Origin of the sequence: Mycoavidus sp. B2-EB (assembly GCF_014218255.1) — a bacterium.
In the GTDB taxonomy this organism is placed as follows: domain Bacteria; phylum Pseudomonadota; class Gammaproteobacteria; order Burkholderiales; family Burkholderiaceae; genus Mycoavidus.
The window spans coordinates 692,059-749,729 of record NZ_AP021872.1 but is presented as its reverse complement, the minus strand read 5'-3'; the positions used below and the strand labels follow the sequence as shown (position 1 = coordinate 749,729).

At 49.9% G+C, this 57,671-nt stretch carries 48 protein-coding genes and 1 tRNA gene (1 of these 49 running past the window's edge); 17 read left to right on the top strand and 32 right to left on the bottom strand.

Annotated features, from left to right (window positions below):
• Positions 1–60 precede the first annotated feature (60 nt).
• The 4 genes from pyrH to MPB2EB_RS03405 all read right to left on the bottom strand — a co-directional run bounded on the left by pyrH (position 61) and on the right by MPB2EB_RS03405 (position 3,901).
• Positions 61–786, bottom strand: a complete 726-nt coding sequence (pyrH, locus tag MPB2EB_RS03420; RefSeq protein WP_185182638.1) for a UMP kinase — start codon at positions 784–786, stop codon at positions 61–63.
• Between the two features lie 79 nt (positions 787–865).
• Entirely contained in the window at positions 866–1,753 is an 888-nt protein-coding gene (gene tsf, locus MPB2EB_RS03415; protein ID WP_185182454.1) for a translation elongation factor Ts, read from the bottom strand.
• A gap of 144 nt (positions 1,754–1,897) precedes the next feature.
• Positions 1,898–2,653: a 30S ribosomal protein S2 gene (gene rpsB / locus MPB2EB_RS03410; protein ID WP_185182453.1), complete on the bottom strand. Its 756-nt coding sequence runs from the start codon at positions 2,651–2,653 to the stop codon at positions 1,898–1,900.
• A gap of 192 nt (positions 2,654–2,845) precedes the next feature.
• Positions 2,846–3,901 carry an asparaginase gene (locus MPB2EB_RS03405; protein ID WP_185182452.1) on the bottom strand — a complete coding sequence of 352 codons (1,056 nt, stop codon included), beginning with the start codon at positions 3,899–3,901 and terminating at the stop codon, positions 2,846–2,848.
• Between the two features lie 321 nt (positions 3,902–4,222).
• Between MPB2EB_RS03405 and lexA the strand changes: the two genes are divergently transcribed.
• From lexA to MPB2EB_RS03380, 5 genes are all read left to right on the top strand, one after another.
• Positions 4,223–4,876, top strand: coding sequence for a transcriptional repressor LexA (lexA, locus tag MPB2EB_RS03400; protein WP_185182451.1), 654 nt, complete (start codon positions 4,223–4,225; stop codon positions 4,874–4,876).
• Positions 4,877–5,069: 193 nt separating this feature from the next.
• On the top strand, positions 5,070–6,119 hold the full coding sequence (dusA, locus tag MPB2EB_RS03395) for a tRNA dihydrouridine(20/20a) synthase DusA (RefSeq protein WP_185182450.1): 1,050 nt from the start codon (positions 5,070–5,072) through the stop codon (positions 6,117–6,119).
• A 6-nt stretch (positions 6,120–6,125) separates the two neighbouring features.
• The gene (locus MPB2EB_RS03390) at positions 6,126–6,959 is read left to right on the top strand and encodes a thymidylate synthase (protein WP_185182449.1); all 834 of its coding nucleotides are present in this window, start codon (positions 6,126–6,128) and stop codon (positions 6,957–6,959) included.
• Positions 6,960–6,962: 3 nt separating this feature from the next.
• Complete coding sequence (locus MPB2EB_RS03385; protein WP_185182448.1) at positions 6,963–7,457, top strand: dihydrofolate reductase; 495 nt, start codon at positions 6,963–6,965, stop codon at positions 7,455–7,457.
• Positions 7,458–7,749: 292 nt separating this feature from the next.
• A complete protein-coding gene (locus tag MPB2EB_RS03380) occupies positions 7,750–10,272 on the top strand; it encodes a hypothetical protein (RefSeq protein ID WP_185182447.1) in 2,523 nt (840 codons plus the stop codon).
• Here the strand turns inward: MPB2EB_RS03380 and pmbA are convergent.
• Positions 10,220–11,578 (bottom strand): metalloprotease PmbA, encoded by a 1,359-nt coding sequence (pmbA, locus tag MPB2EB_RS03375; protein WP_185182446.1) that lies wholly within the window; start codon positions 11,576–11,578, stop codon positions 10,220–10,222. The genes MPB2EB_RS03380 and pmbA overlap by 53 nt on opposite strands.
• A gap of 54 nt (positions 11,579–11,632) precedes the next feature.
• Positions 11,633–12,226 carry an oligoribonuclease gene (gene orn, locus MPB2EB_RS03370; RefSeq protein WP_185182445.1) on the bottom strand — a complete coding sequence of 198 codons (594 nt, stop codon included), beginning with the start codon at positions 12,224–12,226 and terminating at the stop codon, positions 11,633–11,635.
• Positions 12,227–12,349: 123 nt separating this feature from the next.
• Between orn and MPB2EB_RS03365 the strand changes: the two genes are divergently transcribed.
• Entirely contained in the window at positions 12,350–13,600 is a 1,251-nt protein-coding gene (locus tag MPB2EB_RS03365; protein ID WP_185182444.1) for a M48 family metallopeptidase, read from the top strand.
• Positions 13,597–14,487, top strand: coding sequence for a ribosome small subunit-dependent GTPase A (gene rsgA, locus MPB2EB_RS03360; RefSeq protein ID WP_185182443.1), 891 nt, complete (start codon positions 13,597–13,599; stop codon positions 14,485–14,487). The genes MPB2EB_RS03365 and rsgA overlap by 4 nt, the downstream gene beginning before the upstream one ends.
• Positions 14,488–14,538: 51 nt before the next feature.
• Here the strand turns inward: rsgA and MPB2EB_RS03355 are convergent, their stop codons facing one another.
• The 14 genes from MPB2EB_RS03355 to MPB2EB_RS03290 form a co-directional block, all read right to left on the bottom strand.
• Positions 14,539–15,483, bottom strand: coding sequence for a CobD/CbiB family protein (locus tag MPB2EB_RS03355; RefSeq protein ID WP_185182442.1), 945 nt, complete (start codon positions 15,481–15,483; stop codon positions 14,539–14,541).
• Between the two features lie 105 nt (positions 15,484–15,588).
• On the bottom strand, positions 15,589–15,978 hold the full coding sequence (rplS, locus tag MPB2EB_RS03350) for a 50S ribosomal protein L19 (RefSeq protein WP_185182441.1): 390 nt from the start codon (positions 15,976–15,978) through the stop codon (positions 15,589–15,591).
• A gap of 168 nt (positions 15,979–16,146) precedes the next feature.
• Positions 16,147–16,908, bottom strand: coding sequence for a tRNA (guanosine(37)-N1)-methyltransferase TrmD (trmD, locus tag MPB2EB_RS03345; protein WP_185182440.1), 762 nt, complete (start codon positions 16,906–16,908; stop codon positions 16,147–16,149).
• Positions 16,909–16,968: 60 nt separating this feature from the next.
• Positions 16,969–17,577, bottom strand: coding sequence for a ribosome maturation factor RimM (gene rimM / locus MPB2EB_RS03340; RefSeq protein ID WP_185182439.1), 609 nt, complete (start codon positions 17,575–17,577; stop codon positions 16,969–16,971).
• A gap of 58 nt (positions 17,578–17,635) precedes the next feature.
• The gene (rpsP, locus tag MPB2EB_RS03335) at positions 17,636–17,887 is read right to left on the bottom strand and encodes a 30S ribosomal protein S16 (RefSeq protein ID WP_185182438.1); all 252 of its coding nucleotides are present in this window, start codon (positions 17,885–17,887) and stop codon (positions 17,636–17,638) included.
• A 154-nt stretch (positions 17,888–18,041) separates the two neighbouring features.
• Positions 18,042–19,160 carry a PA0069 family radical SAM protein gene (locus MPB2EB_RS03330; protein ID WP_185182437.1) on the bottom strand — a complete coding sequence of 373 codons (1,119 nt, stop codon included), beginning with the start codon at positions 19,158–19,160 and terminating at the stop codon, positions 18,042–18,044.
• Between the two features lie 110 nt (positions 19,161–19,270).
• Complete coding sequence (locus tag MPB2EB_RS03325) at positions 19,271–20,566, bottom strand: type II toxin-antitoxin system HipA family toxin (protein WP_185182436.1); 1,296 nt, start codon at positions 20,564–20,566, stop codon at positions 19,271–19,273.
• Positions 20,563–20,865: a helix-turn-helix domain-containing protein gene (locus MPB2EB_RS03320; RefSeq protein WP_185182435.1), complete on the bottom strand. Its 303-nt coding sequence runs from the start codon at positions 20,863–20,865 to the stop codon at positions 20,563–20,565. The genes MPB2EB_RS03325 and MPB2EB_RS03320 overlap by 4 nt, the downstream gene beginning before the upstream one ends.
• A gap of 166 nt (positions 20,866–21,031) precedes the next feature.
• Positions 21,032–22,822: an acyl-CoA dehydrogenase gene (locus tag MPB2EB_RS03315; RefSeq protein ID WP_185182434.1), complete on the bottom strand. Its 1,791-nt coding sequence runs from the start codon at positions 22,820–22,822 to the stop codon at positions 21,032–21,034.
• 47 nt (positions 22,823–22,869) lie between these two features.
• Positions 22,870–23,823, bottom strand: a complete 954-nt coding sequence (locus MPB2EB_RS03310; protein WP_185182433.1) for an electron transfer flavoprotein subunit alpha/FixB family protein — start codon at positions 23,821–23,823, stop codon at positions 22,870–22,872.
• A gap of 45 nt (positions 23,824–23,868) precedes the next feature.
• Positions 23,869–24,618 carry an electron transfer flavoprotein subunit beta/FixA family protein gene (locus tag MPB2EB_RS03305; RefSeq protein ID WP_185182432.1) on the bottom strand — a complete coding sequence of 250 codons (750 nt, stop codon included), beginning with the start codon at positions 24,616–24,618 and terminating at the stop codon, positions 23,869–23,871.
• Between the two features lie 64 nt (positions 24,619–24,682).
• The gene (locus tag MPB2EB_RS03300) at positions 24,683–25,474 is read right to left on the bottom strand and encodes a MetQ/NlpA family ABC transporter substrate-binding protein (protein ID WP_185182431.1); all 792 of its coding nucleotides are present in this window, start codon (positions 25,472–25,474) and stop codon (positions 24,683–24,685) included.
• 15 nt (positions 25,475–25,489) lie between these two features.
• Complete coding sequence (locus MPB2EB_RS03295) at positions 25,490–26,131, bottom strand: methionine ABC transporter permease (protein ID WP_185182430.1); 642 nt, start codon at positions 26,129–26,131, stop codon at positions 25,490–25,492.
• Position 26,132: 1 nt separating this feature from the next.
• The gene (locus MPB2EB_RS03290; protein WP_185182429.1) at positions 26,133–27,182 is read right to left on the bottom strand and encodes a methionine ABC transporter ATP-binding protein; all 1,050 of its coding nucleotides are present in this window, start codon (positions 27,180–27,182) and stop codon (positions 26,133–26,135) included.
• A gap of 163 nt (positions 27,183–27,345) precedes the next feature.
• On the opposite strand from MPB2EB_RS03290, the gene MPB2EB_RS03285 reads away from it, so the two are divergent.
• The gene (locus MPB2EB_RS03285; protein ID WP_185182428.1) at positions 27,346–27,909 is read left to right on the top strand and encodes a TMEM165/GDT1 family protein; all 564 of its coding nucleotides are present in this window, start codon (positions 27,346–27,348) and stop codon (positions 27,907–27,909) included.
• A gap of 135 nt (positions 27,910–28,044) precedes the next feature.
• Here the strand turns inward: MPB2EB_RS03285 and MPB2EB_RS03280 are convergent.
• A tRNA-Leu gene (locus tag MPB2EB_RS03280) sits at positions 28,045–28,129 on the bottom strand.
• Between the two features lie 87 nt (positions 28,130–28,216).
• On the opposite strand from MPB2EB_RS03280, the gene mltB reads away from it, so the two are divergent.
• From mltB to avrBs1, 3 genes are all read left to right on the top strand, one after another.
• Positions 28,217–29,416 carry a lytic murein transglycosylase B gene (gene mltB, locus MPB2EB_RS03275; protein ID WP_232534480.1) on the top strand — a complete coding sequence of 400 codons (1,200 nt, stop codon included), beginning with the start codon at positions 28,217–28,219 and terminating at the stop codon, positions 29,414–29,416.
• Between the two features lie 463 nt (positions 29,417–29,879).
• Positions 29,880–30,611 carry a transporter gene (locus MPB2EB_RS03270; RefSeq protein WP_185182427.1) on the top strand — a complete coding sequence of 244 codons (732 nt, stop codon included), beginning with the start codon at positions 29,880–29,882 and terminating at the stop codon, positions 30,609–30,611.
• Between the two features lie 512 nt (positions 30,612–31,123).
• Positions 31,124–32,350 carry an AvrBs1/Avra family type III secretion system effector gene (gene avrBs1 / locus MPB2EB_RS03265; protein ID WP_185182426.1) on the top strand — a complete coding sequence of 409 codons (1,227 nt, stop codon included), beginning with the start codon at positions 31,124–31,126 and terminating at the stop codon, positions 32,348–32,350.
• 236 nt (positions 32,351–32,586) lie between these two features.
• On the opposite strand, the gene recD is transcribed toward avrBs1, so the two are convergent.
• The 4 genes from recD to MPB2EB_RS03245 all read right to left on the bottom strand — a co-directional run bounded on the left by recD (position 32,587) and on the right by MPB2EB_RS03245 (position 41,863).
• On the bottom strand, positions 32,587–34,338 hold the full coding sequence (recD, locus tag MPB2EB_RS03260) for an exodeoxyribonuclease V subunit alpha (protein WP_232534479.1): 1,752 nt from the start codon (positions 34,336–34,338) through the stop codon (positions 32,587–32,589).
• The gene (gene recB / locus MPB2EB_RS03255) at positions 34,335–38,105 is read right to left on the bottom strand and encodes an exodeoxyribonuclease V subunit beta (RefSeq protein WP_370576626.1); all 3,771 of its coding nucleotides are present in this window, start codon (positions 38,103–38,105) and stop codon (positions 34,335–34,337) included. The genes recD and recB overlap by 4 nt, the downstream gene beginning before the upstream one ends.
• Before the next feature lie 157 nt (positions 38,106–38,262).
• On the bottom strand, positions 38,263–41,751 hold the full coding sequence (gene recC / locus MPB2EB_RS03250) for an exodeoxyribonuclease V subunit gamma (RefSeq protein ID WP_185182425.1): 3,489 nt from the start codon (positions 41,749–41,751) through the stop codon (positions 38,263–38,265).
• Positions 41,744–41,863 carry a ChaB family protein gene (locus MPB2EB_RS03245; protein ID WP_232534478.1) on the bottom strand — a complete coding sequence of 40 codons (120 nt, stop codon included), beginning with the start codon at positions 41,861–41,863 and terminating at the stop codon, positions 41,744–41,746. The genes recC and MPB2EB_RS03245 overlap by 8 nt, the downstream gene beginning before the upstream one ends.
• A 112-nt stretch (positions 41,864–41,975) precedes the next feature.
• Between MPB2EB_RS03245 and MPB2EB_RS03240 the strand changes: the two genes are divergently transcribed.
• On the top strand, positions 41,976–44,204 hold the full coding sequence (locus tag MPB2EB_RS03240) for an FUSC family membrane protein (RefSeq protein WP_185182423.1): 2,229 nt from the start codon (positions 41,976–41,978) through the stop codon (positions 44,202–44,204).
• A 30-nt stretch (positions 44,205–44,234) separates the two neighbouring features.
• Here MPB2EB_RS03240 and MPB2EB_RS03235 read toward each other — a convergent pair whose 3' ends face one another.
• Genes MPB2EB_RS03235 through MPB2EB_RS08610 form a run of 3 tightly spaced genes read right to left on the bottom strand, consistent with a single transcriptional unit; the run spans position 44,235 to position 44,884 of the window.
• A complete protein-coding gene (locus MPB2EB_RS03235) occupies positions 44,235–44,483 on the bottom strand; it encodes an Rpn family recombination-promoting nuclease/putative transposase (protein WP_185182422.1) in 249 nt (82 codons plus the stop codon).
• A 9-nt stretch (positions 44,484–44,492) separates the two neighbouring features.
• Complete coding sequence (locus MPB2EB_RS03230; RefSeq protein ID WP_185182421.1) at positions 44,493–44,720, bottom strand: Rpn family recombination-promoting nuclease/putative transposase; 228 nt, start codon at positions 44,718–44,720, stop codon at positions 44,493–44,495.
• Positions 44,699–44,884 (bottom strand): Rpn family recombination-promoting nuclease/putative transposase, encoded by a 186-nt coding sequence (locus MPB2EB_RS08610; RefSeq protein WP_370576625.1) that lies wholly within the window; start codon positions 44,882–44,884, stop codon positions 44,699–44,701. Before MPB2EB_RS08610 ends, MPB2EB_RS03230 begins: the two co-directional genes overlap by 22 nt.
• A 158-nt stretch (positions 44,885–45,042) precedes the next feature.
• Here MPB2EB_RS08610 and pepN point away from each other — a divergent pair, with 158 nt between their 5' ends.
• Positions 45,043–47,742 (top strand): aminopeptidase N, encoded by a 2,700-nt coding sequence (gene pepN, locus MPB2EB_RS03220; RefSeq protein ID WP_185182419.1) that lies wholly within the window; start codon positions 45,043–45,045, stop codon positions 47,740–47,742.
• Here pepN and MPB2EB_RS03215 read toward each other — a convergent pair.
• From MPB2EB_RS03215 to metE, 3 genes are all read right to left on the bottom strand, one after another.
• Positions 47,705–48,910 carry a type II toxin-antitoxin system HipA family toxin gene (locus MPB2EB_RS03215; RefSeq protein WP_185182418.1) on the bottom strand — a complete coding sequence of 402 codons (1,206 nt, stop codon included), beginning with the start codon at positions 48,908–48,910 and terminating at the stop codon, positions 47,705–47,707. The genes pepN and MPB2EB_RS03215 overlap by 38 nt on opposite strands.
• Before the next feature lie 8 nt (positions 48,911–48,918).
• Positions 48,919–49,206 (bottom strand): helix-turn-helix domain-containing protein, encoded by a 288-nt coding sequence (locus tag MPB2EB_RS03210; protein WP_185182417.1) that lies wholly within the window; start codon positions 49,204–49,206, stop codon positions 48,919–48,921.
• A gap of 109 nt (positions 49,207–49,315) precedes the next feature.
• Complete coding sequence (metE, locus tag MPB2EB_RS03205) at positions 49,316–51,628, bottom strand: 5-methyltetrahydropteroyltriglutamate--homocysteine S-methyltransferase (RefSeq protein WP_185182416.1); 2,313 nt, start codon at positions 51,626–51,628, stop codon at positions 49,316–49,318.
• A 240-nt stretch (positions 51,629–51,868) separates the two neighbouring features.
• Here metE and MPB2EB_RS03200 point away from each other — a divergent pair, with 240 nt between their 5' ends.
• The 4 genes from MPB2EB_RS03200 (at position 51,869) to crcB (ending at position 55,998) form a co-directional block, all read left to right on the top strand.
• Complete coding sequence (locus MPB2EB_RS03200; protein WP_185182415.1) at positions 51,869–52,801, top strand: LysR family transcriptional regulator; 933 nt, start codon at positions 51,869–51,871, stop codon at positions 52,799–52,801.
• 19 nt (positions 52,802–52,820) lie between these two features.
• Positions 52,821–54,167 carry an amidase gene (locus MPB2EB_RS03195; RefSeq protein ID WP_185182414.1) on the top strand — a complete coding sequence of 449 codons (1,347 nt, stop codon included), beginning with the start codon at positions 52,821–52,823 and terminating at the stop codon, positions 54,165–54,167.
• 128 nt (positions 54,168–54,295) lie between these two features.
• Entirely contained in the window at positions 54,296–55,612 is a 1,317-nt protein-coding gene (locus MPB2EB_RS03190) for an MFS transporter (protein ID WP_185182413.1), read from the top strand.
• Between the two features lie 2 nt (positions 55,613–55,614).
• On the top strand, positions 55,615–55,998 hold the full coding sequence (crcB, locus tag MPB2EB_RS03185) for a fluoride efflux transporter CrcB (protein ID WP_185182412.1): 384 nt from the start codon (positions 55,615–55,617) through the stop codon (positions 55,996–55,998).
• An 89-nt stretch (positions 55,999–56,087) separates the two neighbouring features.
• Here crcB and MPB2EB_RS03180 read toward each other — a convergent pair whose 3' ends face one another.
• Positions 56,088–57,671 carry the 3' portion of a hypothetical protein gene (locus MPB2EB_RS03180; RefSeq protein ID WP_185182411.1) on the bottom strand. It continues 459 nt past the right edge of the window, so only the last 1,584 of its 2,043 coding nucleotides appear in the window; its start codon lies beyond the right edge, outside the window; its stop codon occupies positions 56,088–56,090.

Here is a 57,671-nt window from a genome sequence, read left to right as displayed (position 1 = left end):
ATCGCCACTGTGCGCTAACCTCTAGCACAAAGGCGACAAATCGATACACCCACAGCATGGTTATACGTGGACCAGTGTCCCTTCTTCCTCGCCAAGCACGATGCGCTTTAAAGCGCCCGGTTTGACAATCGAAAATACGCGAATCGGCAATTTCTGATCACGGCAAAGCGCAAAAGCCGTGGCATCCATCACTTGTAAATTACGGCTGATCGCCTCATCGAAGCTAATTGTAGCGTAACGGGTTGCCGTCGGATCTCGGCGTGGATCTGCTGAGTAAACCCCGTCTACCTTAGTCGCTTTAAGAACAACTTCTGCGCCAATTTCAGAACCCCGCAAAGCGGCCGCTGTATCCGTGGTAAAAAAAGGATTGCCGGTTCCTGCTGCGAAGATAACCACTTTGCCTTCTTCAAGTTGCCGAATCGCGCGCGGGCGAATATAAGGTTCAACCACTTGATCTATGCGCAACGCCGACTGTACGCGAGCCTCAATCCCAGCATGACGCATCGCATCTTGCAGCGCCAGCGCATTCATGATGGTGCCCAGCATCCCCATATAGTCAGCGGTCGCCCGATCCATCCCGGCTGCGCCTCCGGCCATGCCACGAAAAATATTACCGCCGCCAATCACCACCGCAAGCTGCGTACCTAACTGAACCGCTTCTGCAATATCGGCCACCATGCGCTCAATCGTTGCCCGGTTAATACCAAAAGCATCATCACCCATGAGGGCTTCACCAGATAACTTTAATAATACTCGCTTATAGCGCTGGGGGGCAAAGGTTGGCATAAAGGTTGACATGAGAATTCTTAAATTAAACGCAGAACTTGATCTAAAAGAACTCAGTCAAGCTCTGCGAAATAAGCGTTTACGCCGACTGGGCAGCAGCCACTTGCGCCGCTACTTCAGCCGCGAAATCGCCCTGCTGTTTCTCGATCCCTTCGCCTGCAACGTAAATTGCAAAACGCTTCACGGAACTCTGAGCAGCTTTGAGCATCTCCTCAACGGTTTGCTTATCGTTTTTCACAAATGGCTGATTCAACAATGACACTTCTTTCAAATACTTTTGTACACTGCCTTCAACCATTTTGGCGATAATCTCGGCTGGCTTACCCGATTCGCTGGCTTTTTCTGAAGCGACTCTACGCTCTTTTTCAATCTGTTCAACTGGCACTGCATCTGCCGCGAGTGCGATTGGCCTCATAGCGGCGAGATGCATTGCAACATCTTTACCCACTTGCTCATCAGCCCCCTCATATTCCACCAACACGCCAATCTGCGTGCCATGCAAATAGGCAGCAAGTTTATGCGCGCTGGAATAGCAGACAAAGCGACGGATGGTTAAGCTTTCGCCTAGCCGACCAATCAATGTACGCCTTACCTCATCTACGGTCTCGCCCATCAAAGGAAGCGCCAATAGAGCGGTCAGATCGGCCGGCTTGTGAGTTACTGCGAGCTCAGCCACCTGTTTTGAAAAGGCGATAAAATCATCATTTTTAGCGACGAAATCTGTTTCGCAATTGAATTCGACTAAAGCCCCAACTTGGGTTGCAGCATCAATATGGGCGGCCACAATGCCTTCCGCCGTTACGCGCGCAGAAACTTTATCCGCTTTATTGCCTAGCTTTATGCGCAGCAACTCTTCGGCACGCGTCAAGTCTCCGCCTGCTTCGACCAAGGCTTTTTTACATTCCATCATCGGCGCATCTGTCTTAGAGCGCAATTTCGCTACCATGCTTGCGGTGATTTCCGCCATTCTTCACTCCTATCAATCCGGTTTACTTAGCCTGCCCGTTCTAGCAGTAGGTCATTTATCTGATCAAGCAGACTATGCAATGGCTAGGGGGGCTCATTTCATCTAGGCCCACCCTGCCGCTTCTCTTATCTGAGAAAAAACAGCTTACGCTTCTTCATTCACTTCAACAAATTCATCTTCAGACGTCTCGCCGCGCACTTCCTCAACCAATCCCTGCAATGCATTTTCGCGGCCTTCGAGAATCGCGTCAGCTACACCGCGGACATACAGCGCGACCGCTTTGCTAGAATCGTCATTGCCTGGAATGACGTAATCGATGCCTTCTGGCGAGTGATTAGTATCCACCACTGCAATCACTGGCACACCCAGTTTTTGCGCTTCAGTAATGGCAATTTTGTGATACCCCACATCGACCACAAAAATCGCATCTGGCATCCCGCCCATATCCTTCACACCACCGAGCGATTTATCCAGCTTTTCCAAACTCCGATCAAACATCAATGCTTCTTTTTTGCTCATGCGCTCAAGTTCGCCCGCCTCGACCATCGCTTCCATTTCTTTCAGCTTTTTGATCGATGATTTCAGCGTTTTGAAATTGGTAAGCATACCGCCCAACCAGCGGCTATTCACATAAGGCATTCCAGCGCGCGCAGCTTCTTCAGCAAGAATATCGCGTGACTGACGTTTGGTCCCAACAAATAAGATCGTCCCCCGCTTGGCCGCCACTTGACGCACATATTTCAGCGCATCTTGAAACATTGGCAGAGTTTTTTCGAGGTTAATAATGTGGATTTTGTTACGCTGGCCAAAAACGTAAGGCGCCATCTTTGGATGCCAAAAACGCGTTTGGTGTCCAAAGTGAACACCCGCCTCTAACATTTGCCGCATCGTAATAGACATAAAAATACTCCATAAGGGTTAGGTCTAAAACCAGCTGCGATACCCATTTTCAGCTTATTGAATAAGGCTATAGGCACCCCGGATGCGCTGGTTCGTTCATTTGGTTTGCTCCCTAGCCCATATGCATGACGCCCAATTTTTGAGCAACATGCCAAGACTCAAGCAGAACCAACCAGATATTTTAACACTGATTTAATAAGTGTCGAAGATACTTTGCAGCCGACTCGTCGGCACCGGCTGGTCGCCGGTGAGCGCCAACATTAATAGTACGCGCGCTTTATATGGATTTAATGTACCTGCGCTCACAAAGCCTAATTCATCATCGGGCGCAGCGCCATTACGCATCACATGCCCCGCTCCGACCCGACTGGCTCGCACCACTGCCACCCCGCGCTTGACGGCTTGGGCCAGCGCTTGCTGTAAAGGCACCCCCAACGAACCATTGCCGGTCCCCGCCGCAACAATACCGCGCACGCCCGTCGCCATGAGTGCGTCGACTAACACACTGGATGCGCCAGCATAATTCGTCACAATTTCAACCATAGGCCAAGCCTCAAGCGGTGTCTCAAACTCGCTCGCGCAAGTATGTCGCCGTTGCGGCGCGCGCTGAAATTCAACCCGCCCATCTTGCACCCAACCCAGCGCACCGACCTCTGGTGAGCGAAATGCGTCTACCGCATACGTACTCGTCTTAGTTACATCACGCGCACAATGAATTTGGTTATTCAAGACCACTAGCACGCCTTGGCCGATTGCTGCTTGATGAGCGGCTACCGTCACGGCATTAAAAAGATTGAGCGGCCCATCCGCCGATAGCGCAGTAGCAGGCCGCATAGCGGCGGTAAGCACCACGGGTTTAGAGCTTTTAACCCCTAAATGGAGCAAAAAAGCCGTTTCTTCAAGCGTATCTGTGCCATGCGTAATGACCACCCCATCAATTTCGGCGTGCATCAGTAATGCATTCACTCGATAAACCAGCTGCGACCAATCCGCAAACGTCACATCCTTGCTATCTATTTGTGCGCTTTGCTCGGCCTCGATATGGGCGATCGAATCTAACGCTGGCAGCGCTTGGAGCAAGCTCGCAATATCCAATATGCCCGCTTGATAATGAGCCGTTAGCGAAACAGCTGCCGTGGTCTCCGTCAACGCACCGGCAATCGTGCCGCCTGTGGCAACCACAACAATCCGCGGTAAACGCGCAGGAGATGCAGAAAAAGCCGAGATAGGAAGAAAATCCGCAAGCATTATATTAAATGGCTGTAAGGGGAATACAATAAGCCGGTTATAAATATCATGGCGAACCTAGCACCACTCAAGTACCCATGACGCGAACTTATCTCAAAACGGGCGAACAATACCCCGAATCTCAAGCAAACGCTAGCCGACACTGTTGCATAAACACGAACGACAAACCCACGAGCGGTTACGCTTGACACCCAAGCTAAATGCACCAAGCAAACTACGGCCCGCTGGCCTCAGAAAAAAAACGCCCGCTTTCATTCATTTACAAAACGCTTTATACTGTATAAAAAAACAGTCTAATTCGCTCAAATACGCCATCCAATCATGCCCAAACTCACCGTACGGCAACAGCAAGTTTTCAATTTAATTCGCCACGCTATTAAACAAAGCGGCTTTCCCCCAACCCGTGCAGAAATTGCCGCTCAGCTTGGCTTTAGCTCCGCGAATGCGGCTGAAGAACATCTCCGAGCATTGGCCCGCAAAGGCGTGATTGAACTCACTGCAGGCGCTTCGCGCGGCATTAAACTTAAAACGATCGCGCCCCGAGCCAAGCCGCGCCAACCTACGCTACCTGACGCTAGCTTCATGCAATTATCGCTGCCCCTGATTGGCCGCGTAGCAGCAGGCAGCCCGATTCTCGCGGCAGAGCATATTATTCAACACTATCAATGCGACCCCTCCTTATTCGCTAGCCGACCAGATTATTTATTGCATGTACGCGGCCTATCGATGCGCGATGCGGGCATTCTAGACGGGGATTTACTGGCGGTACGGCGTCAGCCTGACGCCCAAGACGGCCAGCTTATCATCGCCCGGCTTGATCATGAAGTCACTGTCAAACGCTTCAAGCGACGCGGCAAAAAAATAGAGTTGATTGCGGAAAACCCGGATTATCCTAACTTACTTATTGAACCTGAGCAGGTGGACTTCGCTCTTGAAGGCATCGTAGTTGGCTTAATCCGACCCAGCGGATTTTGAGTTATATCATCCCTCTCCTGGCACCTCCCCAAACCTCTTACTTTTTCAGCTAAGCTCGACCTTTGAGCTGCGCCATCAGACTATCAGTTAAAATAGATCCCCTTTATAGCTTTTATAAGTGGCTAAGTCATTCTCCCCTGAAGTGCGGACGGTTGATGGATCTACAAAAGCAGCTTCAATTTATGACTCTTTCATGACTCAGAATATATTGCGCAATGGCGTCAATGCGGATGAAGCGCTCCCTGACGCAACATCCTCGGTTGAGATCAAAAGTCGCCGCCGCGTTTGCGTCGCGCCGATGATGGACTGGACCGATCGTCACTGCCGCTACTTCCATCGACTCTTAACGCGCCATACATGGCTTTATACGGAGATGGTAACCACAGGTGCTCTGTTGCATGGCAATGCCGCACAACACCTTGCCTTTAATGAAAAAGAGCACCCGCTTGCATTACAGCTTGGCGGTAGCGAACCCAATGAGCTAGCACGCTGCGCCAAACTGGCCGCCAGCGCGAATTATGATGAAGTCAATCTGAACTGCGGTTGCCCATCTGAGCGCGTACAACGCGGCGCATTTGGTGCCTGCCTCATGGCGGAACCCGCGCTGGTTGCCGATTGCGTGCGCGCGATGTGCGATGCAGTATCGCTTCCAGTCACAGTCAAACACCGCATTGGCATTAACGACCGAACAGATTACGCTTTTGTGCGCGATTTTGTGGGGACCGTAGCGCATGCGGGTTGCCGTACTTTTATTGTGCATGCCCGCAATGCTATCCTGGGTGGGCTCAGCCCCAAAGAAAACCGCAGTATTCCCCCGCTCCGCTACGATTACGTGCACCGCTTAAAGCGCGACTTCCCCGAGCTCGAAATCATTTTAAATGGCGGCATTCAAACCCTTGAACAGATTGAAGAACATCTGGCTCAAGTAGATGGCGTTATGATAGGCCGCCAAGCCTACCATCAACCTTGGTTATTAGCGAGCGTTGACCGCGCTTTTTACCAGGCCCCAAGCCCCATACCGCAGCGGGCAGCAATTGAAGCCGAATTTATTGCTTATGCAGCGCAGGAACTTAAGCACGGCACCTATTTAGGCGCCATGACACGTCATATACTTGGCCTGTATCATGAGATGCCCGGCGCACGCAGCTGGCGCCGCGTCCTCTCAGATCATCACAAACTTGCCCTAGGCGATTTGCGTATTTTTAATGAAGCCCACCAGCACGGACTCTCTCCAGCAATTTGACACATCATGAAGCTCTACCACGAACTCCTACAAGATATTCTCAGCAACGGCACGTTTAAGCCGGACCGCACCGGTACCGGCACTCTGAGCGTATTTGGCCGTCAATTACGCTTCGACCTCGCGGCGGGCTTACCTATTGTCACCACGAAAAGAACGCATCTTAAGAGTGTCATTTACGAATTGCTTTGGTTCTTAAAAGGCGATACGAATATTCAATATTTAAACGATCATGGCGTCACCATTTGGGATGAATGGGCAGATGAGAATGGTGATTTAGGTCCTGTCTATGGCCATCAATGGCGCTTTTGGCCTAAGCCCGATGGTGGCAAAATCGATCAAATTGCTGAGCTGGTTAAGCAACTCAAAGAACGACCTCATTCACGCCGGTTATTGCTCACGGCTTTAAATCTCGCAGATTTTCCGGACGAAGCGCAAACTCCCGTAGAAAATGTTCATGCTGGCCGCATGGCGCTCGCGCCCTGTCATTGTTTAACGCAGTTTTACGTGAGCAGCAATAAACTGAGCTGTCTCCTTTATTGCCGCAGCCAAGACGTCTTTTTAGGCACGCCTTTCAACCTTGCCGGCTACGCATTATTGACACATATGTTGGCGCAGCAATGCGGGCTCACGGTGGGTGAACTCATTTGGACCGGCGGTGATTGTCATCTCTATCTCAACCATTTAGAACAAGTGAAACAACTGCTCACCCGCTCGCCCTATCCACTGCCGCAGTTCAGCTTTGCCCGCAAACCTAATGATCTGTTTAGCTACCGCTTTGAGGATTTTATGCTGACCAACTATCAATCTCACCCCGCGATCAAAGCGCCGATCGCCGTCTAAGATATGACTGAGCTTTCAATCATTGTCGCGCGCGCCCGTAATGGCGTGATTGGTCGGGATAATCAACTCCCCTGGCATCTACCTGAGGACCTAGCCTTTTTTAAACGCACAACCTTAGGCGCACCCGTCATTATGGGCCGCAAAACCCATGAATCGATTGGCCGACCACTACCTGGGCGACGTAATCTTGTGATTACACGTGACCCGACGCGAGTCTTCGCTGGCTGCGAAACCGTCAGCAACTTAGCTCATGCCCTTGAGCTTTGCGCCACCGCATCTGTGCCGCGCGCATTTTTAATTGGGGGGGCGCAGCTTTATGCAGAAGGACTCAACTATGCCAATCAGCTCATCATTACCGAAATCGACAAAGATTTTGATGGAGATGCATTCTTTCCTAAACCTGACCCCCTGCTCTGGAAGCCAATCACACAAAGTAAACACCGCAGTTTAGCGCCGAACGATTTTGCTTATGCGTTTGTTCTTTATGAGCGCAGGTAGAGAATAAAAGGCTTTTCGCTACGTTAAACTGAATGGCAGCGAAAGTTCAAAGAGTAAAAACTCGATATAAAAATAAATAGATAAGTAGCCGCAAAAGGAGGGCTCCCAATTACTATTTGGCCTGCGCATTCGTTATGTATGAACGCATAAGCCTATGTTCGCCATATTAGTATTCATTGCGCCAGATAAGCCAAGCAGCAGAGGATAAATACTTATAGTGAATAAGAAGAGCACCCACAACCCGATCTGTGGATGCTTAATTTGATTGCTTATTCTCTCTATTTATCCATCTATGAATCACAACACGCTGACTCAAAGTGCCGCAACGCACCCTATAAACCGGACACGGGCCGCAGAGTTACCTATCCAGGAATCAAAGCAAAACAGTGCAATCAGACGCAGCAGATCGCCCGCACTAGGCCTCCACTCAGAAACTCTGCTAGAAAATCATAAGAAACGAAGAGTTGGCGCTAACTTATATTCCACCAATATCCACCATAACGCTGAGCCAATTGATGCAGCTCACTCCCCTGGTTCTTTATCCTTATTTCCCACTCAAATTCCGGAGCAAGACGTTCTAAATTCCATCAAGAATATGAGCCCTGCCTTACATCAGCAAATAATCTGCTTGGAAAACCACGGCTGGCAAATCAAGGTAGGTAAACTAAGCACAAAAAATGTCTACTTGGATCGGCCGAATAAAGAAATCGTAATTGATCCTTATGTTCAGGCCAATAGCATTATGCCAATGAATTCATTCTCATTTGGCCAAACTTCAACTTCACTCTTTACCAAAGATCCATATTCTTATTTATTTAGCTTAGCTTATGAAGTAGGCCACGCCAGTGACACTCAACCTATCTCGATTGAAAGCCGAGAAGAATTTATAGAAAGCCATTTAAATCGAGAAATGCACGGCATTAAAAATGCATTCAAAATACGTGATGAGATTTTGCATTTATATGGTAAAGATATTTGGAAAAATAGATTAGATAAACACGCCCCTATCGATTTTGAAAAAATAAACTATGCAAAATTTTCTGAGAATAAATTTTTAAAAAAATTGGGCCGGATAAAAGCGTCGATTAACTCTCCAACTTACGCCGACCTCTATAGCCAAGCTTATGATTTTTTTGAAATTTCTACAGCTTTCTCACTCACAAACCCAGCTCTTATAAAATATGCACAGGATTGTTTTAATAAAACCGGCATCATATTAAAACCTCAGCAGATGCAGTTGTGTGCGCACGATCAAAATGACAATTTCATATGGTTAACTAAAGATCAAGCTCGTGTTATTGAATTTAATCGATCCGAAGAATTTATTAAAATAGGAATCCAGAATACCAAAGATATTTATAATTTGGTTAGTGTCGCATGTAAATCTGGCATGAGGAGTTCAATCTCAAATGAGAATAATAATTGGCATCGTTACAATTTTTGTTATGAAGACACGATGCTAGAACTACATATACAGCGCGATGAAAAATCCGGCCAAATTCTCGACCTACACGTACCAGAACAACCTTATTCAATCCCTGAGCGTAAACGACTCCAAGACGTATTAACGGGTGAAGGCGGCGCCACGATTAAACAATGGGCGGCACTCGCCGGCATGGCGCCTCATGCATTCTTAATCAAGATAATGCAAACCAAAAATCACTGCCGCCACAGTCTGGAGCACTCTCTTTGCTCAGAAGACGCTTGGCGCTCAGCAGATCCTCGTTTCGAGGTTTATCGGAACAAAAATAAAAATGACAAGTACACTTTTACTATTGCCGGGAAAATCGAGAATGGACAAATCATCGCTGCTACTCCAGGAACTAAACTAGATCATCTATTTATGTCTTTCTCTAGATTAGAAAAAGCTTATGCAAAATTAGAAAAAGAAGGCTGGACCATCAGATTGAGTCCACACGAAGAAGCTTATTGCTCAAGAAATGAAAAGGAAATTGCCATTGGAGCCAGTTATTTATCCAATGCAGCACTTCTACCGGCATTAGCCCATGAAATAGCACATGCACAATATAATGAAAGAGATACTCATTCTTTAGAAGAATATATTAAGGACAACAAACTAGACGAAGGAAATTCATTATTTTCAGAATTTAGCCTTATCGATCAGGCTAGAGATAAAAAATCAAAAAAAATGATCATTAATATGCTAAAAGAAGAATCAACTTCAGCCGAATTTAATGAAAATTACTCGATTTTCAAAAAATGGAAATCTGGTGAAATCACCCAAAATTCTGCCATAGAAGAATTTGGAAATATATATTCTAATTATTACCCATCAGGCTATCCTGAGAATATAAATTATGCAACTCTTTGGAAAACCTCATACGAAATTGACACGCCAGAGGGCGTTCAAAACAAGGTGAAGCTCTTAACTGAGCTAAAAGAAACACGCCCTTCACTCCAATTTTCTAATAAAGAATCCGCTCTTAATCAAGAGGTACACTTTATCTATCGCTTACCCATTAATGGAAAAATTATATTTATCGATCTCAATACCTTTGAGAAAGCAGTAAAAAATAGAGACTCTGAGCCGTTATTTGATCTAATCAGAAATGGAGTTCACTATGGAGATATGACTGTCCGGCCCGGCATTGAGCCTTATATCAGAATAGCAGAATCAACCTTTCACCAAGATGGGCTTTATTATAAAATCGAATATGAATTTAAAGATTCTGGTCATGTCTTCGATTTAAGAATCCAATCTTCCAAGGCCCCCTTCCAAGCTTTAGGCTCTATATCTATGCTCAACAACCCGCGATCGTCATCTGCTCAAGCAACACTGAGCCCGTCTCCTTAGCGCCATAAACATAGGTATCCGCTCCAATTGCGACAATCTGTTGAAACATGTGCTGCAAGGTACTGGCTACCGTAATTTCTTCAACCGGATATTGGATTGCCCCCCCCTCTACCCAAAACCCTGCCGCACCGCGTGAATAATCTCCGGTCACGTAGTTCACGCCGTGCCCAATCAACTCCGTAATGAAAAGCCCTGTGCCTAGTTTTTTTAACATCGCCGGCAAATCATCAGAGGGCTGCGTGAGTGTGCTTTGCAAGGCAAGATTATGCGAGCCACCTGCATTACCGGTCGTTTGCATCCCCAGTTTGCGCGCCGAGTAGCTCGATAAAAAGTAGCCTTGCATAATCCCTGCGTGCACCACCTCACGCGGGCGCGTACGCACGCCTTCTGCATCAAACGGCGTGCTCCCCATCGCGCGCAGGCGGTGAGGATCCTCAAGCAAACGAATATGAGGCGCAAAAACCTGACGGCCAAGGCCATCGACGAGAAACGTCATGTTGCGATACAGCGCACCGCCACTCGCAGCCTGCACAAAAGCGCCAATCAGCCCGGCGGCGAGGGGCGCGTCAAATAATACTGGGCATTTACGCGTGCTTAATGAACGTGCTCCAAGCCTTGCCAGAGCACGTTGCGCGGCATATGCGCCAAGCTCCTGAGGCGCTGCTAAATCAGATGCGCTACGTTTCGATGTATACCAACTATCTCGTTGCATATGCTGGCCGTGACCCGCAATCGGCGCACACGAAATAAAATGACGGGAAGTCGGGTAGCCCGCTAAAAACCCCTGGCTAGTCGCCAATACAGAATGTGCATGTTGCGCACAGACGCTGGCCCCTTCCGAATTACTGATACGGGCATCCGTAGCAAAGGCAGCTTGCTCGGCTTGACGCGCGAATGCAGCCGCTTCATCGGCACTGAGTTGCCATGGATGATATAGATCGAGCGCGAGTGGCGTAGGTTCAAGCAACTCTATATCTGCCAAGCCAGCGCAATCGTCCTCAGCCGTAAAGCGCGCAATATTATAGGCAGCAGCGACCGTATCGCGCAAAGCCTGCGGCATAAAATCCGAGGTACTCGCCTGACCGCGTTTTTTGCCGATCAACACGGAGACACTCACCCCCTTGTCACGGTTATGCTCGATCGTTTCAACCTCGCCACAACGCACCGTTACGGATAAACCATCGCCTTCGGAAACACCTACCGTCGCATCAGAGGCTCCAAGCTGTTTGGCATGGTGCAAAATATCCGAAGCAATTTCTTTTAATTGTTCTTGCGTACGCGGAAAAGAATGTGTTCTAGCGGCCATATTGAATGCAACTTAATTTGAAGTGAAGAATAAAAGAATGTCTATGGGTTGATTTTACAGTTTCTCATTGGGTGCCGACAACCGGATAAAGTGCTCGCGGTAGTATTTCAGCTCAGCGATCGATTCATGAATATCGGCTAGCGCTGTATGCAGCCCGCGTTTATGAAAACCTTTATAAATCAATGGCTGCCAGCGGCGACAGAGCTCTTTTACAGTACTCACATCCAGGTTACGGTAATGAAAAAACTTCTCAAGCTCAGGCATCCATTGCGCCATAAAACGACGATCTTGGCAGATTGAGTTACCGCACATCGGGGATTTGCCTGGCGGTACATAGCGCTGGATAAACTCACTAAGCTGTCTGATTGCCTCTTGCTCGTCGAGAGCGGAAGCACGCACCCGCTCGATCAGACCTGACGCGCCATGGGTTTTTTGATTCCACTCATTCATCGCGTTTAACACTTGATCTGTTTGATGAATCGCCAGCACCGGCCCTTCTATTGAGGTATTCAAATTCGAATCGGTCACCACCACCGCGATCTCAAGAATACGGTCAGTCGTAGGGTGCAACCCTGTCATTTCCATATCAAGCCAGATCAGGTTAAATTCGCTACGGGCAAGACTTGCTGTGGGCGTGGCAAGATTCATAGAAACCTCGGAGTTAGGTAAATTTGGTATCATGTTCTTAATATTTTTTAGCAAAACAGCGCTCAATCAGCGTAAATCTCAACTTACTATTTTCTCATACTCAATCTAACAGATAGCCTCTATATGCTGACTATATTTTTTATGCTGGCGTTAATTGCGATGGTCAGTACGAAATTATGGCTTGCTGCGCGCCAAATTCGTTATGTCACATTCCACCGTAGTGCAGTTCCTGTGCAGTTCGATCCAACGATTTCACTGACAGCCCATCAGCGCGCAGCTGACTATACCGTGGCGCGCACCCATCTTGCCAACGCTGAAACCGTTACCGGTGCAATCGTTCTATTTGCGCTCACCCTACTCGGTGGGTTGCAAGCATTAAGCGCAACCTTTACAACTTGGCTCGGCCAGGGTTACGCCGGACAAATTGCCCTGGTTGCCAGTGTGCTCGTACTCCTTAGCCTAATTGACTTGCCTTTTGACTATATTCGGCATTTTTCGATTGAGCAACGCTTTGGTTTTAATCGGATGACAAAAACGCTTTTCGTTGTCGACTTGCTTAAAGGTCTTGCGCTGAGCGCTCTGTTTGGCTTGCCGCTGCTTTTTATTGTGCTGTGGCTGATGGCGCAAGCAGGTCGTTTTTGGTGGCTGTGGGCGTGGGGCGTCTGGGCGACATTTAGTTTGCTCGCGCTGGTTATTTACCCAACCCTCATCGCTCCCCTTTTTAATCAATTCGAGCCCTTGCGCGATGAAGCCATGCGCAGCCGGATTGAAGCGCTGCTAAAACGCTGTGGCTTTGCCGCGCGCGGCTTATTTGTCATGGATGGCAGCCGCCGCTCAGCTCACGGTAATGCGTATTTCACCGGGTTTGGTAAAGCTAAACGGATTGTTTTTTTCGATACTTTGCTAGCACGCTTATCAGAAAATGAAGTTGAGGCCGTGCTGGCACATGAATTGGGGCATTTTAAACGACGCCATGTGATGCAACGGCTTGTCATCACCTTTGCCGTCAGCTTTGGATTACTGGCATTATTTGGCTGGCTGGTGCAGCACGACTGGTTTTATAGCAGCTTGGGCGTAACGCCCGCGCTCACTGCGGGCAGCCATCATGGCGTAGCACTTATTTTGTTCTTTTTAATTATGCCGGTTTTTCTCTTTTTCTTAGGTCCGCTGAATAGCTTGCTTTCGCGCCAGCATGAATTTGAGGCCGATGCGTTTGCCGCCAAACAAACCCATGCTCATGAGCTCGTTAGTGCGCTGGTTAAGCTCTATGAGGATAATGCCTCGACCTTGACTCCAGACCCTATCTATAGCACTTTTTATTACTCACACCCACCCGCAGCACAGCGTATCGAACGACTCTTGGCGGCAGCATGAACGCTCTCGAACACGGCGTGATTACTGCGGCCTACGGTCGCCATTATTTAATTGAGTTAGAAAATCATGGCGGTTTACTACAAGGATTTCCACGCGGCAAAAAAAATGAGGCGGCAGTTGGCGATAAAGTCATTTGTGAACGCCGCTCCAATAATCAAGGGGTGATTGTCGAAATTTTACCGCGCCGTAATTTACTTTATCGTTCAGATTTATTTAAAACCAAATATTTAGCCGCTAACCTTGATCAATTGCTGATTGTCCTAGCCACTGAGCCCTACTTTAGTGAAGACCTGTTGGGTCGCGCGCTAGTTGCTGCGCAAGCGAATCAACTCACGGTGCTTATTGTATTAAACAAAACGGACTTAACCGCTCAATTAGCAAACACACGAGCGCGGCTAAATGTGTATCGCGGGTTAGGCTTCGAAGTACTTGAAACTTCAGTTTGTGCCCACCCCCAAGCAACGCATAAGCAGCTAGTAGATCGGCTCGCCGGACGAGCGACATTACTGTTAGGCCAATCCGGCATGGGTAAATCATCCTTGGTGAATTTGCTGGTGCCTGAAGCTCAGGCCGCTACCCGCGAGATTTCGACTGCGTTAAAGACCGGCAAACACACCACAACGCTGACTCGGCTCTATACCCTGCCTGAAGGCGGCGTATTGATCGATTCACCCGGCTTCCAGGAATTTGGCTTACACCATTTACCTGAAGAAACGCTGGTGCGCGCATTTGTAGAGTTCCAGCCATTTCTTGCGGGCTGCCGCTTTTATAACTGTCGTCACCTGCATGAACCAAATTGTGCGGTATTGGCAGCGTTGGAAAGAGGAGAAATTGCACCAGCACGGCATGCGCTTTATATGCAATTGCTCACCGAAAAAAAGCGCTAGAGCGCAGATATTTAGCCGCACTCTATTTGCATATGCTGGCTTTTTAGGGCCTCACCCCAACCAAACTGCAATGGTTAACATGACCAACAGTACCATCCACAAAACCATTGCCCGCCAGCCAAGCCCAATCGCCGACTGCAACATCGCTGGCGTGCAATCCATACCTACCGACATGGGCGGCTCATCGCTAGCCAGCAGATCTATACTCGAGGGTTCAGCATGGGGGCCTTTTAAGCGAGCGCCTAAAGCGCCACTACCTGCAGCTAACAAAATCTCATCGTTTGTGTCAATCGGCCGCCGCACTTCTTTGCGCCAGGCATAAAGCGCATCTTCAAAGTTACCCACAATTGCAAAGCCCAGAGCGGTCAAACGCGCTGGAATCCAATCAAGGATAAAAAAAGCCTGTTGCGCAAACCTGGCAAGCGGCGCATGACGCTGATGGACTGTAGAAGACTCAGACCATAAGCGCGCTAAATATTCCGCCACCCGATATAACACTGCGCCAGCAGGTCCAAACGGGACTAAAAACCAGAAGAAAACGCCAAATACATGCCGATGAGAGGCAATCACGGCATGACTCAATGTATGGCGCACAATTTCACTCACTGGCATAGCGCTAGTGTCGATACCGGTCCACTGATTCAGGATCTCGCGGGCGCGCAAAATATCATGGTTATTTAAAGCAAACTTAATATCTGTAAAATAATGGCTAAATTGCCTAAAGCCGAGAGTGAAATAAACCACCACGATATTCCAGGCAAAAGCAAACACAAAGTGGATACGATACAGCACGTAGTAAACCAAACCCACCCCAAGCGCCCAGGGTAGTACAACAGCGAGCCAGGCAAGCGCGCTACGCTTGATTGCACCTTCTGCATCAAAACTATGTTTGACCAACGTTGCATGATGGCGCAGCAGTGTAGAAACAGGGTTTTGCAATGATAATGCGCGGACCTGTTCAAGAATGAGAGCGAACAATATGGAGAAAAAAGTCATGCGAAAAACCACGCCTGTCGAGTTAAATCCTACAAATGCAATGAAATAAAAAAGCACCCAAAGTTTTGCGCTATGGGTGCTTTTCCGCTCAGCTAAAAGGCTGCTTTAGGCTGCCGGGGCAGCAGAGCGATTTTTGAAAGTAAGCTTCTCTTTAATACGTGCTGATTTACCAGAACGCTCGCGCAGATAATATAATTTTGCGCGACGCACTGCACCGCGGCGCTTTACCTCGATACTTGCCAACAATGGCGAGTAAGTCTGAAAAGTCCGCTCAACGCCTTCACCCGATGAAATTTTACGGACAATAAACGATGAATTCAAACCGCGGTTACGCTTAGCGATCACCACACCTTCATAAGCCTGCACACGCTTGCGGCTGCCTTCAACCACATTGACACTGACTACGACCGTATCGCCTGGGGCAAAATCTGGAATCGTTTTACCCGCAAGCACGCGCTCGATTTCTTCTTGCTCGAGCTGTTCAATCAAATGCATGATTTACTCCTAAAATCATCTTACCAACGTTGTCTGCACACCCTCAAATCGAGGGGTGGCCTTGGCAGAGGATGACGCTATAAAAATGGTGCCGTACTCAAGTAAGGCACCGCCTACCGTTTCTCTTACGCTTGATTGAGCATAAAATACACGTTTCTCAGCCTAAAGTTAGGGCGCATGCAAACCAACATGCGCCGCCAGCCAGGCTTGATCCGCTTCCGTTAAGGTTCGTTTCAAACGCGCCGCGGCAATTAAATCAGGCCGTTTTGCTAGCGTTTCCGCTAGTGCTTGTTCACGCCGCCATTTTTTAATGGCCGCATGGTTGCCCCCTAATAATACCTCAGGTACATGCATCCCGTTGTATTCTTCCGGACGCGTGTAATGCGGACAATCCAGCAAACCATCCACGAAGCTATCTTGGAGCGCAGATTGCGCGTCACTTAATACATCAGGCAACTGACGAATCACGGCATCCATCAGCGCCATCGCAGGCAATTCGCCGCCAGATAAGACAAAATCACCCAGACTGACTTCTTCATCAACTTCCGCATCAATCAATCTTTGATCAATGCCTTCGTAGCGTCCACATAAAAGCACTAAGCCAGGTTCGGCGGCCAGTCGCATCACGTCGAGATGCGTTAACGGCTTACCTTGCGGCGACATCAGGATAATGCGAGGTGTCGCGCCTATTTTAGCCTGCTCCGCTTTAGCAGCCGCCAACGCGGCCGCCAGCGGCTGCGCCAACATGACCATACCAGGACCGCCGCCGTATGGGCGATCATCCACTGTCCGATGACGATCCGTCGTGAAATCACGTGGATTCCAGGTGCGCAACTCATAGCGCTTTTGCTTCGCCGCGCGGCCTATAACGCCCCACTCGGTGAGAGCGCGAAACATTTCTGGAAAAAGCGTAACCGCATCAAATTGCATCGCACCCTCTAATCCACGCAGGTTTTGCGCCAGCCGCGACTATCAACAAGGATTTTTAGTTTAGTAATCCAAGTCCCAATCGACCAAAATTTTGCCGCCCGCTAAATCAACCTGATGAATATATACCCCAACGAACGGAATCAGCCGCTCATGCTTGACTTGCGCACCCGCTTGATTTAAAGCCGTGTAGGCAATACACAGGACCGCATGGGCGCTGTTATCGATCAGGTCACTCACCTTACCCAGGCTCACCCCGGCTTGGTTGATGACCTCAAGTCCAATTAAATCTACCCAATAGTATTCATCGCTAGCGAGCGCTGGAAAATCAGTACGCCGAATGAAAACTCTCAGCCCTTTTAGAGCTTGCGCTGCCTCACGCTCGCTGCAGTCAGCAAGCTGCGCAACAATGGTACCGCTATGTACTTTAGCCGCCAGCACTGTAACGCACCGCGGGCTCAGCGCCTGATCTTCTGGCTTACCGCCATGGGCAGCGCCGTTATGCTTCACCAGCCACCAGCGCTGCGCGCTGCACAGCGCGTCGCTGCCTTGATTACGCTGTGCATGAGGGTAAATTTTGACCCAGCCGTGCACGCCATAAGCACCTCCGACTACGCCTATTTCTACACAATCATCAGGCATAACATCAGGCAATACCGCGACATTCATCATTCTGAAACTCTACGGCAAACGTCTTAAGTGTAGCTTAGAGCTAAGCAATTAAATACTCTTAAGCCGCGACTTGCTTAGCCGCTTGCGTAGCAAGGCGTGCTACGGCAGCGGATAACTGAGCGCCGGTTCCTTGCCAATAGGCTAGGCGATCTTGCGCCAAACGCAGGCTTTCGCCCTTAGTTTCGAGCGGATTGTAAAAACCAATGCGTTCAATAAAACGGCCATCGCGGCGGTTACGTGAATCCGTGACAACGATGTTATAAAATGGGCGTTTCTTTGCGCCACCACGCGCTAAGCGGATAATAACCATATTAGAATCCTTAAAAATCCAGAGATATTCGAATCCAGAGGGGTTCGAAGGGCAAAGGGCGCAATTATAGCCGAAGTTTGAAAAGTATTGGTTATCTGATACGTTATGGTACGTTATCTTAATGAATTTGAGCCAGATTCTGACAAACTCTCGGCTATTCATCAGCAAATAACCTGAGCTGCGTGGTAGCGCCCTGCTGGACCGGTTTTAAAACTGGCTGCATAAAACAGGAACTGTCTAAGCGCTCATATTGACGGCGCTTCAGCCCCAGCCGACGCACCGCGTTTGCAAAGCGCTGCTGCAGCAGATTAGCCCATAGCCCCTCCCCTTGCATACGCTGACCGAACTCCGCGCGATAATCTTTGCCGCCGCGCATCTCTTGCACACGGTTCATGACGCGCTGCGCGCGATCTGGAAAATGCGTGGCCAGCCACTGCCGAAACAGCGGAGCCACCTCCCACGGCAAGCGTAGCACAACATAATTCGCACTTGTCGCGCCTGCGTTAGCACACGCCGCTAGCACACGCTCCAGCTCCGGCTCAGTGATAAATGGAATCACTGGCGCAATCGATACCGCAACCGGAATACCTGCCGCTGCCAATTTCCGCATCGTGCGCAAGCGCCGCTCTGGAGCTGCGGCGCGCGGCTCTAAGATACGCGCGAGCGCGGCATCAAGCGTGGTCATCGAGATTGTCACCATAGCCTGTTGCCGCTCCGCCATAGACGCGAGCAAATCCAGATCACGCTCGATTAAGGATGACTTTGTAATCAGACCCACGGGGTGAGCGCAAGCATGCAATATTTCAAGTACGCGGCGGGTGATGCAGAACGTACGCTCTATCGGTTGATAGGCATCCGTATTGATGCCAAGAGCAATCGGTTGAGGTTGATATGAAGGCTTAGCCAGCTCACGCTCAAGCAATTGCGGCGCATTCACTTTTGCATACAAGCGGCTTTCAAAATCAAGCCCGGGCGATAACCCTAGATAGCTATGCGTAGGCCGCGCAAAACAGTAGATACACCCATGTTCACAGCCTCGATAGGGATTTAACGAGACGTTAAATGGAATATCCGGAGAAGCGTTATAGGTTAGGATGCTTTTTGCTTGCTCACTGAATACTTCGGTACGTAAGGGCGGCGCTTCCATATCATCAGGCGACCAACCATCATCAAAGGGATCGCGTTGATCGATTTCAAAGCGTCCGGGCAGATGGGTTATTGCACCACGCCCCTTGTAGTGAATCAACGGCGCGATGAACGGTTTAGGACTCATAACAGATATATTTACCAGCAATTTATACTGTATAAATATACAGTATTTTTCCTCGTAAAGCGATCTCTTACACCGTCATTCTGAGCAGCGCCAGCCCGAGTTCATGCAATTTAGCGACGCTTGAGAACCTCTCGCACCAACGGCAAGTGATTAATACGATGCTCAATTTTATGCTGTTGCTCCACGGTAAGCGGCAAATGACGCATTTCCTCTGGCCATAATGCCAAACACCGTTCAATCGTGTCTTTAACAATCTGCGCCGCTAAAGCTGTGCTTAAACCGAGTAATTTATAAAGTTCACGATACGTTTTTAGGGTCTGGGCGGTGAGTATTTGATCAATTTTTTTGTTTATAGCAAGAAATGGAGTTTCGTCAAAATACAAAAATACAGGAACTTGATCATAGGCTGGCGCCAATTCCGGCATGCGGCCATCCCGGTAAATGAGCGAGAAATTTTTTAAATGCGCATCCGTATTGCCTAGCAGAGTATTGACGACTTGCCGGCGGATATAAGCCTCAACTTGCTGCTCTCCATGCACGGCGGCGCGCAATAAAACCGCGGCGAGTGTTTCATAGTCGGTACGTTTACCATATTTACGTTCGGGTGCCAGGCTTAATACCTGACAAAAATCTTCAATATGGATACGATCTCCCTCCATGGTACGGTCAAAGCGCCGTACCGCTAAAAATTCTTGCGCTGGCGATGTCCCAGCTTGAGCGTGTATTCTTTCGTCTAATGCAGAGATTGGAGCAAGCCAGCAATCCGCCGTTTCAATGCCTGCCACACGCGTGAGCGCCATGCCAGAAAATTCGGTATACACCATATCATTCCGTTGCGCCGACGGAAATTTACCGATGATAGGTTCGCCGTCAAGCCCCTGTTCGAGATGCATGGTGTAACGCTTATTTCCGCCAAGGGCAGATAAAGCCAGCTTAAACTGCACACCAGCCAGCGAAAATGCATCGATCAGCGGTGCTTCAATGGCTTGTGGTCCGAAAACGCTTTTTTGATTCACAGCGTGTTTGAGTTTGACGCTTTCGGCGGGCCATTCAGCACGCATCATGACCGCTCCAGGTAAATTATTACCCGCTGCCGCCAGTAACTCTAGACCATCATTGACCGTTGTATGGCGCTCAGCCGCTAACCACTCTCGAAGTGGTCCTTCGGGCAGTAAATTATCGAAAAAGGGGGGCAAACGGCCCAAGCCACGGGTTAAAATCGTGGCCGGCTCTGTACATAACTGACGCGTCAAGGCATCATTGCCAAGCACGTTATACGCCAGCGATAAGGTCGGTCGATACGGTTCCGTCCAATAAGCCTCATCCGCCAAGAACTGATAAATATCGCCAACTTGAGACAAAAAACCGACCCGAGTTTGGTTCAGGTAAACGGCTAAGAATTTCATGAGCGGGATTGAGCAAGTAAGAACTCAACGCCGGTTTTACTTGCCTGCGGTGATAAAGTCCCGCCACTCGCAATGAAATTTTGCGTCAGCGGCGCCAAATCTTTAGGCACTAGCATCAATTCTGCTCCGACTGCATTGGCTAATGCAATTAGAGTAGACAGTTGCGCATCCACCTCACCCCGCTCAAGCTGTGAAATGCGCTGGCGAGACCATCCGGTTTTAGCGATGACCTGCGCTGTTTTAATGCCGGCTTGCTTACGCAACGCTCGCAAATGCTGGAAAAACGCTTTATAAGACATATAATTTTGTGTCATCCTTTAGTTTGACACTTTAATTATAGTCATTTTAACGGGTTTATACGAATGGATTTTTTATCTTATATTCTAACCCGTCAGCTTTGATCGGCTTTGCGGAGTGCTTGAGCCAGCCTAGCCCATAAGCTTAGACTGACCCTGTCCATTCTATTTAAGAAAACTGTGCTTCGGCAAGCCAACTCTCTATGCTTTCGCTATCACTCATAAGCGCCGCCCCTAGTCCTGGTGCTTGAGTCAAAATATGCGTCGCAAAAAAATGGGCTGTCGCACTCTTTTGGGCATAGAAAGTTTCATCTAGTGCATACTGTTCTTGCGCAATCAGCAAGGCGCGAGCCATTTGCCAGCCGGCTAATACAGTGCCAGCAAGCTTTAGATATAATACTGCACCCGCATAGACAATCGCCGGTTGGATCGTACTGCGCTCAACCACAAAATCAAGCGCACGCTCTAAGGTCTGGCGGCCCGCCCGTAAATGGGTATGCATCACTTTAGCCGCTAGGCTATTGGATGCAGCGAGTGCCGCTTCGGTCACCAGGATGCGCGCAATCAGGATTTTCGCTGCTGCACCGCCATCGCGCACGGTTTTGCGCCCAACCAAGTCGTTCGCTTGGATGGCCGTAGTTCCTTCGTAGATGCTTAAGATACGCGCATCACGATAATACTGGGCCGCGCCCGTCTCTTCAATAAAACCCATCCCACCATGTACCTGCACACCAAGGCTGGCTACCTCGCTCGCTAATTCGGTGTTCCAACCCTTGACAATCGGGACTAAATATTCGTAAAGAGCCTGGTTTTCGAGCTTCGTCGTTGCTTCTGGCGCATGCTCAGCATAATCTCGTAGAGCCGCGGCATAGTAAGCGAGGGCGCGCGCTCCTTCAGTTAAGGCGCGCATTGTCATCAGCATCCGGCGCACATCTGGATGCTTAATGATAGGCGCAGCATGCGACGTCGAGCCATCCACGGGACGGCCTTGCAGCCGAGTTTTAGCGTAGGCAAGAGCATGTTGATAAGCCCGCTCAGCCAAAGCTACGCCTTGCATCCCCACCGCAAAGCGAGCCGCATTCATCATGATAAACATGCTTTCGAGGCCGCGATTTTCCGCCCCAATTAGATAGCCAATCGCCCCTCCTTGATCTCCATATTGGAGGACTGCGGTTGGGCTAGCATGAATGCCCAATTTATGTTCGAGCGACACACAATGCACATCGTTACGCGCACCGAGTGAGCCATCTTGATTGATTAAAAATTTAGGCACCAAAAATAATGATAAACCCTTAACCCCGTCCGGCGCATTCGACGTGCGCGCTAACACAAGATGAAGAATATTGGCCGCTAAATCATGCTCGCCATAAGTAATAAAAATTTTTGTGCCAAATAGTTTGTAAGTCCCGTCGTCTTGCTGTTGGGCGCGGGTCCGTATCAGGGCAAGATCAGAGCCGGCTTGAGATTCGGTCAGATTCATGGTGCCGGTCCAGGCGCCAGAAATAAGCAGCGGCACAAAACGCTTTTTTTGTTCTTCGCTGCCCGCGGTGAGCAGCGCTTCGATCGCACCATCCGTCAGGAGTGGACATAACGCAAACGATAAGTTAGCCGCATTGAGGATTTCATTACAGGCCGCGCCAAGCAGTTTCGGCAAGCCCTGGCCGCCATACGCGGGCGGGTGAACAATACCCTGCCAGCCAGCTTGCGTAAACTGGGCAAAGGCTTGTTTAAAACCTGGCGTCGCAGTCACTGCACCCTGGCGCAAGAGCGCTGGCTGGCAATCGCCTATGCGATTGAGCGGGGCGATAATTTCATGATTGAATTTTGCGGCTTCATCCAGTATCGCGTGCACCAGGTCGAGGTTAGCCTCTTCTAAGCCAGGTAAGGCTGCAATCGCTTCGAGTCCAGCCAGTGCTTGCATGGCGAATATAATCTCTTTGAGCGGCGCGTTATAGCTCATCTTCTCCTCCTGTGACCCAATCCGCTTTTTACGGCGGCTAAATGCGATTAGGCTTTTTGTAATTCAGTCACTAACTCCGGCACAAGCTCAAAGAGATCGCCCACCAGACCATAATCTGCTACGCCAAAGATCGGCGCATCAGCATCTTTATTAATTGCGACGATCACTTTCGCATCTTTCATACCGGCCAAATGTTGGATCGCTCCTGAGATGCCTACTGCCAAATACAATTGCGGCGCGACAATTTTACCGGTCTGCCCTACTTGATAATCATTTGGCACAAAGCCGGCATCGACGGCTGCGCGCGAAGCGCCCAAAGCAGCGCCTAATTGGTTCGCCAGCGGCTCTAGCAATTTTGTGTAATTTTCTGCAGAACCCAACCCACGCCCGCCGGATACCACCACTTTCGCAGCCGTCAGTTCCGGCCGCTCAAGTTGCGTAAGCTCGCGCCGCATAAATTGAGAAAAACCTGTCTCAGGAGCGGCTTCAATGGATTCAAGCGGCGCGTTTTGGCTTTGCACTGCCGCCGCTTCGAAGGCTGTGCCACGTACCGTCATGACCTTGATTGGATCAGTCGATTGCACCGTGGCAATGACATTCCCCGCATAAATTGGACGCTCAAAAGTATCTAGACTGCGGATAGCGATGACCTCGGAAATCTGGGCTACATCCAGTTTGGCGGCAATACGTGGCGCAATATTTTTACCATACGCGCTCGCTAATAAGACAATATGCGAATAAGATGCAGCGATCTTAAGCGCCGTTGCGGTCACATTTTCAGCCAAACCTTCAGCCAGCTGCGTTGCATCGGCGAGCCGTACTTTTGCTACGCCAGCGAGCTGAGCCACCTCGTTAGCCACGCTTTGCGCCTGATGGCCAGCAACTAACACATGCAGTTCTTGCCCGCTTAGATTAGCTAGGGTAGAGGCGGCACTCACTGCATTATGCATGCCCCCCTTCAATTGATGATTATCGTGTTCAGCAATCAGTAAAATTGTCATGTCGCCTCTTTTTCATTATCGAAAAAACGCTCTAGCTTTAAACAACTAGAGAACTTTTGCTTCGTTTTTTAGTTTGTCGACTAAAGTTTTAACATCCGGCACCTTAATGCCGGCCAAACGCGCCGCGGGTTCGGCAACTTTAAGGGTTTTTAGGCGCGGCGTAACATCTACGCCCAGGGTGTCTGGAGATAGGGTATCAAGCGGCTTTTTCTTGGCTTTCATAATGCTTGGCAGCGTCAGATAACGTGGCTCGTTTAAACGCAAGTCGGTGGTTATCACTGCAGGCAGCGTTAAAGACAGCGTTTCTAGCCCGCCGTCAATTTCACGTGTGACCTGTGCGTGCCCATCCATCAGAGTGACTTTTGAAGCAAAGGTTGCTTGAGGTAAATCACATAGAGCAGCCAGCATCTGACCAGTCTGATTGGCATCATCGTCGATCGCTTGCTTACCCAGAATAATCAGTTGCGGCGCTTCTTTTTTAACCAGCGCTTGTAGAATTTTAGCGACGGCCAATGGCTGTAACTCTTGATTCGTTTCCACCAGAATCGCGCGGTCCGCCCCCATTGCCAATGCGCTGCGCAAGGTTTCTTGACACAGCGCCACACCACATGAAACCGCCACAATTTCAGTCACCAGCCCAGCTTCTTTAAGCCGTACCGCTTCTTCAACCGCGATTTCATCGAATGGATTCATCGACATTTTCACGTGCGCCGTATCCACCCCTGTATGGTCGGGCTTGACTCGAACCCTCACGTTGTAATCTACAACCCGCTTGACTGCTACCAGAACCTTCATCCTCCTACTCCATTCTAAATATTGATTGAGCGCCACTATAGCGATGAGCCATCCCGTTTATCCATCACCAAGCCACGAGCGCCTCTCCTTTAAACTGGCTTTCAATATATTGCTTCACTTCGGGCGAATGATATGCGCTTATCAGTTTGGCGACCCAAGGTTGGTTGCGGTCACTCGCCCGTACTGCAATGATGTTTGCATACGGTCCGTTCGAGTCTTCAATGGCGATTGCATCCCGCACCGGAGTTAAGCCAGCTTGCACGGCAAAGTCGGTATTGATAGCGGCAGCATCAACGTCTTTCAAGACCCGGGGAATCTGAGCGGCATCCAACTCAATCAGTTTGAGTTTTTTCGGATTATCCGTAATATCAAACGGGGTGGCGAGTTCTACGCCAGGGCGCAGTTTAATCAAACCTTGCTTTTGCAAAAGCAATAATACGCGGTTGCCATTGGTGGGGTCATTCGGTAAGGCAATTTTAGCGCCAAGCTTAAGCTCAGATAAAGATTTAAGGCGCGCTGAATAAATTCCCAGGGGGAAAGTCACGGTATTCGCTACGCTCACCAGCGCATAGTTACGATCTTTGTTCTGCGCAACTAAATAAGGCAAATGCTGAAAGCTATTGGCATCCAGATCTCCCGCAGCAAGGGCAGCATTAGGCTGTACAAAATCAGAGAATTCGATGATCTGGAGATCCAGCCCATTTTTCGCTGCCACAGCTTTCGCTACCGCCATAATTTGCGCATGCGGACCCGCCGTAACGCCTATTTTGATTTTTTCTGCGGCACCAGCCAACGCTGACCACAAAAACAAACTTCCCAAGACCACCGCAAAGCGAGATAAAGCACGAAATTGCATGATGATTTCTCCTGTTTATTTATGACTAAGCCGGCGCACCAGCCAATCTCCGCATGACTGCACCAACTGCACGAAAACTACGAGTATACCGACTACTGCCAACATCACTTCGGGTAGAAAACGTTGATAACCGTAACGGATCCCAACATCACCCAGCCCGCCACCGCCGATGGCGCCCGCCATTGCTGAATACCCCACCAAGCTCACCAAGGTTACCGTCAAACCCGCGATAATCCCCGGCCAGGCTTCGGGTAGAAGGACTTTACAGACAATCTGCCAGGTACTTGCCCCCATCGCCTGCGCCGCTTCAATCAAACCCGCATCCACTTCACGCAGCGCCACTTCGACCAAACGCGCCACAAATGGCGCAGCCGCAATCGTTAATGGCACAATCGCCGCCAGCGTCCCAATCGAAGAGCCGACCAACAGCCGGGTAAAAGGAATCACCGCCACGAGCAAAATAATAAAGGGCGTTGAGCGTATCGCGTTGATCGTAAACCCAAGGACATGATTGAGCACGAGATTAGGTAACACCCCATCACGCGCACTTAAATAAAGGATAATCCCTAACGGGACACCTAGCAGCGCGCCAAGCAAACCTGACACCGCCACCATGAGCAGCGTTTCTTCAAACGATAAAAGTAATAGACTCAGCATTTTATTCTAGATCCAATAATTCCTCGACCAGCACCCCGCGCTGCCGTAAAAATGCGATGGCCTCAGCTACTTTGGCTGAAGCGCCACTCGCTAGCACAGCTAAAGACCCAAATGGCTGCCCTTGGACCTCATCAATTCGACCATGCAAGATATTAAAATCGATCATCGCATAGTGCCGCATGGTCTCCGATAGCACGGGTTTATCAACCCTACTCGCAAAGGCAAGCCTGAGTAAATAGTGGTGCTTTTCGCCCCCGCGATTATCCTGCATTTGCGCTCGCAAACGCGCTTTTAGCGCTGGCGGCAATTCATGCGCAATGGTTTCACCTAATAATGAGCGCGTCACTTCGTGTTGCGGTTGCAAAAACACCTCTCGGACCGGACCTACCTCAAGAATGCGGCCCGCATTCAACACCGCCACTCGGTCACAGACTGCTTTGATGACTTCCATTTGATGTGTAATGAGCACAATCGTCAGTTTTAGTTCATCGTTAATGCGCTTAAGCAAGTCTAAGATCGAGCGCGTGGTTTCAGGATCAAGCGCAGAAGTGGCTTCATCAGATAGCAACACTCGAGGCCGATTCGCCAAGGCACGTGCAATCCCGACTCTTTGCTTTTGCCCGCCACTAATCTGCGTTGGATAGCGGTCTTTTTGTGCACTCAAGCCAACCAATTCCAGCAAAGGTAATACGGTTGCTTCAATCTCTGCACGCCGCATACCGGCAAGTTCAAGCGGCAGCGCAACATTGCCAAACACGGTGCGCGAGGATAACAAATTGAAATGCTGAAAGATCATCCCAATATCGCGGCGGGCAGCGCGTAACGCATCTGGCGTAAGCGCCGTTAAATCACGCCCCGCCACCACAACCCGCCCGTCGGTTGGGCGGTTGAGTAAATTAAGCGTGCGTATCAACGTGCTTTTACCTGCGCCGCTACGGCCGATAACACCGAATATCTCACCTGCGCCAATCGTAAGGTGGATATCATGTAAAGCTTCAATTGGCCCCTTGGGGCCGGCGAAGCGCTGTGTAATATGGTGAAGCTCAATCATAACTGGAACGGCGAAAGTGTTAACATATCTGATCTACGCGATTTTAATGGCAATGCTTAAGTAGACTCAAGCTTAAACAGCCTACTGGCTAACGATTTACGCTTGACGGCTCAGCGCACTACACTTCATTCTTGACACTGACACACAGCCAGGAGTCCGAACTTTGTTAACTGCTTTTTTAATTTCAACGGGCACCGTGGCGCTTGCCGAAATAGGCGATAAAACACAATTACTCTCCCTAGTTTTGGCAGCCCGTTATCGTAAACCGGGACCCATTATTTTGGGCGTCCTGATTGCAACGCTAGTCAATCATACTCTAGCCAGCGCGTTGGGGGCTTGGCTAGGCGCTCAACTGACCCCCGAATTAATGCGCTGGGCACTAGCAATCTCGTTCATTGGCATGAGTTTATGGATGCTTGTACCGGATAAATTCGACTCGCAAAAACAGTATAACTCGAGTAAATTTGGTATCTTTGGCATTACGTTAGTGGCTTTTTTCATTGCTGAGATAGGGGATAAAACACAACTGGCAACGATTGCTTTAGCCGCCCGCTTCCATGATTTTTGGGGCGTGGTGATAGGCACAACGCTGGGCATGATGATAGCAAACGTACCTGCTATTTTGCTCGGCGAACGCTTCGCGCACCGGCTGCCACAACGCCTAGTGCATACTATTGCGGCAGGTATATTTGCGGTGCTGGGCGTAATGGCGTGGCTTAATTTTTAGGGGTTGACTGGGTGCCCAGCACCCCTTGTGATGGAACACTACGTGCGGAAAAAAGAAGGATGGTAATGCCTACAAAATAAATTTTTGTAGAACAAGCTAAAAAAGCTCTATCAGTCTGAAACCCTTATATTGACTTGGTGCCCAGGGCCGGAATCGAACCGGCACGCCTTGCGGCGGGGGATTTTGAGTCCCCTGCGTCTACCTATTTCACCACCTGGGCATCTGTTGTAAAGCCAAGCGTTTCTCAGCGCCTATGCTTAGCAAGAAGCGGATTATAGCGAAAACTGCGCGTTCGTGCTATATATTGATGCAATTGATCTTATTCTATTTATTCATGATGAATGTGACGCGCATCTTAGCTCTTCTCGCTAACCGCTATGTATTTTTTCCTGGCATGTTTCTAAGCGGGATGTTTGTGACGAGCAGCGCGCTCATCGCAGGCTGTACGCCGGCCCAATCTCAAGCTGAAATATCCGCGCAACAAACTCCCGCTACAAAACGCTATCAAAACAATCCGGCGGTTGAGGCTTTCATTAGTGATCTGGCAACCCGCCATCATTTTGAGCCGAGTATGCTCCGCGCGCTTTTTGAGCAGGCTAAATATTCAGATGCAGTGGTCAAACTTGAACAGCCCTCGCTCACATCAGCACCGCGTAACTGGCTCTCCTATCAGTCACGCTTTCTTAACCCAGAGCGCATCAATGCTGGCGTGCGCTTCTGGCGGACCCATCAAGACGCTTTGCAACGCGCGCACCAAGAATTTGGCGTGCCGCCTGAAATTATTGTCGGGATTATTGGCGTTGAGACTTTCTATGGTCGCAATATGGGTCATTACCCGGTGCTGGACGTTTTAACGACTCTGACTTTTGACTACCCAGCGCGGCCAAATCAGTTAGAGCGCGGAGCGCTATTTCGTAAGAATTTGGAGGCTTTTTTACTTTGGACGCGCGCGACAGGCCTTGACCCAACTCGGATTTTAGGCTCTTACAATGGAGCAGTAGGAATTGCGCAATTTATGCCCAGCAGTGTTATGCAATACGCAATTGATTATGATGGCGACCAGAAGGTGGATTTATATACGAGTGTCGCAGATGCAATTGGCAGTGTTGCTAATTATTTACGCCAACACGGCTGGGAAGCCGGCCGGCCCGTGATCTGGGAAATTGCCTCTGATAGCAGTAGCCTAGGCGTTGCGCAGGCAGGCGCGGACGGAAAAATTGAACCGCGCCGAAAGCTACGTGAATTAATTAAAGCGGGCCTATTACTCAATGAAACAATCGATATAGAAGCCGAATCAGACACCTTGGTCAATATTATTGATTTACCTATTCCTCAACAGCCAACCCAATATAAGCTCGGCCTACGTAATTTTGCCGTAATCACCAACTATAATCGCAGCTTTTTTTATGCCCTAAGCGTTTACCAGCTTGGTCAGCAAGTTAAGCAACGCTTACAAATAAACGAAGCCTCTCGTGCTATGGCAATCTTTCCTCCGCTTGTTCTTTAAAAAAAGCCCGAGCCCCGTCGATAATGCTGAACCAATTTTAAAAACTTCATCCAGTGTTTTGGCCGTAAAGAGACGCCTACCTCAGTCGTTACCAGCCCTGCATGCGCCGGTAGGCTACAACTGACGGAACAGTTGGTCTCTCTACTGCTTATTGGCAGGCGAGACAATCATTTACGCAACCTCGCGTCGCACCATTTCATAGTTCTCTTCCCAAGCAATTTTCTGCGTCAGCGCTTGATAGAAAAAATGCCCCCGGCAACCGCACCTTTCTCTTTTTTCGGTTTACCACTCCCGGTTTCGCAAATTAAAGAAAGAGAGTTTTCTGGGGCGCTTATCGTTGCCAAACCACTTCTTTTAAATTAGGACGTGTTCCCTTGTGCAATTTAACCCCTTCTCCAGTGCCGGTTTGCAAAAATAGGTTGCAAAGCCGTTCGCTCGCTCTGGAATCTTTTTTAATTCAATTATGATTAAAGCACTTTCCTTCTTTGGATTACTTTTGCCCGCGGTTTGTTTTGCCGGCCATCCATTAACCACGGATGACACGGGTACGCAAGGTACAGGTCAATGGCAATATGAATTTAATACAGAATTTGCAACGCTAGATACGGCACGCGAGCAAACTTGGAACTCTCAACTGACTTATGGTTTAAGAGATTCACTGGATGTTTTTATCAGTACGCCCTATCAACGATTGCGCTCTGATCTACCCGACTCATCCGCGCGTGGCTTTAATGATCCGACGATTGGCCTCAAATGGCGGTTTTATGAGAGAAATGGCTTGTCATTCGGGCTGATACCGTCGGTGTCATTGCCGTTTGCCAATGATCACAACGGACTGGGCAATGGCCGCGCCACCTACAGTACGCGGGGCTTGATGCAATATACAGTAGGCTCATTCACTTGGTTGACGAATGTCGGATATACGCGCAATAACAATGTCTACGGCGACCGTCGGAATCTATTAAGCGCCTCAACCGCAGGACTCTATCGCCTCAATGAAAAAATAACCTTACTTGCTGATTATGGTTATAGCAGCAATGAAGATCCCGACACGAGTAAACCAGAAGGCTTTGCGCTGGTAGGCGCAATCTATAGCTTGAATCAAAAAGTCGATCTTGATCTTGGTTATAAACGTGGGCTCAATCAACAGGCGCTTAACCATTCCTGGATGGCCGGCGCTACGCTACGTTGGTGATCGCTTATATTTAATGTGGGGGGGGTAAGGTCATGCTTCCTCAACCCAATGCAAGTTGCAGGTCGAACACCTGACTGCTCTCCCCTGAGGGAGGGGGTCTACCATTCCATCTACTTTCTATTCCTATCAATTTGTGGAGCGATTACCGTACCGAAGCGCTGTCGCCGTGGCAATCCATGTCAGCTTTGTAACGGGTCATCTCAGACGCCAAAGCTTCGCGTAAATCGTACATGCTTCGGATGCTGTCATCTGCGCAGCGCACCAACCTGATTCAATGAGCCAGTAGCGCGCCCATTAGGTCTTACTGACTAATTATTCGACGGCTTCTTCATCTTCCCAGCACCTTATAGGGGTTTTACGCGTAACTGCTGGAATAACGAAGAACTCCACCTTTTGCTTTTTCTACCTATATGACATCGACTTCTTTTAATGTTCTTAACAAGCTGAATTTATCCGCCTCAACACACGATTCGACTCAGCCAAAACGACCAGTCCCTGATCTCGTATCAACTTTGACGAAGAAACGTAAACGTGGTGGACTATTAGATAGCCTTCGCAATCCCGGCACAAGCCCGCGTGTGCTTGATTGCATAACTCAAGAGCATCTGAGCACGCTCAATCGCGTACACAAAAAGAAGAGAGAAGTTCAAAAAGTTGCAGCAAGCTACGAAAAGCTTCGCAACGGTGCTACGATTGATTCAGCCCTTCCGGGGAGCGAGCATTTTCTATTCGAAAGAAATAGCACGATCGAAGACAGCTTTGTGGGCGGGAAACCAGCGTTCGTGCGCACACTGCGCTACGCATCCGATAAAAAGACGGTTGGTGGCAAGACTCCCGCCAAGCGTGAGCTTGATACCTTAATGAACAACGTTCCCGGCCTTGATATTGTCGCAACGCCCTCAACGTTTATCGGAGCGCAATTCAAGGCAAACATTATTTCGCGAGCGGAGCAACTAGATCGTCCAAAGTGGAAAGGACTTCCATCGGCCGTATTCATGCCGGCTACGCCTGATGCATCTGTTGGGCAACATACTTTGCAAGCAACTGGTATGCGCCGCCCAGGATTCGGAGACATTTATTCATTTGAATCGAGCAGAGCTTTCGACGATAATTACCTGAAAGTCGCGCCCGGTCTTAGCCATGCCGAAAAGTTCCGTATTCTTGAGAAAAATTCAGAACAATTTATCAAACCAGATCCGAAACGTTCCCGCGAAGGATTTTCTCACTCAGCTCAAGAACTGAGTAATGATCTGACCGATCGCCAAGGTGCTGATCCCTCTCAGGCTATGCGTCATAACGAATTTTTCGCGAAATTAGAATTTTGGGATATGAAGGCCGTTGAGATTGGTGACGCCAAAGATGTAGCGATTGCGACGCTTATCGAGTTCAACGTTGAGATGGCTTTATTGGAGCGCTCTCTTTCGAGTGAGGGCACACATGGGCCAACGTTGACTGACCATCTGCAACGACAGATCTCATGGCCCGCTGATCCGTCTAAAGATCTTCTTGATCTGAGCGGCGTCGAACGTCAACTGTCGAGCCTTGATGAACACGAATCAAAAGCCTATCTTGATGGGGTGCTAGGCCAACTTCGTGATCGAGTTACCCTGTGTACGTACCAACATAACGGCGCTGGTAGCGCACTCCGTACGCTCGCCTTCAGCGATTTTAGTAAAGAAGAAATCTTGGCCGGGATCAAGCAGTATCTTGATGCTCGGCTGCTGCACGTGTCTAACTAGTCGCCCCTGAAAAAGCCCTTTTTTGTTTAAACGGGGATAAAAAAGGCGTAAGTCATACTGAATGAATGCCGTTGACTGGCCCAAAAATGAAGCCGAAAAAGCACCAAGCGCTTAAGGATCTTCCTTAGATTGTGACCGGCCCCACATTAGCGGTAACCATGTATTTGGGGCTCCAGTGCATGCGGCTCGACTTCCGTTTAAAAGTCGCTGGAGTTGATACGTTACCTGCAAGGAATTTAATCTTGTTGCAGCAAAACGGCTTCTTCTAGACGTGCAGACAATCCCGCTGCACGTCTAGTCGGCGTTAAAATAGCATGCTCAAAGACCCTGGGACTCCCCAAGATTGCAAGCGTTTGCCGCGCACGCGTAATCGCCGTGTAGACTAGCTCACGCGTTAATCCGCTATGGGCCATGGCAGGTAGGATAAAAGCCAGCTGATTAAATTCCGAGCCCTGCGCTTTATGCACGGTCAACGCAAACGCCGTTTCATGAGGCGGCAATACCGCTGGAGACACTGCGCGCCAGCCTCCATCTGTGGTTGGAAAGACAACCCGGAATTTATTTCCCGCTACCGGCAAGGCAATCCCCGTATCGCCATTAAAAAGGCCCAGCGCATAATCGTTGCGTGTAATCATGACAGGCCGGCCGGCAAACCATACGGCCCCCTGCACCAAGGTTATATTTGCCAGCGCGCAAACACGGGCCGCTAACACCGCATTGAGCGTTTCAATTCCGCGCGGCCCGGCACGCACAGCGCTCAATACTCGGTAGTGGTTTAATGCCTCAAATAACGGGCCTAGGTCACACTTCGCCTGCGGCTTAGCTAGTTCAGATAAGAAATCTTTGAGCACTTTGGCATAAGGACCAAAACCATGCGCCACAAAATCTAATGAACGTGCACTCAGCGCCTCGCTATCATCGTCGATTAATACGGCAGCGGCGCTGCTAAAACCTAAGCCAAGAGGTGCACACGCAGGCGACTCAATGACTAACGCTGCTAATGCCTCGGTTGGCGCGCCAGCGCGGATCGCTAGCGATAGCCGTCCAATCGCTGATTCAAGCCCAAAACGATAATTATGCTCGAGTCGACTCACGCAATGGGCCAATGCTTGGCTGACACTGAGCTCAGCAAATACTGCTCCGGCCTCAACCGCTGCTAGCTGATCTTTATCGCCTAACAAAATCAGCCGACTATGTGGGGCAAGCGCATCGACCAGTTGAGCCGCCAGTGCAACATCAATCATCGACGCTTCATCCACCACGATCACATCATAGGGCAACGCAGCAGTAGGCTGGGCGCTAAGCCGCCGACTCGCACCCAGCAATCGATGCAAGGTGAAAGACTGCTCGGGTAAACGCTGCTTAAGCGCGGCAGGAAGGTGACTAGCACGCTCGCTGAGTGCAGCCAGCATGCGCTGGGCAGCTTTGCCCGTAGGCGCAGCCAGCACAATCCGGAGCGCCGGGTCGGCCTCGAGTAAGTTCACCAGTTGACTCACCATTGCCGTTGTCTTACCGGTGCCTGGTCCGCCACTCACTACCGTAAGCCGGCCCGCACTGGCGCACGCCGCAAGCACGTGCGCGATACGCCGCTCATAAGCATAGTAACGCGCCAGATAAAGTCGCCCCCCGTTATCTAGCACAAGCGGCAGCAATTCAATATCTGCTGCTTGACCGTCGCTGACCAGGCCACTTGAGCGCAACCACCGCTGCACGGCCGACGGGGTTTCGCCTAAGCGTTCAGCTAGAACGTTGAGCGCCACACAAACATGTCCATGCGAATGAGCACGGCTTATTTCAGCTGCCGCCAACGCCGTGACGCGTGCCACCTGGGCGCTGGCCCCAAGCCGCTGTGCCAACAGTTTGATGCGCCGCGCAAAACCATCCGCTAAAAATTGCGCCGCATCAAGCAGCGCCGGCTCTAAGGCGACCAGATCACCGGCCTTATGCGACTCACCTAAAAGGTCAGAGGTTAGCTCGACTGATGTCATGCGTGCTCTCCATACATCAGACGATCAAGCGCATCAATCACCTCTAGCGGCGGTTTATGATGGTACACCCCGGCTGCCTGCCCCTCGGTTCGCCAGTCTGGACGCACCCCTCGCACAAATAAATATACATACCCGCCATAATGCGCTGCATAGTCATAAGCAGGCTGTTTAATGCGTAAATAACGATGCAACGCAAGCGTATAGAGAAGCGCCTGCAAATGATAGCCATGGATGCTCATAGCAGCATGTAATGAGGCTTGATTGTAGTGCGCCGGGGTAGCACCTAAATAGTTTGATTTCCAGTCTGCCATCCAGAACCGGCCTGCATGCTCAAAGACAAAATCGATTGCGCCTTTTATATAGCCGGTGAGCTCTTTTGCTTCAAATGTTATATCTAGATAACCATGCTTTTTGAGGAGTTCGCGCACCGCGGATAAATCAAGGGTATGAGCGCTAAAGGTAAATTCTAATTCACGAAAAACCCGCTTTGGATTGACCGTAGCCAGTTTCAAACCAGGCGTTAGTTCCGTATTAGCTAAATTGCTTAATAAACCTGTCAGCATGCTGCGCAATACAGCGGGTTCAACGCCTACCGGCAAGGTCCGCTCCTGCAACACGCGCTCAATGGCGACAAGCCAACTCGTGGGCTGAGTGAAATCCGTCAGTTCAAATAACCGATGCAGGTACTCGCCTGCAACAAGGCCCCGCGGGAAATGAAGAATGTCCTCAGATTTGTAAGCTAGAGCAATATTTTGGGATTCTGCCTGCACCGCAGAATCGGCGCGACTAAAAAGCGAGCTAAAACTTGCGAAGCGCCAGCTTGCAAACGAGGACCGATGCCCAACGCGCGCACGTAAAAGCGCCTGCGGCTTTAGAGGCAAAGGCGTTTGCAACGGCTGAGTCGGCATCGGCAATGGCTCTACCGTGATTAACTTCTGCTGCATCAGCGCTTGAGGATGGATCGCCTCCAGTGCGGTGGGGGCAGACTTAGGACGCGGCTGAGCGAGCGCATGCCAGCAAGCGAAGATCTCGTCATCGGTGGGCGTTTTAGCCAACCAGCTTGGAAAATCATAACCCGCTCCCGCCACCAGCCAGTTCAGCATACTTTGCTGGGCTTGTTTAGTGGATCGTTGCGGCCCGCTTGTATACGATCCAGCCACTAAATAGCAGCGATAAATTGCGCGCGTCAGCGCGACATAAATTAAGCGTACGCGCTCAGCCGCCTGCTCATAGCGCGCAGCCTCCTTAGCCCGCTCTTCGTCAGCTTGCGCACCGCCATAATGAATCACCGCATGCCCCTGCTCGTCATGATATTCACAAACCCTAGGCAATGCGCCAGAAGGCGCTGTACGGGTTGCGCCATCATGCAAAAATGGACAAAACACGACTGCATATTCCAACCCTTTTGCCTTATGCACCGTCACAATTTGCACCAGCTCTCGATCGGATTCAAGCCGAAGCTGTGCTTCATCGCCCCCCCTCCGCTCTGCGCGCTGCGTGGCAAGCCAGCGCAGCACCGGCTCAATGCCCGGTTGCCGAGCCGCATAAGCTTGCACCAATTCCGCCAAATGGCCTAAATCCGTTAAACGCCGCTCGCCATTAGATCGCGCCGCAATCCGTTGGGCAATCTGCAAAGTACGCAATAGCGTACGCCACATAAAAGCAAAACCTCGTTCATGCCATAGCCTGCGATAATCTGCAAAGCGCTCAATCCAGTCCGCCCAGCTCTCGCTTTGCGCTTGCGCTAAACTTAGGCTAGGCACCAGCAGCGCCTGCTCATTTGCATCCATTGCATGCAGCGCGCGCGCATCTATTCCAATCCAATCCGTCGCCAGCGCCGCGCGCAAACAGCGTAAATCACCGGGCGTATCAATGGCGAGCAGTATATGCTCAAGATGAGCCGCATCTTGCGTCTCAAACACAGATACTTGCGCGAGCTCAACGCTGCCAATGCCCCATTCAGCCAGCACCCGCTTCATCAAACTTCCCTGCCGGTGCGTTTGTACCAAGACTGCGATTTGGCCCGCGCGGAGCGGAGTCGCACCGATATGGGCTGCTGCTTCTAAGCTTAGCGCTGCCGTACCGATCGCAAGCAAACGCGCAATCTCAGCCGCGCATGCCTGTGCCGCCGCCTGCAGCGCTTGCGATTTAGTCAATACCGCATCACCCTGCGGCAGTAACCAAACCCGGCAATCTGCTGGCTGCACCTCAGCCTCTTGCTCATATGCCATCGCGGAAAATGGCTTTAACTCTGACGGCTCAACCCAAGGCGCACGCACACGCAGGGATGCATGGACCTGCTGGTACTCAAGCCCAGGCAATACAAAAGCGGCCGCATTTGCACTAAAAATCCGATTACCTGCCGCAATTAAAGAAGCGCTTGAGCGTTGATTTACCGTAAGCGTATAACGTGCATACGCTTGTTTACGCGCCATTAGATAAGTATGCAGATCAGCTGCCCGAAAACTATAAATCGCTTGTTTAGGATCGCCAACTAGAAAAAGGGGGCCATGTGGCGCAAAAATCCGGCTTAAAATATCGAATTGCAAGGGATCAGTATCTTGAAATTCATCGATTAACGCCGCTGCATAACGTCGCCTAAGCGCACCTGCAAGCTCTTGATGTTGGTTAAGCGCGGAATGTAAAGAACTCAACAAATCATTAAAGGACATCAGACGCTGCTCACGTTTTCTCTCGTGTAAAGCCCCTTTGGCCCAGCTCAACCAGCCCGCTAACAAGGATAGCCAATGCGCGCGGTTAAGCGCATCCGCTGCGCATAATGCGTTAATGAGTTCATCCGCTAATTCAAAAAATGCGTGGCGCGGCACTGCGCAGTCTTTTTTAGTGCGCTTTTCGAGTACAGCTGCGGTGAGAAGTTCAGCTTTTTCGCCTAGCGTAATAAACGGATTGCCCGCAGCGAAATAGTCTCCCCAAGCGCCTAAAGCGATTGCGATCGTAGCTGGCTTGTAAGTCTTGGCATTCAGCACTGGCAACGCTTCACTCAGCTGGTGTGCAATCTCACTTTGCTGCAGTTGCCATAAGCTGCGCGCAGCTTCAAATAAAGCTGCGAGCGGCGGCGAGTGCGCTTGATCTATCGGGTCATGCTGGTTTGCGCCAAAGATAAGCCGCGCGAGCGGTTTTTGGGCGCAACGCGCAAATTCTTCAGCCAGTGTGGCAGGTCCCGCACCATGCTCAACCAGCCAGGCTGCAAAATGCGGATGAGCCGCAGCCGTAGGCTCAACTCGGGTCCGCCAAAATTCAGCGGCGAGCTCGAAACGCGTTGCTGCATCGTCAGTTTGCAGCTCACATTCAAATGGTATTCCAGCGGCAAACGGCGCTTCTTGAAGCGCGCTCTGACAAAATGCATGGACGGTATAAATTGCGGCTTGATCAAAACCATGCAACGCCGATTCAAGCCGCAGCTTTGCTTGGGCGCGCGTTATCTTATGCTGTTCTAGTAAAGCCAGTAGGCCAACGATAAAAGGATCATCAACCGCCTCCACGCTTGCCAGCACATGGACCAATTCCGCTAAACGAGCACGAATCCGCTCATGTAATTCAGCCGTCGCCGCTTTAGTAAACGTAACGACAAGAATTTGTTCAACCTTAAGCGCTTTCTCAACTAAAAGGCGCACATATAAGGCGCAGATATTCCAAGTCTTACCGGTGCCAGCTGAAGCCTCAATCAGACTCACCCCCGCAAGCGGACATTTAAACGGCGCGAATTCGCTATCCACGTTCGACTGGCGCGGTTCTATATCGCTCACCGCATGGGCCCCAACCGGCCCACTCTCAAACAAATTGCCGTCCACCGCCCCGCCGTCTTTCGTACATATATGCCTGTTCCAAAACGATTTTAAAGTCCCTGCGCATGGCCTCAAAAAATCCGCGCTCTAGGTTATCTGCTTAAGAAAATTCGAAGTGTTATCGGCTGCGCGCCAGCTCAAGATGCTCGAGCAGTGGCGCGAACACGGTTTGCGCCAGCGCCTTAAAACGCGCATCTAACATCCCTTCGAGCGATTCGCCACGTAGCATCAGCTGGAACCATATATCATCCATTTCGGCCACGCTGTGCGACGCGGTTCCCTGATTGCCAACCCATATTCTACGCGCAGCGTCCTCGCCATCACTCATCAAAGCCCAAGCACTTTTTGGGAAAAAATGCAGTGGCGCACAGCGACCCACGCGATACAGCGCGATTAATTCATTTAGATACCGGCGCGCATCCTGGACCCGATTTAAAGTAAAGTCCGTGGAGTCGCCTAGCCATACTGTACGCGGCTTAACGCCCTCTGGCGCCAACTCACATAAAACCAAATGACATAACCACGCGCTCAGATAGTCGCGCGCGTTGGGTCGCCCAGAGCGGTACAGAAGCAATCCTTCCTGACTGACATTCTCTAATACGCCCGTAAACTGGATGCGCGCATCTAAAGCGGCAACCGCCGCGAGCTCGTTGCATACAGATGGCGCCGCAGGCCATTTTGGCTCTAATTCAAACGCGAACGGATAGCTTGCCACGCCAGCCGCACGGGCCGCCCGAATGCGCGCAGCAAGCGCTGCTAAGGCATTCAATTCGCGCGTTCCCTCAAATACGCCCGTTGCGCCATCAGGTAGTTCAGGACTGGCAAGCGCAATACGACTTGCGCGTTCAAATAAAAGCTTCGGTACGCTCTGAGTTTGATTTGCCGGGCTAGTTTCAGGTGGCGTATCCCCCTGCGCCAATAATCCTGGCAACAGACGTTTTGCCAACGCATCCCGTCCAGCATATTCAAGTGCAAACGGCGCAAAATCGGATTGCTCACGCGGAGCATGGGCCAGCGCAATACCTAGCCTATCGCGCAATAACGCCCGCCCTGGATGTTGCCAAAACCGCTCAAAATCATCTAAGAAAATTTCCTGGCTGTCCTCTAGTGGCAACGGCGCGCTAAAAAACGGTAGCGCATGACCCTCGGCCGAAGATGGATTCGAACGCAGCGCGCTGGCAATTTCAGCGCGATCTGGATCATACGTAAACAGCCGACTCTCATGATTTAAATATTCAACCGCGAAGGCTTGCAACGGATGCTCAATCACCAACCGCGCGCGCGCCGCCACCATTTCAGCTTGCGTAGCATTCGGCCCAGCCAATGCCTGGCTTAAATAATCCAATAATTCACTGACCACAGCAGCACTCGGCAGAGGCGTGTTGTCACGAATACTGCGCCCCGTATAGGCAAGCAATAGATAATTGCGCGCAGCAAGCACCAGGTCAAGGAAAACGGCGCGCTCATCATCGCGCCGTTGGCGGTCTCCGGCCTGGCTAAAGGCCGCCATCAAGTCAAATTCATCGGTACGCACCTTACCGGGTAATACACCCTCCCCAGCCTCCAATATGCATACCACACGGTAAGGCAAACCCCGCAAGCTGGTCAGTGCAGAAAATGTCACACCACCGGTTGGCACCCCTCCCCGCGCGGGCTCATTCAGCACCCGCCCAAACGCCATACGCAGCACGGCTGCTGGTATCGCTTGCTGGGTTGCATCTCCGGCCGCAATCGCGCCGGTAAGCGCTATAATTATGTCGCGCAGTTCAGTGATTGGCTGCGCTGATTCAGCATCGATTGCAAAAAAGCGCTCAAGCGCATTCAACAAAATCGCGCGCCAGGCAGTCGCCGAGTGCGCCTGCGCGCATGCATCCGCAAACTCAGCTAAATCATCGATAAAGCGGGACAAAGAACCTAACAGGCTAGCTTGAGCACCACTTAGAGAGAGCATGGGTAGATACTCTGCCAGCGGCAACGCCCCCGCCGGCAATGCATAGCCAAGATAAAGCCGCATGAGCGCGTCCGCAAAAGTATGCCGCTCCGGCGCACTCAAGTTTTCTTGAGCCGTCAGAACCTCATGCGCTGGCGCAAGACCACGCCGCGCCAGCGCGCTGGCAAGCCAGAGCCGGATCGTTTCAAATACGGCATCACCTCCGCCCTCTTGGCGCTGCGTAGAGGTTGCGGCATCCATTTGAGTCTTATCCTCAGCACGAATTGCATAACGCGCAGCTAATGCGTCCGTGCGTAGCCATTCGATTAAAGCTACCACGCCAATGCTACGCGCAGGTAACTCAAGCATTTCATATAAAACGCGCGCCATCGGGTTGGACTGCAAGCGCGGCAATCCGGTGATCCTATAAGGAATATGACGCTTGCTGTCGGTCGCGCCAAACACGGCATCAATCAACGGGGCGGCTGCCGTCAAGTTAGGTAAAACCACTAATACATCGGCCGGCATCCAAGCAGGGTTTGCATCGAATAACCCAAGCAGCCGATCATGCAGCACCTCAAGCTGACGCATGAGGCTATGGCACACATGCACTTCGACTCCGGTTTCAGCTTCTTTGCCTGCCGCGGGCGGCACCGGCCAACGCTGCAAATTGAGGATGGCATTTTGCAGCGCTGCCAGCCAAGTCGGGGCTTCGTTCTCGATATACAGCGCGGTCTCGGTGCTGAGCGCACCTTCACTCAACTCTTGCAGTAAATGCAGCTGCGCTTGAGTTTGCTTGCCCCACTCAGCCAACAACACATTACCCGTTTCGTGATAATCAACTTTATTGTCTAACGCCAATGCACTGACTCGGGCCGCATCGACAATGTCATGCCAGTATTCACGGCAAGGGTTCATCAGATATAAGCGCACCTCGATCCAGCGCGCAAGTTCACGCAATAGAGCCAGGTGCAATGGCGGTATTGTAGGTAAAGCAAAAACTCGCACACATTTAGGCCAAGCCGCGCGCGCCACCGCCTCTGGCTTTAGCGTAGCCGCCTCAGTCAAAAAGCGATAGGCAGCAGGCGCAGTCTCGCCTGGCGCCGCAAGTTCAGCAAACAGCCGACGCCATAATTGGGCTTGCCAAGCCTCATCACTGCGCCAGGTAGCCTGTGTGCCAGCATCGTTTGAGCTTGGCGCTGTAGTGCGCAGTGCAATCGGCGAGTGCCCGGCATACCAAGCATTAAGCCAGTCCGGGCGATAGGTTAAATATTGCTCAAAAAGTAACGCAACCCGCTGGGCAAGTTCATAACGCATGGTAGCGTCAGCCGCCTGCAAATAGGCGCTGAGTCGCGCGTTATGTTCAGCCGGCCAGCGACGCGCGTCCAACCAACGATAACAATGCCATACCAACTGTTCTGACGCAAAAGGAGAATGCTTGGGAACCTCATATATGCGGCCAAGCTGTGCCCATAGCCACTGCGCTAAGTACGCAAAATCAACATTCATGCATATGCCAAAGCGGGTTGCAATATCTAATTCAAGACGGCGACGTAGGGCAACGCTTGGCACAATAATGGAGGGAGTGGACCAAGGATCAAGCGGATCGGCGGCCAGATCGTCCAGCAAAGCCTGAGCGAGTGTTTCGTAGCGATTTGAATAAAACAGCTTAAACATCTGACTTTTTCTTTAGCACCCAGTTACCGCTGTGCCCATCTTTTTGATATAAACGTTTAACGGCCGCCCACACTACCTTGTGGGCGGTTTCTTCTTGCGAGGCATCCTGCATGACGCTCTCCGCTCTCCAAACCATAACTCAAATCGCAGAATACCATTTTCACAAAAATACGCTAGACTCTCATCCACTGCCTTATGGAAGCGGGTCTGCTTTTTTATCTCCCATGCGCTACTCAATACAAATTAAAAAGTTTTTATATAGCCAATATTTTTATGGAGGGCTACGCATCGCATTCGGCGTTTCGTTGCCAGCGGTGTTAATGCTTGCGCTGTTTCACGATCGTACCTTGGGTTTTACAATCGCAACAGGTGCACTGGGCGTGTGCGCTGTAGATAAACCCGGGCCGCTTAAGCATAAACATAACGATATGCTGGCCTGCTCGTTGATTGGTTTTTTAGCGGCCTTCGCTACTGGCATCGCCACCAGCGCCCCACTACCGCTATGGGTCACCGTTGCACCGTTAAGCTTTGCGCTATCCATGTTAGTGGTTTACGGAGATAAATGGCTACAAATCAGTTTTGCGACGCTCTTCATGATGATTGCCACCCTTGGCAATCATTTCACCGTCCTAGAGGCCCTGATTAATGCCGCTTGGTTACTGCTTGGCGGACTTTGGTACACCTATTGGAGTACCTTAGTGAGCCGCTGGCAAGCAGAGCGCATTGAACAGCAAGCGATTGCCGAAAGCATGTTTGCGACCGCTGAATATTTACGTGCCCGCGCAGATTTCTATAAATTAGAGAATGATCTTGACGAGTGCCATCGGCAACTCATCCTTAAACAAATCACCGCCATCGATAAACATGACGTCGCGCGCGGCATTGTGCTGCGCAATCTGCCTGTCCTGCGCGCTGGGCATCTCGATGTACGACGCACGGTGCTTTTTAATCTTTTTATCAATATTGTTGATTTGCACGAAACCGTGGTTGCCGCACATGTGGATTACACCTTAATGCGCACGGTGTTTGCCGAGTCAGATGTACTGATTTTTTTCCACGATTTTCTACGCAAAAGCGCCCGCGATCTGGACAATATTGGACTTGCCGTCTTACAAAACAGCGCTTCACAGCAACTTGTCACGCTCAAAACAGAACTGCGCGCCCTTGAGTTTGAAATTGAGGTTAAACGCAAAAAAGCTTTTCCCGAGCAAGAGCCGGAAGCATATGCCATGCTGGTTGCGGCTTTTCGGCGCGTCTGGAGCGTCTCACGGTTGCTCAATAAAATGCATCGTAATACGCGCAGCGATACACCTCAGCCCACAACTGAATTACAACTTGATAAAGCTTTACAGCATTTCTTGCAGCGCCAGCATGTTCCGCTTCGACAAATCTTTTCAAATTTTAAAATCGCCTCCCCCAGCTTCAGACATGCGCTACGCGTGAGTATTGCGGTTGCACTCGGGCTATGGATCGGCCAGCTATTACCGCTGACCAATGCTTATTGGATCTGTCTAACCATTGTGATTATTTTGAAACCGGGGTTTTCTCTTACCAAACAACGCAATATGCAACGGTTGATAGGCACAACGATTGGCTGCGCAGCGAGCGTGGCTTTGATTTTGTTAGTCAAATCCCCCGTCACGCTCATCCTTGTGATGTTCGCATGCATGGTTATGAGCTATAGCTTGCTGCTTTTTAACTATACCGCAAGCGTAGTTTTTACCTCTTCTTATGTTTTAATTCTATACCATCTACTTGCACCCGAAGGCATGCGGCTGATTGGCGAACGCGCGCTCGACACAGCCATTGGCGGCGCGATTGCACTTGGCGTAAGCCACCTTTTCCCCTACTGGGAATATCGTGTTATGAAACCACTCGTCAAAGAGATGATTGCTTCAATGCGGCAATATTTCGACGCCATCTGCGCGGCGGCTGGAAAAGCTGTAGCGGCGAGCACTTTACCCGCCATCAGCCATGACTTCCACTGCCGCTTAGCGCGTAAAAATACTCAGATCGCCTTTGCCAATCTAGGGAATGCGTTTTCTCGCATGATGTTAGAACCCAAAGCCCAACAAAAATTCGTCGCCGAATTAAATGACTTATTGATCCAAAGTCATACCCTTACGTCACAAATGACCGCAGCAACACCTATGTTAGCGGCAGACAGCGCGGCAGATAAACCTGCACTCATTCATGCCCTTAGCGCCATTCGCGAAAACCTAACACAAGCAGAAACAGACACTCAGGTAGAAAGCGATTTTGCGCAGATTAAAAAAGAGCTAACGCGCAAATTGGATGCGATGGTTATTACAGCCGAGCAAGCGGATACTGAGCCGAATGAAATCGCGCAAGAATTAAAACTGCTCGCACTCCAATGCAAACAGATGATCACAGTATCGCAATTAATTTGCAAAGATGCAGGAGCAATTCAATTGCCTGCCGCAGCAAATTAAAAAGCGCAAACAGAAACTCTAGCAACTTGATTACTTTAATTCTAAGGTTGCGATTTTCTCATCGGAAAGCTGAGTCACTTGCTTGATAAAGTTTAGGGCAACACCCGCTTCCGACATATTTTTAGCAATCGTAAGCGCCATTTGGCGCTCACCTTTTTGCTCGCCTTCTGGCAAACCTTTTTGCCGTCCTTCTTCAATTAAATATTGTGCAGCAGACATAATATCTTCCTGATAGTGTGGTGCTATGTTAAGCATAAATTGGACAAAATCCTTATCCAATCCTCGACCTTATTTTGCTAGATAATATAGCAAAAATATCCTCTTTTCAATGGCTAACGGGTACCGCTCAAAAAGCTCAAATACCTTAGGTGCTAGTTGCGCCAAGTCCCAGCTATGAATGTGTTTCTGCACCCGTTCCAAGACAGCACAACGCTTATGTGTAAGCAAAATATCATCTGGCAGCGCCGATAATGAAATCCGTTGAACTGGCTTAATTAATGCAAATATTTCTTGCATAAGATCCACGATCTCGGAAACACTCTAAAAGACTCAGCGGGAAGACAAGTCAAGGTCTTAAAATCAAACTGTTGTTGCAAAGAGTTAGGCAAATGTATTTGCAAAAACTCTTGGGCCATCTCAACGTCCATCAAAAAAAGTTTAAAGAGCACATCATGCGGCATAGATAAGGTCTTCATCTCATTCTCGGTTTATGTGTAGACGTTAAAACTTAATCCAACCTAGATAAACAGAGCCGCCCCATCGATTTATGGTGTATCCAAGCGCCAGGCTTTTGTACAATCATGAACCACACACTTTTTGCTGAGCTCACTTCATAACCATGCCAAACCTCGCCGCTGCACATACGATTTATCGCGCTGACTACACCGCCCCCCCTTTTTTGATCGACGCGATCGAATTAGATTTTGAACTAGAGCCTCAGTGCACAACCGTTATCAACACAATGCAAGTGCGCCGCAATCCAGAGGCTAACTACAGCCCTAAATTACAATTGGACGGCGAGGCGCTGCAACTCATCAGTCTTCATGTGGATGGCATGCCTTATAAAAATGTGCAAATAGATGAAACTGGGCTCACCCTTTACGAGGTTCCTGATGCCTTTGAGCTCACCATCATCAATACTTGCAAGCCTGCCAGCAATACATCACTGATGGGCTTATATCTATCAAACAGCCATTTCTTTACTCAATGCGAGGCACAAGGGTTCCGGAAAATCACTTATTTTCTTGACCGCCCAGATGTCATGGCGCGTTATACCGTCACTTTGCGCGCCAATAAAACCGCTTATCCTATCTTGTTATCCAATGGCAATTTAGTTGAGGCGGGTGACCTGGCTAACGGCAAACATTATGCAAAATGGCATGATCCGTTTGCTAAACCGAGCTATTTATTCGCGCTCGTGGCCGCTCAATTAGTGGCGCTTGAAGAGCGCATCGTAACCCGCTCAGGCGCTCAAAAACTGCTGCAAGTCTGGGTCGCAGCGCATGATCTTGATAAAACTCGCCATGCCATGGATTCCCTCATACATGCAATTCAATGGGACGAAGCGCGCTTTGGCCTTGAGCTGGATCTTGAACGATTTATGCTGGTTGCGGTGAGCGACTTCAATATGGGAGCAATGGAAAACAAAGGGCTGAATATTTTTAATACTCAATATGTATTGGCGAACCCGCAAACAGCAACGGATATAGATTACGCCAATATCGAGGCGGTCGTGGGCCACGAATATTTCCATAATTGGACAGGTAACCGTGTAACTTGCCGCGATTGGTTCCAACTCAGTTTAAAAGAAGGCCTCACAGTATTTCGCGATCAAGAGTTCTCCGCGGATATGGCAGCAGCCGACGCAGTCAATGCCAGCGCCGCGCGCGCCAATCAGCGGATCGAGAACGTACGTATTCTGCAGCAGACGCAATTTACTGAGGATGCAGGCCCCATGGCGCACCCAGTGCGTCCAGAAAGTTACGTTGAGATTAATAATTTTTATACCACTACAGTCTATGAGAAAGGGGCCGAAGTTGTCCGTATGTATCAAACGCTTCTCGGGCGCGAGGGTTTTCGTCAAGGCATGGATTTGTACTTTCAGCGCCATGATGGGCAAGCCGTAACCTGTGATGATTTTCGCCAAGCAATGGCCGACGCTAATCAGCGCGACCTAACGCAATTTGAAGGTTGGTATAGTCAGCCTGGCACGCCTTATGTTTCCGTGCAGACCCACTATGATGAAGCGGCTCAAACTTATGCAGTTACGCTCGCCCAGTACTATAAACCCGTGCTGAATGCGCCTCAAGTAGACTGCGCGCCACTCCTGATTCCATTCGCGCTTGGGCTAGTGGATACAAATGGGCAAGATCTTGCCTTACAACTTGATAACGAAAACACGCCAGGCGCTGAAACGCGCATACTTGAATTGAGCAAGGCTGCGCAAACATTTTGCTTTATCAATGTGCGCCGCCGTCCTGTGCCATCACTGCTGCGCGATTTCTCTGCGCCCGTTATGGTCGAATATGATTACACGGATGATGAGCTGATTTTTTTACTGGCGCATGACAGCGATCCGTTTAACCGCTGGGCGGCTGGCCAACAGCTTGCAACCCGCATCTTGCTGGCGCATGCTCGCCAAACTGAGGCTATTCAGCTCAAAGTGCATGAGGCAAACCCATCACTTATCGAAGCTTTTGGCTGCGTATTGCGTAACCCAACCTTGACACCGGCTTTTCGAGCCCAAGTGCTCACTCTACCGACTGAAGCCTACTTAGCTGAGCAAATGGAGGAAGCCAATCCGGCGGCAGTTCATACAGCACGACAAAATTTGCGCATCCAGCTCGCCAACGCCCTGAGTGACGACTGGTTTGCCATTTATGCGCAGCACCAAACACCCGGCCCCTACCAGCCAACCCCTGCAGCAATAGGACAGCGCGCTTTAAAAAACTTAGCGTTGAGTTATTTAACTGACAGCGAGCATACCGAGCGCACGCTCCATCTAGCGCAAATGCAGTATGCTACGGCCAATAATATGAGCGATCGGAGCGCTGCGCTCAGCGCTCTCATCCACCTAGGCGGCAAACCTGCGCAGGCAGCGCTTACTGATTTTTATCAACGTTTTGAAAACGAGCCGCTGGCGATTGATAAGTGGTTTGCCTTCCAAGCAAAGCAAACTCGCGCCGAAATGGATGTCATCCATGTAGTGCGTACTTTGCTACACCACCCTGCATTCACATCAAAAAACCCGAACCGGGTCCGCGCGCTGATTTTTAGCTTCATCAGCGGCAACCCCGCGCAATTTCATGCGCCACACGGCGCAGGCTATACACTCTGGGCTGAACAAGTGCTTGCGCTAGATACCCTTAACCCGCAACTTGCGGCACGACTTGCACGCCTACTTGAGCGCTGGCGTAAATTTGTCCCGCCCCTACGTGAGAAAATGCATAGGGCGCTTACAACAGTGCTCGCTTCGGCACAATCAAAAGACGTGCGCGAAATCATTCACAAAGCGCTGCTATCTGCTCCAAAGGAATGAAACGCCGGCACAGCTCAATCTCGTTTTCCGGTACATGACATCGAGCAAAGACTTGTGGCCAGCGCTCTAACTTAGCGGCTAACTGTTTAAGCGCCGCGCTGGCTTCAGCTGGCGTGAGCATAAAGCGGCCACAATCCGCCATCAAATTAGAAAATGTAGGTTCATGGCTGCCTGCGCCAACGATTAACTGTTGATACCTCACGCCTTGCAGCTGAGGCTGAAGATCATACGCTGGCGCAAGCGACCAATGTCCATCCCGGTACAAAAAAGCATGATTTTTTTCGTGGTCATCCGTGTTGTCCATGAACACATTAAAAGCCATCCTAAGAAAAATCTGCAAACAATCCGCTTGCGGGCGAGCTGAAAACCGACGTGCTACTTCAGCTATATCGGCATACGCCATTTGTCCTTCTTTAATCCCTTGCGCGAATAGCAAAGTACGCGCACTCGCAAAGTGATAGCGACTCCCATCGCCAGCCCGGTCAAAACGCTCCACTAATAAAACGTTCTTGCCATTAACGGAAATGAGTTTTGCCACGGGTACCACAATCCCGCAGTCAGCGGCTAACTGCAAAGTGGCATATTCCAGCGCGCACACATCGCATTCATCTCCATTGGCCGGAAATTTAGCTAACCACTTGCGCCCTCCTTCTTGCAATATGGCTTTAGGACGAGCGCCCCCGGCACTTGCGCCAGGCTGCAAGAGCAGGCGTAAATGGGCACTCAGCGGTAACTGGCACTCAACAGCATGTGCAGCTTGTAATAAATCCGCCAGATCGGCACCCCCCCAAACCTGCTGCGCGTCAACTTGATCAACCTCTCCTGAATGCGAAAAACCAAGCGCACCAATCCGGTCCTCGCCAGCAAGCGCCAGATAATCTATCGGTGAGCGCCGTTGCGGCTGAAAAATTTTTTCAATAATTTGGCGCCCCCAACGATCTGGACCCGCGTCCTCAAAAATTGGATGCAAATCCTGCCCCGCAGAAGGCTCTAGCCAACCCCGCCGTAATGGCAAATCAGGAGCCAGCGCAAACGCATTCGGTCTAACTAAATAAGCAGGCAGATACTGAAACAAACAACGCCGGCCACCCAGCAATTCCAGTTCACCGCACGGTATGGGAGTCCTTGCGCCCGCAGCGTATACCCAAACAAAGAGTCGATGATTCATCGCGTATTTCACCTAGCTTTAGGGTCTAATCTACGTAACTCGAGCAATAAAGCTGTTTCATCATTAAATGGATCAGCAATTTCGCTCAGAAAGGCAAGCCGCCCAATGAGCCACAGCGCCATTGCATAAATTGCGATAGAAACGCTTGGGTCGCCTTGCTCCATTTTGCGTAAAGTCGGGATTGACACCTGCATTCTCTCTGCAAACGAAGCCAGCGTCTCTTTACGACGTTTGCGCGCAACACGCAAATTTTGGCCCAATTCACTCAGGCTGCGTGCAACCGGTGCGGGAAGCATGGAAGAGTCGGTAGATCGTCTAGACATGAAACAATAATTGCTTTTTTTCTAAGAAAAAGCAATTATTTTTTATGTAATGAGCCAATCAATGATTGGCTCATCAGTCCATCTATGCCGCGCGCGCCAAAACGCCGCGCACCTGCTGCGCGGCCTTCACCATGCGCGTTAAAGCCTCATCCACCTGCGCCCAATCACGCGTTTTCAACCCACAATCCGGATTCACCCATAAGCGGTCAGCAGGAATATGCTCAAGCGCGAGCTGAATTAACCCCGCCATTTCCTCAGTCGTAGGCACACGCGGCGAATGAATATCATAAACACCTGGTCCGATCTCATTCGGATAAGCAAAATCTGCAAACGAGGTTAATAACTCCATATTTGAACGAGTGGTCTCAATCGACAATACATCTGCATCCAACGCAGCAATTGCCGGCAAAATATCGCTAAATTCGGAATAACACATATGGGTATGGATTTGCGTGTGATTAGCGACACCGCTAGAGGCTAGCTTAAAGGCCCTGATCGCCCAGGCAAGATAGGCGGCGTGGTCACCCACTTTTAACGGCAGCCCTTCGCGCAATGCGGGTTCATCAATTTGAATCATGCCAATTCCCGCTTCTTCGAGCGCACAGACTTCATCGCGCAGAGCCAATGCAATCTGTAAAGCGGTCGTTGCTCGGGGCTGGTCATCTCGCACAAACGCCCATTGCAACATCGTCACCGGCCCGGTCAACATCCCTTTAACCGGCTTATCCGTTTGCTGCTGTGCATAGGTGGTCCACCCTACAGTCATCGGCTCAGGAGCATATACATCACCATAAATCAGCGGCGGTTTCACGCAACGCGAGCCATAGCTTTGCACCCAACCATGGGCAGTAATCGCAAATCCGGCTAGCAGTTCGCCAAAATATTCAACCATATCATTGCGTTCCGCTTCACCGTGCACTAGCACATCTAGACCATATTCGTTTTGCCGCGTGAGCGCATCTCGAATATGCGCGCGCATCGCTTCTAAATAGTCTAAATGGCCGATTCGACCTTGTTTAAAATCCGCTCGCGCTTGCCGAATTTCAAGCGTCTGTGGAAACGAACCAATCGTGGTCGTGGGCAATCGTGGCAACTTAAAGCGCTCGCGTTGCAACAATGCGCGTTGCTCATAGGGCGCATTGCGCTGTGCATCGCTTTCAGTCAATTCAGCCAGACGCTGCGCAACAAATGCATGATGAATGCGCGTGGAAGTACGGCGCGCTGAACAAGCTTGGGTGGCGGCATCAAATACCTTAGACACATTTTGCCGGCCCGCAACCAGAGCGCGGCGCAAAGCCACAATCTCATCTAGTTTTTGCGTTGCAAACGCAAGCCAACTGCGTAATTCAGGATCCAGCACGGTGGACGCAGACCGAGTATTTTCTAATTCACTCTGCAAATCGACCGGCACATGCAACAGAGAGCAGCTTGACGCCACCCATAAACGATCACCTAATCTAGCGTGGGCTTCTTTTAGGTGGTTCAAAGACGAGTCCAGATCATGCCGCCAAATGTTGCGGCCATCGACCATGCCGGCAGACAGAATTTTATCTGCTGGCCAGTCTTCTAAAAACGCTTCAAGTTGATTTGGCGCACGCGCCAGATCCAAATGCAAACCTGCCACCGGAAGCGCCTTTAGCAACGCCATATGTTCTGTAACCGCACCAAAATATGTCGTCAGCAGCAGTTGCGGCGCAACCTGTGCCAGTTGCGCATAAGTTGAGTGCGCCACAGCGCGCCACGCAGGAGGTAAATCTAATGCAAAAATCGGCTCATCCAGCTGCACCCAGGCTGCTCCCGCTGCGCGTAGCCTAGCCAGTAATTGACAATACACCGGCAACAAACGCGGTAGCAAAGTTAGCCGATCTTGTAGCCCATCTCGCTCCTTACCAAGCCATAATAGCGTCAATGGACCCAACAACACCGGCTTAGCACGGTGACCCGCCGTCTGGGCTTCAGTCAGTGCGTCAAACAACCCTTCCGTACCCGCCCCAAAATGCGTATCAGGCGTATATTCCGGTACGATGTAGTGATAATTAGTATCAAACCATTTAGTCATTTCCATCGCCGGCTGCCCAGCATGGCCGCGTGCCATCTGAAAATATTGCGCTAATGTAAGGGACTGCGCATCAAACCCAAAGCGCGCCGGCAAAGCCCCCACATGCGCCAGTGTGTCTAGCACGTGATCATACCCAGCAAAATCACCCACCGTCACATAATCCAGACCAGCATCACGCTGCAAGGCCCAATGCCGAGCACGCAGCGTGTGCGCAACCTGATTCAAGGCAGCCGCGTCTTCCGAAGTCTGTGCGCTCCGCCAAAAAGCTTCTAACGCAAATTTCCATTCACGGCGCGCGCCAATGCGGGGAAAGCCTAAAATATGAGCAACTGACATGAAATTCTCCTAGGGCAGATTAAAAGCCGCCACAAAACTTCCGCATGCTCACCAGATGACGCCTAAAATCTTTATTGATCGCAAAGACAGATTTTTATTCGCCGATTTTCCCCGCCTGGCGCCCGCTTAAGCGTTTTGCCACAGCCTTGAATATAGTGAAGATTGTCAACCATCTCGATCTATTAATAAAACGAAATTTTTTAATAATTAACTTTAATTTATTTCATATAAAATTCCGCTATGATCCGCACCCAGCTTGAATTTCGCCATCTACAAACCCTGCTCGCATTACGCGATACGGGCAATCTATCGCGCGCTGCACAGTGGCTTTATTTAACTCAATCCGCCCTCTCGCACCAACTTAAAGCGCTCGAGAGCCATTTCGAGGCGCCTCTCTTTATTCGCAAATCATCGCCTCTGACCTTTACCGCAGCAGGCAAGCGCCTGCTCAAACTGGCTGAGACCATTGTGCCCGCGGTTGAGGAAGCGCATCGGGATCTCACACGTCTCGCGGCCGGGAGCAGTGGCAGCTTACGGATCGCGGTTGAATGCCACACCTGTTTCGATTGGCTCATGCCAGCCATGGATAGATTCAGGCAGCACTGGCCCGAAGTTGAGCTAGATATTGTGTCCGGCTTTCATACTGACCCGATTGGCCTACTGCACCAAGATCGCGCAGATCTCGCCATTGTGGCCGAAGCAGACCCGGCTGAGGCTGTGCATTATTCACCTCTGTTCCGTTTTCAGATTGTGGGTTTGCTCGCCAACCACCACCCTCTGACTGAACGCAATGTGCTTGAAGCCGATGATTTTCGGCATGAAACGTTAATCAGCTACCCCGTGCCAGACGATATGCTTGATATCATCAGGCAAGTTCTCAAACCTGCCGGCATTGCGCCTAAACGACGCACTTCGGAATTGACCGTTGCTATCTTGCAACTGGTTGCTAGCCGCCGTGGCATTGCTGCGCTACCCTGGTGGGCGGTGGCAGCTTATCTTGAAAAACGCTATGTTAGCGCACGACCCATCGTCGCACAGCATGGCGCACTCCTTGCTGGGGAACTTTACGCAGCAGCGTCGCCAACACTCTCTACGCAGCCCTATATGCGTGAATTTGTGTCGATCATGCGCGAAACCAGCCTGGTTAATTTACCTGAGATTGAATTACTTTAAATACGGTCAAAGTGCACACATGAAGACCATTCGGGATCTGGCGCTTGCCTTACAAAACCAGCAGATGACGAGCGTACGCCTGATCGAAGAAGCGCTCACGCGCATCGACGCCCACCGGCGCGCAGGCGGCTGCGCCTGGATCAGCATTGACGCACAACAGGCCTTAGCCGCCGCGCACGCCTCCGACGCCACGCGGGCCGCTGGCTATGCACCTTCACCCTTGGCGGGGCTGCCCGTTTCGATTAAAGATTTGTTTGATATGGCGGGGCAAGTGACCCGCGCCGGTTCGCGCGTATTAGCAGATGCGCCGCCAGCAGTCACCGATGCGCCGGCCGTCGCTCGTCTACGAGCGGCAGGCGCGATTCTGCTAGGCCGCACGAATATGAGTGAATTTGCTTATTCCGGACTCGGCCTCAATCCACATTACGGCAATCCCTGCACGCCGCTAGACCCTAGCCGTGTGGCGGGAGGATCGAGCGCCGGTGCCGCCGTTTCGGTAGCGGGTGAAATGGCCATTGCCGCACTTGGCACAGATACCGGCGGCTCAATTCGAGTTCCTGCAGCCTTCTGCGGCTTGACAGGCTTTAAACCAACCGCCAAGCGCGTTCCTCTAACCGGCGCGATCCCCCTTTCAGCATCGCTTGACTCGGCTGGGCCGCTCGCCCCTTCGGTAGATTGCTGCGCCATTTTCGATGCTGTACTAGCCGGCCAATCTCCCTCTTCGATTGAAACCAGCGCAGCTAATATTAAAGGCTTGCGCCTTTATGTCACGCACGATTACGTAGGCGCAGATCTAGACCGAACGGTACGCTCAGCTTTTGAGGCAGCGCTCGAAACATTAAGCCAAGCAGGTGCGCACATCGTACATTTTTCGTTTCCTGAGTTATTTGAACTCAACTCAATCAATCAGCAAGGCGGTCTGGTTGCAGCCGAAGCCTGGGCTTGGCACCGACCGCTCATACAACGCGCTAGCGCACAGTATGATCCTCGCATTGCCGCAAACATTCGTAAAGGCGCAACTCAAACGGCCGCCGACTACCTGGATGTGCTGGCCGGACACAAACGCTTACAGGCCTACGCCCGCCAGCGCTTATATGATGCGGATGCGTGGCTCATGCCCACCTCAGCGATTGCAGCGCCCCCCCTTGCGCCTCTTATCAACGACGATGCTTTATTTGCTTCAACCAATGCACTGGCCTTGCGCAATGCGCGCATCACGAATATTTTGAATGGCTGCGCGCTCACGCTACCATGCCAATTACCGGGTACACTACCGGTCGGACTATCGATTTGCGGTTTTGCATATAGCGATGCACGCATCATCCGTATCGCGCGCGCGATCGAAGCCGTACTAGCTGCGCGCTGACAGGTACAACCTATATATTGAACGGCAACGCCTATAGCTCGCATTTTGAAACAAAAGTTTTTAGATAGAAAAATAGAAAAACCCGCGCGCACTAGATTAAAAAAGCCTCATATAAAGGAGCAAAAGAGATGAACCCCACTCCGGCTACTCCATCGCCTCAGCTAGCAGCGATCTACCATAAAATCAATTGGCGCATCCTATCATTATTGACTTTAGGCTATATCTTTGCCTACATGGACCGGGTCAACATTGCATTTGCAAAACTGCACATGCAACAAGATATTGGCCTTAGCGAGGCCGCCTATGGCTTAGCCGCGGGCATCTTATTTATTGGCCTGATGTTATTTGAGATACCCAGTAATCTATTGCTTTTAAAAATAGGCGCCCGCAAAATTTTTAGCCGGATCATGATTCTATGGGGATTGACTTCGGTAGCCATGCTGTTCGTGCATGACGCCTATAGTTTTTATGTGTTGCGCTTTCTGCTTGGCGTGTTTGAGGCGGGGTACTTTCCTGGCGTCATTTTTTACCTTACTTATTGGTATTCAGAAGCCCGTACCGCGCGAGCCATTTCCTTTATCATGTGCGCGGGTGCAATTGCGGGCATTACCGCTGGCCCGCTTTCTACTTGGCTCATGACGCATATGGCGAACGTCTGGATCTTAAAGGGATGGCAATGGATGTTTCTGATCGAGGGCCTACCGTGCATCGTGCTTGGACTGATTATCATCGCTTACTTAGACGATACCCCAGCCCAAGCCAAATGGCTCTCCGCCGAAGAAAAAACCCTACTCAATGCCGACCTTGCAAAACGCCACGTCATACCGACGTCATACCATCGGATGCACCACGTTTTTAAAGACAAACGCTTTTACGCTATGGCGCTTTGCTATTTAAGTTTTCTCGCCGGAATTTATGCAATCAACTTCTGGATGCCTACCCTATTAAGGGAGGCCAGTTCCGCCAGCTCAATCAGCTTGACCCAAATTGGCCTCCTCTCAGCCATTCCTTATGCCGTCTCGATCATTACAATGGTTGTGCTTGGCTACACGTCCGACCGTTATCTTGAGCGGCGCTGGCATACAACCCTTTTAATGTTGATCAGCGCACTCGGGCTTTGTGCCACAACCAGCAATAATCTTATCATTGCGCTCATTAGCATCACTCTGACTACGGCCAGTTTATTCACCGTCTCGGTAGTGTTCTGGGCTATGGCTTCAGATTATTTAAAAGGCAAACTCGCGGCGGGCAGCATCGCCATTTTAGATGTCATTGGGTTAACCGGCTGCTTTCTAAGTCCGGTCGTGATTGGCCGCTTAAAAGACGTCACCGGGAGCCTGCAAGCAGGATTATTCGTTATAGCGGGTTTAGTGTTGGCAGGGGGCATTGCAATCGCAGCCCTGGGACCCACCCGCCAGAACTCAACCCGCCCAAACGCGCGCTAACCATGTGGAAAGCAGTTGTCGCGCTGGCCCTTGGCTCTACGCTTGGTGGACTCCTGCGCTGGGGCCTCGGGCTTAAGCTGAATAGCATTCTCCCCAACTTACTTCTGGGTACGCTCTCAGCGAATTATCTCGCAGGCTATGTCGTTGGCATAGCGCTAGCCTACTTCGCCCAAGCCCCTAACCTTGCACCTGAATGGCGGTTACTGATTATCACCGGCTTCTGTGGTGGCCTTTCCACTTTCTCAACCTTCTCCGCCGAAGTCGTCACGCTACTGCAACAAGGACGCCTAGGGTGGGCCATCAGTGCAATTGGCGCTCATGTTGCTGGGTCTCTCATTATGACGCTAGCAGGCATTGCATCATGGCATTGGGTTAAATCATGTTGAGGAAGAGCAACGATGAATCATGCAGCGTACTAGGCTGTTTTGCCGCTCCCCATTCCCCTTGGATAGCGCCCTCCTGAGCAAGCTATAGCTCAAGAATTGGCTAAATCTGCTGTACTTGACTCTTGAGACGGTCCTGTTCCAGCTTGATCATGAAAATGAGTCATATTTTTCAATTCATTCATTTCTCTTATTATTTGATTGGTTACTTCACATAAAGCATCAATTTTTTCTTGCATCCCGATGAGCAGAAAATCTGAATCAACCTCAGCAGGATATAATGCATCTCTTGCTTTCCACAAAATAGAAATTGCTTTATTTATTTCGACTGATAAAACCTCAATATTATTTTCAGTGGAAACTAGTATATATTCCTTAAATTCCATCATGCTCCCCTGGAACTCTAATAAACTCATATTTATTTTCTTAATAACAGAATCAATACCCCTCTGATCAGAATTTGGAGATTCCCTTCGCACTACATCTAAAACCATTATTTCCACTGAAATTTGCTTAGCCACATCCATTATTTTTTTCATTATAGGGCTTAAGTTAGCATTATGATCATCTTGATCAAGCCTTTGAATAGACTGATAGAAGGTTATCTCTAGATTATTAGCAAGCTCCGCTTCAGCTTGATCATGAGAATGATTAATGCTTTTCAATGCATTAATCTTTTTTACTATTCGATTAGTTACCTCATATAAGACCTCAATTTTTTTATGTATTTCGATTGGCGGAGATTCCAAATTAACCTCAGCAGGATGCAATACATTTTCCGCTTGCCATAAAATGGAAATTATTTCGTTTATTTTGGTTGACAAAAATTCCAGATTATTTATCTCGGCAATTGACCCCCCCTTCTTTAATTTCTCTATTTCCCCCTGGAATTTCAATATATACCCATGGGCTTTATTTTTAATTTCTAAAAATAAAGCATTTTTTGATGAATCAATATTTCCTGGCAAAGGCTCCCGATTCACTTCTAACAATAAATTCAAAAAATTTATTTTAAACAAAATAACTTCAGCCTCGGCCATTAATTCATCTATGAACTCAGAATAAAGCCCCTGAATAATTATTTCCAATTGACTAGCCATCCCATATAAATCAGCAATTTTTTCATGCATCTCAATTGATGGAGATTTCCAATTAACCTTATCAGGATCTGATTCATTTTTCACCTCCAATAAAAAATAAATTATTCCGTTTACCCCAGCTAACAAATCAGATAAAATTTCCGGATTATTTTTGCCAGCGACTGATATTTCCCTCTTCAGATTTTTTATTCCTTCCCGGATAAAAAATAAATACCCCCCCACTTTACCTTTAACTAACCCAATATGCTTTAAATCAAAACTCGAATCATTTAACGGCCTTATATTTAAAACATAAATTTCAGACATAACCATACGAACTTCAATCAATATTTCAAAAATTATTATATTTATTGAATTAACAACCTGATCAAACTCTTCACCATCAATGATTTTTAGTTTATTTACTTCCCCGGCTATTTGACCAACCATTTCACATAAAGCATCAATTTTTTCATGCATTTCAATTGATAGAAATTTAGAATTAATTTTATCAAAATCCAATTCATTTCTTGCCTTCAATAAAATAAAAGCTGTTTTGTTTATTCCAATTGATAAAATTTCCAGATCACCTTCGCT

What these genes read in the sequence shown, in the direction of transcription:
- MPB2EB_RS03330 (WP_185182437.1), bottom strand. Translation starts at nt 19,160, where the DNA reads ATGAGTCCTAAACCGTTCATCGCGCCGTTGATTCACTACAAGGGGCGT.
- rimM (WP_185182439.1), bottom strand. Translation starts at nt 17,577, where the DNA reads ATGATGAATGTCGCGGTATTGCCTGATGTTATGCCTGATGATTGTGTA.
- mltB (WP_232534480.1), top strand. Translation starts at nt 28,217, where the DNA reads ATGCAATTGATCTTATTCTATTTATTCATGATGAATGTGACGCGCATC.
- MPB2EB_RS03245 (WP_232534478.1), bottom strand. Translation starts at nt 41,863, where the DNA reads ATGCAGGATGCCTCGCAAGAAGAAACCGCCCACAAGGTAGTGTGGGCG.
- MPB2EB_RS03215 (WP_185182418.1), bottom strand. Translation starts at nt 48,910, where the DNA reads ATGAATCATCGACTCTTTGTTTGGGTATACGCTGCGGGCGCAAGGACT.
- MPB2EB_RS03230 (WP_185182421.1), bottom strand. Translation starts at nt 44,720, where the DNA reads ATGCAAGAAATATTTGCATTAATTAAGCCAGTTCAACGGATTTCATTA.
- recD (WP_232534479.1), bottom strand. Translation starts at nt 34,338, where the DNA reads ATGACATCAGTCGAGCTAACCTCTGACCTTTTAGGTGAGTCGCATAAG.
- dusA (WP_185182450.1), top strand. Translation starts at nt 5,070, where the DNA reads ATGACTCAGAATATATTGCGCAATGGCGTCAATGCGGATGAAGCGCTC.
- recC (WP_185182425.1), bottom strand. Translation starts at nt 41,751, where the DNA reads ATGTTTAAGCTGTTTTATTCAAATCGCTACGAAACACTCGCTCAGGCT.
- MPB2EB_RS03270 (WP_185182427.1), top strand. Translation starts at nt 29,880, where the DNA reads ATGATTAAAGCACTTTCCTTCTTTGGATTACTTTTGCCCGCGGTTTGT.
- MPB2EB_RS03355 (WP_185182442.1), bottom strand. Translation starts at nt 15,483, where the DNA reads ATGACTTTTTTCTCCATATTGTTCGCTCTCATTCTTGAACAGGTCCGC.
- trmD (WP_185182440.1), bottom strand. Translation starts at nt 16,908, where the DNA reads ATGCAATTTGATGCGGTTACGCTTTTTCCAGAAATGTTTCGCGCTCTC.
- rpsP (WP_185182438.1), bottom strand. Translation starts at nt 17,887, where the DNA reads ATGGTTATTATCCGCTTAGCGCGTGGTGGCGCAAAGAAACGCCCATTT.
- orn (WP_185182445.1), bottom strand. Translation starts at nt 12,226, where the DNA reads ATGAATCTTGCCACGCCCACAGCAAGTCTTGCCCGTAGCGAATTTAAC.
- tsf (WP_185182454.1), bottom strand. Translation starts at nt 1,753, where the DNA reads ATGGCGGAAATCACCGCAAGCATGGTAGCGAAATTGCGCTCTAAGACA.
- lexA (WP_185182451.1), top strand. Translation starts at nt 4,223, where the DNA reads ATGCCCAAACTCACCGTACGGCAACAGCAAGTTTTCAATTTAATTCGC.
- rpsB (WP_185182453.1), bottom strand. Translation starts at nt 2,653, where the DNA reads ATGTCTATTACGATGCGGCAAATGTTAGAGGCGGGTGTTCACTTTGGA.
- MPB2EB_RS03195 (WP_185182414.1), top strand. Translation starts at nt 52,821, where the DNA reads ATGAAGACCATTCGGGATCTGGCGCTTGCCTTACAAAACCAGCAGATG.
- MPB2EB_RS03385 (WP_185182448.1), top strand. Translation starts at nt 6,963, where the DNA reads ATGACTGAGCTTTCAATCATTGTCGCGCGCGCCCGTAATGGCGTGATT.
- MPB2EB_RS03240 (WP_185182423.1), top strand. Translation starts at nt 41,976, where the DNA reads ATGCGCTACTCAATACAAATTAAAAAGTTTTTATATAGCCAATATTTT.
- pepN (WP_185182419.1), top strand. Translation starts at nt 45,043, where the DNA reads ATGCCAAACCTCGCCGCTGCACATACGATTTATCGCGCTGACTACACC.
- pmbA (WP_185182446.1), bottom strand. Translation starts at nt 11,578, where the DNA reads ATGGCCGCTAGAACACATTCTTTTCCGCGTACGCAAGAACAATTAAAA.
- rsgA (WP_185182443.1), top strand. Translation starts at nt 13,597, where the DNA reads ATGAACGCTCTCGAACACGGCGTGATTACTGCGGCCTACGGTCGCCAT.
- MPB2EB_RS03365 (WP_185182444.1), top strand. Translation starts at nt 12,350, where the DNA reads ATGCTGACTATATTTTTTATGCTGGCGTTAATTGCGATGGTCAGTACG.
- MPB2EB_RS03390 (WP_185182449.1), top strand. Translation starts at nt 6,126, where the DNA reads ATGAAGCTCTACCACGAACTCCTACAAGATATTCTCAGCAACGGCACG.
- rplS (WP_185182441.1), bottom strand. Translation starts at nt 15,978, where the DNA reads ATGCATTTGATTGAACAGCTCGAGCAAGAAGAAATCGAGCGCGTGCTT.
- MPB2EB_RS03405 (WP_185182452.1), bottom strand. Translation starts at nt 3,901, where the DNA reads ATGCTTGCGGATTTTCTTCCTATCTCGGCTTTTTCTGCATCTCCTGCG.
- metE (WP_185182416.1), bottom strand. Translation starts at nt 51,628, where the DNA reads ATGTCAGTTGCTCATATTTTAGGCTTTCCCCGCATTGGCGCGCGCCGT.
- MPB2EB_RS03300 (WP_185182431.1), bottom strand. Translation starts at nt 25,474, where the DNA reads ATGCAATTTCGTGCTTTATCTCGCTTTGCGGTGGTCTTGGGAAGTTTG.
- MPB2EB_RS08610 (WP_370576625.1), bottom strand. Translation starts at nt 44,884, where the DNA reads ATGCCGCATGATGTGCTCTTTAAACTTTTTTTGATGGACGTTGAGATG.
- pyrH (WP_185182638.1), bottom strand. Translation starts at nt 786, where the DNA reads ATGCCAACCTTTGCCCCCCAGCGCTATAAGCGAGTATTATTAAAGTTA.
- MPB2EB_RS03210 (WP_185182417.1), bottom strand. Translation starts at nt 49,206, where the DNA reads ATGCTTCCCGCACCGGTTGCACGCAGCCTGAGTGAATTGGGCCAAAAT.
- MPB2EB_RS03295 (WP_185182430.1), bottom strand. Translation starts at nt 26,131, where the DNA reads ATGCTGAGTCTATTACTTTTATCGTTTGAAGAAACGCTGCTCATGGTG.
- MPB2EB_RS03200 (WP_185182415.1), top strand. Translation starts at nt 51,869, where the DNA reads ATGATCCGCACCCAGCTTGAATTTCGCCATCTACAAACCCTGCTCGCA.
- crcB (WP_185182412.1), top strand. Translation starts at nt 55,615, where the DNA reads ATGTGGAAAGCAGTTGTCGCGCTGGCCCTTGGCTCTACGCTTGGTGGA.
- MPB2EB_RS03325 (WP_185182436.1), bottom strand. Translation starts at nt 20,566, where the DNA reads ATGAAATTCTTAGCCGTTTACCTGAACCAAACTCGGGTCGGTTTTTTG.
- MPB2EB_RS03320 (WP_185182435.1), bottom strand. Translation starts at nt 20,865, where the DNA reads ATGTCTTATAAAGCGTTTTTCCAGCATTTGCGAGCGTTGCGTAAGCAA.
- MPB2EB_RS03380 (WP_185182447.1), top strand. Translation starts at nt 7,750, where the DNA reads ATGAATCACAACACGCTGACTCAAAGTGCCGCAACGCACCCTATAAAC.
- MPB2EB_RS03190 (WP_185182413.1), top strand. Translation starts at nt 54,296, where the DNA reads ATGAACCCCACTCCGGCTACTCCATCGCCTCAGCTAGCAGCGATCTAC.
- MPB2EB_RS03310 (WP_185182433.1), bottom strand. Translation starts at nt 23,823, where the DNA reads ATGACAATTTTACTGATTGCTGAACACGATAATCATCAATTGAAGGGG.
- MPB2EB_RS03305 (WP_185182432.1), bottom strand. Translation starts at nt 24,618, where the DNA reads ATGAAGGTTCTGGTAGCAGTCAAGCGGGTTGTAGATTACAACGTGAGG.
- MPB2EB_RS03315 (WP_185182434.1), bottom strand. Translation starts at nt 22,822, where the DNA reads ATGAGCTATAACGCGCCGCTCAAAGAGATTATATTCGCCATGCAAGCA.
- MPB2EB_RS03290 (WP_185182429.1), bottom strand. Translation starts at nt 27,182, where the DNA reads ATGATTGAGCTTCACCATATTACACAGCGCTTCGCCGGCCCCAAGGGG.